This is a genomic window from Flavobacterium salilacus subsp. salilacus, from assembly GCF_004634195.1.
GTDB classification, from domain to species: Bacteria; Bacteroidota; Bacteroidia; order Flavobacteriales; family Flavobacteriaceae; genus Flavobacterium; species Flavobacterium salilacus.
On record NZ_SKBP01000014.1, the window covers coordinates 1 to 56,818 of the forward strand.

At 41.5% G+C, this 56,818-nt stretch carries 46 protein-coding genes; 33 read left to right on the forward strand and 13 right to left on the reverse strand.

Annotated features, from left to right (window positions below; translation table 11 throughout):
* The coding region (locus E0W68_RS13075) for a choice-of-anchor J domain-containing protein (RefSeq protein ID WP_135219890.1) at positions 1-6,360 on the reverse strand (6,360 nt) is incomplete at its 3' end.
* Between the two features lie 164 nt (positions 6,361-6,524).
* On the opposite strand from E0W68_RS13075, the gene hflX reads away from it, so the two are divergent.
* The gene (gene hflX, locus E0W68_RS13080; protein ID WP_135219891.1) at positions 6,525-7,754 is read left to right on the forward strand and encodes a GTPase HflX; all 1,230 of its coding nucleotides are present in this window, start codon (positions 6,525-6,527) and stop codon (positions 7,752-7,754) included.
* Between the two features lie 105 nt (positions 7,755-7,859).
* Here hflX and E0W68_RS13085 read toward each other — a convergent pair whose 3' ends face one another.
* Positions 7,860-9,293 (reverse strand): DUF5689 domain-containing protein, encoded by a 1,434-nt coding sequence (locus tag E0W68_RS13085; protein WP_135219892.1) that lies wholly within the window; start codon positions 9,291-9,293, stop codon positions 7,860-7,862.
* 19 nt (positions 9,294-9,312) lie between these two features.
* Entirely contained in the window at positions 9,313-12,129 is a 2,817-nt protein-coding gene (locus tag E0W68_RS13090; protein ID WP_135219893.1) for a TonB-dependent receptor, read from the reverse strand.
* A 138-nt stretch (positions 12,130-12,267) separates the two neighbouring features.
* On the opposite strand from E0W68_RS13090, the gene E0W68_RS13095 reads away from it, so the two are divergent.
* The 5 genes from E0W68_RS13095 (at position 12,268) to E0W68_RS13115 (ending at position 16,699) form a co-directional block, all read left to right on the forward strand.
* Positions 12,268-13,368, forward strand: a complete 1,101-nt coding sequence (locus tag E0W68_RS13095; protein ID WP_135219894.1) for an endonuclease/exonuclease/phosphatase family protein — start codon at positions 12,268-12,270, stop codon at positions 13,366-13,368.
* Between the two features lie 86 nt (positions 13,369-13,454).
* Complete coding sequence (locus E0W68_RS13100) at positions 13,455-13,988, forward strand: 3-hydroxyanthranilate 3,4-dioxygenase (protein WP_135219895.1); 534 nt, start codon at positions 13,455-13,457, stop codon at positions 13,986-13,988.
* Between the two features lie 143 nt (positions 13,989-14,131).
* Complete coding sequence (gene amaB, locus E0W68_RS13105) at positions 14,132-15,679, forward strand: L-piperidine-6-carboxylate dehydrogenase (RefSeq protein ID WP_135219896.1); 1,548 nt, start codon at positions 14,132-14,134, stop codon at positions 15,677-15,679.
* Between the two features lie 243 nt (positions 15,680-15,922).
* Complete coding sequence (locus E0W68_RS13110) at positions 15,923-16,165, forward strand: hypothetical protein (protein WP_135219897.1); 243 nt, start codon at positions 15,923-15,925, stop codon at positions 16,163-16,165.
* Between the two features lie 3 nt (positions 16,166-16,168).
* Complete coding sequence (locus E0W68_RS13115; protein ID WP_135219898.1) at positions 16,169-16,699, forward strand: DUF2335 domain-containing protein; 531 nt, start codon at positions 16,169-16,171, stop codon at positions 16,697-16,699.
* Positions 16,700-16,711: 12 nt separating this feature from the next.
* On the opposite strand, the gene E0W68_RS13120 is transcribed toward E0W68_RS13115, so the two are convergent.
* Entirely contained in the window at positions 16,712-17,677 is a 966-nt protein-coding gene (locus E0W68_RS13120; protein ID WP_135219899.1) for an L-histidine N(alpha)-methyltransferase, read from the reverse strand.
* Positions 17,677-18,825: an ergothioneine biosynthesis protein EgtB gene (gene egtB, locus E0W68_RS13125; RefSeq protein WP_135219900.1), complete on the reverse strand. Its 1,149-nt coding sequence runs from the start codon at positions 18,823-18,825 to the stop codon at positions 17,677-17,679. Before egtB ends, E0W68_RS13120 begins: the two co-directional genes overlap by 1 nt.
* Before the next feature lie 146 nt (positions 18,826-18,971).
* On the opposite strand from egtB, the gene E0W68_RS13130 reads away from it, so the two are divergent.
* Positions 18,972-19,340, forward strand: a complete 369-nt coding sequence (locus tag E0W68_RS13130) for a carboxypeptidase-like regulatory domain-containing protein (RefSeq protein ID WP_135219901.1) — start codon at positions 18,972-18,974, stop codon at positions 19,338-19,340.
* Positions 19,341-19,505: 165 nt separating this feature from the next.
* Here the strand turns inward: E0W68_RS13130 and E0W68_RS13135 are convergent, their stop codons facing one another.
* The 4 genes from E0W68_RS13135 to E0W68_RS13150 form a co-directional block, all read right to left on the reverse strand.
* Positions 19,506-20,234, reverse strand: a complete 729-nt coding sequence (locus E0W68_RS13135; protein WP_135219902.1) for a metallophosphoesterase family protein — start codon at positions 20,232-20,234, stop codon at positions 19,506-19,508.
* Positions 20,235-20,242: 8 nt separating this feature from the next.
* A complete protein-coding gene (locus E0W68_RS13140) occupies positions 20,243-21,412 on the reverse strand; it encodes an ATP-binding protein (RefSeq protein WP_135219903.1) in 1,170 nt (389 codons plus the stop codon).
* An 84-nt stretch (positions 21,413-21,496) separates the two neighbouring features.
* Positions 21,497-22,249: an SDR family NAD(P)-dependent oxidoreductase gene (locus E0W68_RS13145; RefSeq protein WP_135219904.1), complete on the reverse strand. Its 753-nt coding sequence runs from the start codon at positions 22,247-22,249 to the stop codon at positions 21,497-21,499.
* A 100-nt stretch (positions 22,250-22,349) separates the two neighbouring features.
* Complete coding sequence (locus E0W68_RS13150; RefSeq protein ID WP_192824569.1) at positions 22,350-23,219, reverse strand: aldo/keto reductase; 870 nt, start codon at positions 23,217-23,219, stop codon at positions 22,350-22,352.
* Positions 23,220-23,414: 195 nt separating this feature from the next.
* On the opposite strand from E0W68_RS13150, the gene E0W68_RS13155 reads away from it, so the two are divergent.
* The 9 genes from E0W68_RS13155 (at position 23,415) to E0W68_RS13195 (ending at position 33,474) form a co-directional block, all read left to right on the forward strand.
* A complete protein-coding gene (locus E0W68_RS13155; protein WP_135219905.1) occupies positions 23,415-24,419 on the forward strand; it encodes an AAA family ATPase in 1,005 nt (334 codons plus the stop codon).
* A gap of 105 nt (positions 24,420-24,524) precedes the next feature.
* On the forward strand, positions 24,525-25,388 hold the full coding sequence (locus tag E0W68_RS13160) for a DUF58 domain-containing protein (RefSeq protein WP_135219906.1): 864 nt from the start codon (positions 24,525-24,527) through the stop codon (positions 25,386-25,388).
* A gap of 28 nt (positions 25,389-25,416) precedes the next feature.
* Entirely contained in the window at positions 25,417-27,039 is a 1,623-nt protein-coding gene (locus E0W68_RS13165; RefSeq protein WP_135219907.1) for a hypothetical protein, read from the forward strand.
* Between the two features lies 1 nt (position 27,040).
* Positions 27,041-28,045 carry a vWA domain-containing protein gene (locus tag E0W68_RS13170; RefSeq protein WP_135219908.1) on the forward strand — a complete coding sequence of 335 codons (1,005 nt, stop codon included), beginning with the start codon at positions 27,041-27,043 and terminating at the stop codon, positions 28,043-28,045.
* A gap of 2 nt (positions 28,046-28,047) precedes the next feature.
* Positions 28,048-29,082, forward strand: coding sequence for a VWA domain-containing protein (locus E0W68_RS13175; protein WP_135219909.1), 1,035 nt, complete (start codon positions 28,048-28,050; stop codon positions 29,080-29,082).
* Positions 29,082-29,900, forward strand: coding sequence for a tetratricopeptide repeat protein (locus E0W68_RS13180; protein WP_135219910.1), 819 nt, complete (start codon positions 29,082-29,084; stop codon positions 29,898-29,900). The genes E0W68_RS13175 and E0W68_RS13180 overlap by 1 nt, the downstream gene beginning before the upstream one ends.
* 69 nt (positions 29,901-29,969) lie before the next feature.
* A complete protein-coding gene (locus E0W68_RS13185; RefSeq protein WP_135219911.1) occupies positions 29,970-31,730 on the forward strand; it encodes a BatD family protein in 1,761 nt (586 codons plus the stop codon).
* Positions 31,731-32,342: 612 nt separating this feature from the next.
* Positions 32,343-32,723, forward strand: a complete 381-nt coding sequence (locus E0W68_RS13190; RefSeq protein WP_135219912.1) for a GxxExxY protein — start codon at positions 32,343-32,345, stop codon at positions 32,721-32,723.
* Between the two features lie 4 nt (positions 32,724-32,727).
* Complete coding sequence (locus E0W68_RS13195; RefSeq protein ID WP_135219913.1) at positions 32,728-33,474, forward strand: tetratricopeptide repeat protein; 747 nt, start codon at positions 32,728-32,730, stop codon at positions 33,472-33,474.
* A 143-nt stretch (positions 33,475-33,617) separates the two neighbouring features.
* Here the strand turns inward: E0W68_RS13195 and E0W68_RS13200 are convergent, their stop codons facing one another.
* Complete coding sequence (locus tag E0W68_RS13200) at positions 33,618-34,199, reverse strand: CvpA family protein (RefSeq protein WP_135219914.1); 582 nt, start codon at positions 34,197-34,199, stop codon at positions 33,618-33,620.
* Between the two features lie 96 nt (positions 34,200-34,295).
* On the opposite strand from E0W68_RS13200, the gene E0W68_RS13205 reads away from it, so the two are divergent.
* The 3 genes from E0W68_RS13205 (at position 34,296) to E0W68_RS13215 (ending at position 36,179) form a co-directional block, all read left to right on the forward strand.
* On the forward strand, positions 34,296-34,652 hold the full coding sequence (locus E0W68_RS13205) for a hypothetical protein (RefSeq protein ID WP_135219915.1): 357 nt from the start codon (positions 34,296-34,298) through the stop codon (positions 34,650-34,652).
* Between the two features lie 83 nt (positions 34,653-34,735).
* Entirely contained in the window at positions 34,736-35,755 is a 1,020-nt protein-coding gene (pheS, locus tag E0W68_RS13210) for a phenylalanine--tRNA ligase subunit alpha (protein ID WP_135219916.1), read from the forward strand.
* Between the two features lie 16 nt (positions 35,756-35,771).
* Positions 35,772-36,179 (forward strand): hypothetical protein, encoded by a 408-nt coding sequence (locus E0W68_RS13215; RefSeq protein ID WP_135219917.1) that lies wholly within the window; start codon positions 35,772-35,774, stop codon positions 36,177-36,179.
* A 9-nt stretch (positions 36,180-36,188) separates the two neighbouring features.
* On the opposite strand, the gene E0W68_RS13220 is transcribed toward E0W68_RS13215, so the two are convergent.
* Positions 36,189-36,650 carry a DinB family protein gene (locus tag E0W68_RS13220; RefSeq protein ID WP_135219918.1) on the reverse strand — a complete coding sequence of 154 codons (462 nt, stop codon included), beginning with the start codon at positions 36,648-36,650 and terminating at the stop codon, positions 36,189-36,191.
* A 96-nt stretch (positions 36,651-36,746) separates the two neighbouring features.
* On the opposite strand from E0W68_RS13220, the gene E0W68_RS13225 reads away from it, so the two are divergent.
* From E0W68_RS13225 to E0W68_RS13265, 9 genes are all read left to right on the forward strand, one after another.
* Entirely contained in the window at positions 36,747-37,103 is a 357-nt protein-coding gene (locus tag E0W68_RS13225) for an arsenate reductase family protein (protein ID WP_135219919.1), read from the forward strand.
* On the forward strand, positions 37,096-37,986 hold the full coding sequence (locus E0W68_RS13230) for a DMT family transporter (protein ID WP_135219920.1): 891 nt from the start codon (positions 37,096-37,098) through the stop codon (positions 37,984-37,986). The genes E0W68_RS13225 and E0W68_RS13230 overlap by 8 nt, the downstream gene beginning before the upstream one ends.
* A 173-nt stretch (positions 37,987-38,159) precedes the next feature.
* Positions 38,160-39,017, forward strand: a complete 858-nt coding sequence (locus E0W68_RS13235) for a YicC/YloC family endoribonuclease (RefSeq protein WP_135219921.1) — start codon at positions 38,160-38,162, stop codon at positions 39,015-39,017.
* Between the two features lie 96 nt (positions 39,018-39,113).
* On the forward strand, positions 39,114-39,683 hold the full coding sequence (gene gmk / locus E0W68_RS13240; RefSeq protein WP_135219922.1) for a guanylate kinase: 570 nt from the start codon (positions 39,114-39,116) through the stop codon (positions 39,681-39,683).
* A 7-nt stretch (positions 39,684-39,690) separates the two neighbouring features.
* Positions 39,691-40,260: an acyltransferase gene (locus E0W68_RS13245; RefSeq protein WP_135219923.1), complete on the forward strand. Its 570-nt coding sequence runs from the start codon at positions 39,691-39,693 to the stop codon at positions 40,258-40,260.
* 11 nt (positions 40,261-40,271) lie between these two features.
* A complete protein-coding gene (gene nadD / locus E0W68_RS13250) occupies positions 40,272-40,856 on the forward strand; it encodes a nicotinate (nicotinamide) nucleotide adenylyltransferase (protein WP_135219924.1) in 585 nt (194 codons plus the stop codon).
* A gap of 240 nt (positions 40,857-41,096) precedes the next feature.
* On the forward strand, positions 41,097-42,257 hold the full coding sequence (locus E0W68_RS13255; protein ID WP_135219925.1) for an iron-containing alcohol dehydrogenase: 1,161 nt from the start codon (positions 41,097-41,099) through the stop codon (positions 42,255-42,257).
* A gap of 271 nt (positions 42,258-42,528) precedes the next feature.
* Positions 42,529-43,524, forward strand: a complete 996-nt coding sequence (locus E0W68_RS13260) for an NAD(P)H-dependent glycerol-3-phosphate dehydrogenase (protein ID WP_135219926.1) — start codon at positions 42,529-42,531, stop codon at positions 43,522-43,524.
* Positions 43,525-43,539: 15 nt separating this feature from the next.
* Positions 43,540-44,550, forward strand: coding sequence for a TerC family protein (locus E0W68_RS13265; RefSeq protein WP_135219927.1), 1,011 nt, complete (start codon positions 43,540-43,542; stop codon positions 44,548-44,550).
* A gap of 471 nt (positions 44,551-45,021) precedes the next feature.
* Here the strand turns inward: E0W68_RS13265 and E0W68_RS13270 are convergent, their stop codons facing one another.
* Together E0W68_RS13270 and E0W68_RS13275 are read right to left on the reverse strand one after the other, a co-directional pair.
* Positions 45,022-47,859 (reverse strand): GH92 family glycosyl hydrolase, encoded by a 2,838-nt coding sequence (locus tag E0W68_RS13270; protein ID WP_135219928.1) that lies wholly within the window; start codon positions 47,857-47,859, stop codon positions 45,022-45,024.
* Positions 47,860-48,661: 802 nt separating this feature from the next.
* Positions 48,662-49,456, reverse strand: coding sequence for a DUF3298 and DUF4163 domain-containing protein (locus tag E0W68_RS13275; protein ID WP_135219929.1), 795 nt, complete (start codon positions 49,454-49,456; stop codon positions 48,662-48,664).
* 100 nt (positions 49,457-49,556) lie between these two features.
* Here E0W68_RS13275 and E0W68_RS13280 point away from each other — a divergent pair, with 100 nt between their 5' ends.
* The 5 genes from E0W68_RS13280 to E0W68_RS13300 all read left to right on the forward strand — a co-directional run.
* Positions 49,557-50,702, forward strand: a complete 1,146-nt coding sequence (locus E0W68_RS13280) for a cystathionine gamma-synthase (RefSeq protein ID WP_135219930.1) — start codon at positions 49,557-49,559, stop codon at positions 50,700-50,702.
* A gap of 139 nt (positions 50,703-50,841) precedes the next feature.
* Complete coding sequence (gdhA, locus tag E0W68_RS13285; RefSeq protein WP_135219931.1) at positions 50,842-52,185, forward strand: NADP-specific glutamate dehydrogenase; 1,344 nt, start codon at positions 50,842-50,844, stop codon at positions 52,183-52,185.
* Between the two features lie 552 nt (positions 52,186-52,737).
* Positions 52,738-54,114 (forward strand): hypothetical protein, encoded by a 1,377-nt coding sequence (locus E0W68_RS13290; RefSeq protein ID WP_135219932.1) that lies wholly within the window; start codon positions 52,738-52,740, stop codon positions 54,112-54,114.
* A gap of 4 nt (positions 54,115-54,118) precedes the next feature.
* Positions 54,119-55,030, forward strand: a complete 912-nt coding sequence (locus tag E0W68_RS13295; RefSeq protein WP_135219933.1) for a M28 family peptidase — start codon at positions 54,119-54,121, stop codon at positions 55,028-55,030.
* 60 nt (positions 55,031-55,090) lie between these two features.
* A partial coding sequence (locus tag E0W68_RS13300) for a beta strand repeat-containing protein (protein ID WP_205435344.1) occupies positions 55,091-56,818 on the forward strand: 1,728 nt, incomplete at its 3' end.

Genomic DNA, 56,818 nt, shown 5'->3' on the forward strand with positions numbered 1-56,818 from the left:
TTCGGCAGAGCAGTTTGGCGTTGTGCCTGTTGCTGCGTAGATGAAGATGGTTTGATCGGTAGTGATTGCCTCGCCTTGGTTAAGCATGGTTCCTGTTCCGCCGGCTCCTGTATAGTAGTCACCTACGGTAAGGGCTGGCAGTACGTAGCTTTCGCAGGCTACTTGGTCGCCCGGTGTGGTTACTACAGGGGTATCATTTATAGTTACTGTGAAGCTGCTTTCGCCGCTACAGTTTGCATTTGTAGCATAAATATAAATTTCTTGTGTTGACGTGATTGCCTCTCCTGCGCTTAGCAGTGTTCCTGCTCCGTTTGCTTCGGTATAGTAGTCGCCTACATTTAGTGGTTCAAGAACATAGCTGTCACAAGCTGTAACATCAGCTAATACATCCACTACAGGAGCCGGTACTGTTGTTACTTCTATCTCAGCAGTTCCTACACACCCTGCATTGTTTACGGTTACTTCATATATACCGGGTGCTGTTACGGTTATGGATTGTGTGGTAAGACCAAGATCTCCGCCTCCAAGTGCCCATGAGTACTCAACATCCGGAGAGTTAGGGTCAAAGTTGCCTGCAAATACTTCCAGTGTTACCTCTGTTCCTTCACATACTGTGATATCTTCTGTTACGGTAAATTCCGGCGGTATGTTGGTAAGTGTTAACTCAAACGACCTGAATATAGGACAATCTATATTACCTTCCGTAATTCTTATATACACCGTTTGGTCTGTATCCGTAGTGTACATTTCCGGTAGGTTATCATTTCCGCCCAGTTCTGCCGCTTCCTGTGATGCGTAGAATGTAAAGTTATACCCTGTTGGGTCGTCCATTATACCTTCTAAGCTTTCAGTAAGGTCAAAAGTAACCTCTTCACCTGTAGAACAAGCGGTTAAATCTTGTGGCTCATTAGCATCTATTGGCTGACCTACATATATTGTAAAGTTATTTTCTTTTACAATTTCCTCACCTGTACATGCAGTATAAGTTGCACGTGCAGTTAAAAGGGTTTCTTCTGTAGGACAAACCTGAAGATCGGTATCATTTGTTTCAAAATCTCCATTTACCAACCACTCGAATACTACACTCAGGTTGTCGCCATCCGGTGTAAATCTCCAAGCTTCTTCAGTAGCTGTCCAAGTACCTGTGTTACGTCCCGGAGGTGTGAAACCTTCAGTTCCTGCTGCATTTTGGATACCGATAACACCACGACCACCGTTCCATCCGGTACATGGGGTTCTGCTTTCTACATATACGTCTATAATGTTAGATACTTCATAAATAACTATCTGAGTAGTTTGTGTACCTACATCCAATCCGCAAGAGAACTGAGGAACATCGTAGTAGTTTACTACAAGTGCTCTACAAGGGTAGTTACCTAGTACCTGGTAGTTAATGCTCACGTTACTGCCTGCAACAGCAGGGTTAATATCCTGGTAAACACCGTAGATAGCATTCTTTATCGGGAATGCTGTATTTGGTACTGTTTGGGTGTATGACCACGGACAGTTACCTGCATCAGTCATATTATCACCAAACATTACAACACCGTTAGAACCTACCTTGGCTTCATCAAAAGTTTCACCAAAGAAACAGAATTCGAAAGGAAGGTCAACCACAGGAGACCAAATATCATCGGTTGTTACGTTTAACTCTGTACCTCCAAGGAATGGGTAAGGAGGATCGTAAGGTATAGATTCTACATTATAAGAATCAGTTTCTTTTAGCTGATAATAATTAGCACTAAAATCAAAACAAGCATCATCGCCGGGGCAAAGGCTAATTTCAGAGTTTGGAGCAATAATTTCTAATTCATCGTCAAATACATCAACTGCCGCACAACCCGGAGGGCTGAATAGGCTAAACTCGAACGGACCGCTCCAGAAACTTTCGTCGCCGGGACCACATATTGCTCTTACATAATATTCGTAGAACAGTTCCGGGTTTAAGCCTGTAACGATATACTCAGGATTGTCATCAACAGATATTACTGATGTTGGGTTTTCTCCCGGATATGCACCCCCCGAAGTTTGTATTACAACTTCCCATTCTGTTTCTGTACCGCCCGGTGTCCAACTAAGTTGAACAGAATCGAAGTTATATCCTTCTGATATAAGATCTGTTGGTTGAGGGCAAGTTATAGGCTCACAGTTAGGAATACCTTCATATATTGTTGAAGGAGCTGAGCCTTCACCAGGAGGTTTATTAAATATTGTTTCATCAAAAGGATTAACAATTGAAACACCTACTTGCTCATCTGAGAAGCCATCATTATTCCATACTAAATCAAATGGTATTCCGGGACACATTGGTACTACTTGTGTAACAGGGTTTGTGCCATCGGCATTTGTAGGACCTGTTAGTGTAGCTACGATAATACCGTTTTGTATTACCGACATGGTATTGCCATTCCAAGTGTTGCCACCGGTATCTGTCATTACAAAATCATAACCACACTGATCTTCTAACGGGCATAGTGCTGAAGTGAAAGTTTCAGGACCTGACCATAAGCTTAAATCATCAGAACCACAGTTTGCTCTTACATATACGTCATAAATAAGACCTGCATCAATTGTTCCTTCAGGAAGTGTAAATGCGTTTGAATCTGCAGGTATTCCAACAGCGTCATCTGCAGGAGCAGGATCGCCTGTAGGTACTACGAATATTTCCCATGCTGTTGCCGAGCCCATTTCTGTCCACCCTATAGTGGCTGTTGTATTACTGATTTCAGAAACAGCAATATCTATAGGCTGAGGACATGTAGGGATGTCATCTATAATTACATTATCGATATATATCCTCCACCCGTCAAGACCGCCGTTTGGCACGTGCCATGCGATATTTACAGGGCCTGATATAAGTGTGTTAGTAGCATCATCAATAAATACTTCATATTCGATATATTCTGTATTATTGTATGAAGCCAAAGGTATAAGCTCTACTGTAAAGTTTGCAGGGTCTATTCCTGTGGTAGATAATAATACTTCAAAATCATTAGGTTCTCCTGCTGATTGTACCCTTTGGTGGAATCTCAGCCTTTGGTTACCCGTAAGGTTGATTGTTGGCGAAATAAGCCAATCATCATTATTACCATTGTTAAAGTCAGTATACATCATGGCAGACTGGTTACCTTCAAATGGATTTGGCGTATAATTCATATCCCACGCATCCGTATCGCCATTTTCATTTAATACTGTCCAACAGGCTTGCGTTTCAGAATCACTGTTGAAGCCTTCAAAGAAAGGAACATCAAAAGCATCACATGCTGTAGTGAACTGGAATGGCCCTACCCAGTTACTCAAATCATCAACACCACAGTTTGCTCTTACGTAATATTCGTAAGTTGTATTTGATGTTAAAGTCTCAGCAGTATATTCAGGGTCTGTTGTTACAGCTTCACCTGCAACAGTTGGCTCACCTGTACCGGGTGCTTGCACTACAACCTCCCAGGCTGTTTCGTTAAAGCCGGGTGTCCAGGAAAGATCTGCTGAATTTGGCTGGAAGTTTCCCGCAGTTAAAGCCGTAGGATCCGGACATGATGGTATATCTTCAACAATTACATTATCAATATAAAGTCTCCATCCGTCAGGACCGCCGTTAGGCACATGCCATGCAATGTTTACAGGTCCTGATATAGGAGTGTCAGTATCATCCAAAAGATTTACAATATACTCTACATAAGTAGTATTACTATAGGTAGTCAAAGGAATAAGCTCTACTGTAAAGCTTGCCGCATCAGTACCTGTGGTAGATAATAATACTTCAAAAGCATCAGGTTCTCCTGCTGATTGTACCCTTTGGTGGAATTTCAGCCTTTGGTTTCCTGTAAGAAGCAGCGTAGGCGAAATTAACCAATCGTTATTATTACCACCATTAAAATCAGTGGTAATTGCTGCTGACTGGTTGCCTTCAAATGGATTTGTTGCATAATTCATATCCCATGCATCCGTATCGCCATTAAGGTTCAGTACTGTCCAACAGTTTTGTGTTGGAGAATCAGAGTTAAACCCTTCGAAGAAAGGAACCGGGAAAGGATCACAAGCTGTAGTGAACTGGAACGGACCTACCCAGTTACTCAAATCATCAACGCCACAATTTGCCCTTACATAATATTCATAAGCTGTATTTGATGTTAACGTTCCGGCAGTATATTCAGGATCTGTTGTTACAGCCTCTCCTGCTACGGTTGGCTCACCTGCACCGGGTGCCTGTACTACAACTTCCCAAGCGGTTTCGTTAAAGCCCGGCGTCCAGGAAAGATCAGCCGAGTTAGGCTGGAAGTTACCCGCAGTTAAATCAGTAGGATCCGGACATGATGGTATATCTTCAACAATTACATTGTCAATATAAAGTCTCCATCCGTCAAGACCACCGTTTGGCACGTGCCATGCAATATTTACATCTCCTGTTATTGGAGTGTTAGTGCCATCAACAATGTTTACAATATATTCTACATACGTTGTATTGTTGTATGATGCCAATGGTATAAGTGTCAATGTAAAGTCAGCAGGATCTATACCTGTAGTAGAAACAAGTACTTCAAAATCATTAGGTTCTCCTGCTGATTGTACCCTTTGGTGGAATTTCAGCCTTTGGTTACCTGTAAGGGTAAGGGTAGGCGAAATTAACCAATCGTTATTATTACCATTGTTAAAGTCAGTATACATCATAGCAGACTGGTTGCCTTCAAATGGATTTGTTGCATAATTCATATCCCATGCATCCGTATCGCCGTTTAAGTTCAACACCGTCCAGCATAATTGTGTTGGAGAATCAGAGTTAAACCCTTCAAAGAAAGGAACAGCAAATGAACCACAAGTTGTACCAAAACTATAAGGACCTGCCCATGCGCTAAAAGTACCATCGCCACAAGCGGCTCTCACATAATACTCATATAGGGTAGATTCTGTAAGTCCATCTTCTAAATAGTTAGTGTTTGTAGCTGCAGGATCTCCAGATCCGGTAGGAATACCTGAGCCCGGAGCCTGAACAACAACTTCCCATGCTGTAGCACCACTTGGGTTTGTCCAAGACAGGTTAGCAGTAGTTTGAGTTATTCCGGTAGTAGGCAACCCAACGGGGGGTGCACAAAATACTTGTTGTATTGTTAGTGTATAGGCTGTACTTTGTGGCGCAGCCCATGTAGATATTACAAAGTAATAAGTTGTTCCGGCAGTAACCGACAGTGTGGGTATGCTAACAGGGGTTGCGGCAAAACCACCAACACCACCTGCAATACAGCTTACGCCAATATCAGCACAGTCATCATAAACAAATAATCCGGCATACGTGCCGGTATTAGTCATATCTAAACTAATAACACCATCAGCAGCAGCAGTATAGGAGTATACCACATCGTCACCATTAAGGTATCCGGAGGTACTACCGCAACCTGATGCTCCGGGGCTTCCGTTATAATCATCTCCATAACCGGATGTATTATCTGTTGTAGAGTAAGGTAATGTCGTAACTTCTATCGGAGCACCACAGGTTTCTCCTAAGGCTACCGTACTAAACAAGAAAGGGCCAACTAATTCGCTGGTTCCTCCATCGGCACAGAGTGCACGAACATAAAATTTATAATCCGTATTTTCCTCCAAAGGAGTAGTTCCATCAAATAATGTTGTAGCAGTATAAGGCGGTTCACCATTATAAATTATACCGTCAACGTTTGGAATACCTGCAGCAGGAAGTACTATTACCTCCCAAGAGGTTGCACCACTTGTATTGTCCCAGTCAAGCTCTGCAGAGTCAAGACCAACAAGAGACGTGCTAAGATTTGTAGGATCAAGACATTGTTGTACTACCTGTACATCGTCAACAAGCCAACGGTCGCCGTTATCGGCAGCCATTACAAAAGCAATTTTTACATCCTGACCTATGTAAGTGTCAGGGATAGTTACTATTTTTTCAGTATAAGTAGTTTGTGACGGGTTGATTTCAAGTTCCGTCCACTCCTGAATGTTGGTATAATTAGTAGCATCAAACGCATCTGTAACGTTTGTTGTTATCATTATACGGTAAATAGATCCGTCATCTCCACCAAGAGTTAACCTCGACCAAAAGCGAAGCTGTGGATTATCAGGAACTTCAAAGGCGGGGGTTACCAACCAGTCTTCAGGAATACCCGCTGCCACGTTTTCCCTGTTAAGGTAAGCGGCGTGAGGCTCACTGTAATACGGTTGAGGCCCAGTTCCTGTAGCCTGCATCCAATAGGCGGCAGGTCCAATTCCGTTGTCATGTACTTCCCATCCTGTTGGAGGAAACACACCCGGAGTGTCAAATCCTTCCAAAGGAAGACCCTGTGCAAAAGCACATAAGGAGAGGAATGACATGAAAAATAAAAGGATAATTTTTTTCATAGATTAAAGGTTTAGCTAATTTTAATCTTCAAATTTAAAAAAATATAACTTATTCATAACATTTTATTGAAATTTAACATAACTGAACCAAAAATTATGTTTATGAAACAAACACTTAAAAAAGCACCTTGTTTTTTTTGTATTTTTGCTTTATAAACAAAATTATGCTTGAAAGAGAAATTATAGATTTCGAAAAAACAGTTATTGCGGGAGTTGTAACGCAGCAGCAAGATGAAGAGAAGTTATCGGAATATCTTGACGAACTGGAGTTTTTAACCTTTACGGCGGGCGGCCAAGTGGTAAAGAGGTTTACACAAAAAATGGAACGCCCTAATCCCAAAACTTTTTTAGGTACGGGTAAGATAGACGAAATACATCATTATATTGAGGAAAATGATATTAAGACTATTATTTTTGATGATGAACTGACGCCTGCCCAGCAAAAAAACCTGAACAAGATACTGGACTGCAAAGTCTTGGACAGAACGAACCTGATACTTGATATTTTTGCACAACGTGCCGAAACGTCCTATGCCCGAACGCAGGTGGAGTTGGCACAATGCCAATACTTGCTGCCCCGCCTTAGTGGTATGTGGACTCACCTTGAGCGCCAGCGCGGGGGTATTGGTATGCGTGGCCCCGGTGAAACGGAAATTGAAACGGACAGGCGTATTGTGCGTGACAGGATTGCGTTGCTGAAGGATAAAATAAAAACGATAGACAGGCAAATGTCTGTACAGCGCAGCAACCGAGGTGCTTTGGTTCGTGTGGCATTGGTGGGTTATACCAACGTGGGAAAATCTACCCTTATGAATGTAATAAGCAAAAGCGAGGTTTTTGTAGAGAATAAGCTTTTTGCAACGTTGGATACTACCGTGCGCAAGGTGGTTATTAAAAACCTGCCGTTTTTGTTATCAGATACCGTTGGGTTTATCCGAAAATTGCCTACACAGCTTATAGAGTCGTTTAAAAGCACACTGGACGAGGTGCGTGAGGCTGACTTGTTATTGCATGTGGTAGATATTTCGCATCCTGATTTTGAAGACCATATTGCATCGGTAAATAAAATATTGCAGGATATAGGTTGTATTGATAAGTCAACGATTATGGTTTTTAATAAAATAGATGCATACAAGCCCCTGACTATTGATGAAGATGACCTGGTTACTGAAAAGACACCGAAACATAATACTATAGAGGAATGGAAGGCTACATGGATGGCAAATGTGGGGGAGCAGAATGCGCTGTTTATATCGGCAGTAAATAAAGAGAATTTTGAGGAGTTTCGAGAAAAAGTATATCAGGCGGTAAGAGAAATACATATTACCCGTTTTCCGTATAATAACTTTTTATATCCCGACTACAGGGATAACAATGCCGAGGAAGAAGAATAGTATCTACTATTTTGCATAATCTTTTTTTTGGATGATATATAAATAAATGAAAAGCGGGACATTGTAAAATGTCCCGCTTTTTATATACTGTTACTTAGTGTTGGTTTAGTTACCGCTAAGTACAAGGTTATCTATTTGGAAAGCACCGTCAAGTGATTCATCTATACCGGAACCTGTAAATTTGAAACCAATGTGTACCTGACCTGTGTAAGAAGAAAGGTTTACAGCACCTGAGTTAACAAACTCATACCAGCTTGTTGATGATGTAGGCAGTGCTACCTGACCGGTAACATCAACTTTAGTTGCACCTGCTATATCAGAACCGTCGAAGTTTGTAATAACAAATATTTCAAGTTTATTACCGTCATTATCAACATCAAGGTGGTGTTGCGCTGTTTGAAACTGTAGCGTTACGTTTGTATTAGCATCAAAATCCATTGCAGGAGTTATTAACCATGCTACGTTAAGGGCACTACCCGAACCGAAAGAACTAAATTCAACATAACCGTTTGAGGTTCCTCCGGGAGGAGTATAGGTCTGCTCACTCCATTTTCTCGAACCAGATTCAGTAATGTTAAACCATCCCGGAAAATTAAAGTCAGTATTATCTACAGCATCTTCAAAATCTTCTGTAAAGAAAGGAGTTCCCGGTTCTACGGGCTCACCGCCTATGCGCTCTTCTGTTAGCTGTAAGTCAGCCTCATAACGAGATACAAATTGATAAGTAGTGCTAAACTTAGTAAGAATACCTATTATTCTGCCGCTGTTTGGCGATACTTCCGTACCGGCATAGTCAGCAAAAGAACTTGTTCTGAAAGGCATAGCTACAGTTTCCTGTTCAGAGTTTGTAATATAAGTAAGTGTTTGACCGCCTGCATCCAGGTTACCTGCATTATAGTAAGTTTGGTTAAGTGATGCATCTGTAAACTGTACTCCTTCAAGAGAGATAAGCCTTCCGATGTAGTTATCGCTAAGCGCATCGCTAAGATTAGTAACCACATTGATAAGGTTTTCTTCAGGTATTATAGTACACGATCTGGTAATGTGGTCTTGATACTCTAATGCTGGTATTTGCCCTACGTTACCGTTATAAAGCGCACCTATTTGCAGGGTGTTGCTTCTTATTTGTACATAAAGACCTTCAAGGTTAATATAAACCTTTCTTCCTAAACCGTAATCAGTAAACAAGTCAGCCTGGTTTATTTGCACCGAGAAACCTATTGTTCCTGCGTGCAGCTCTCCATCTACAGTAACAATGTTGTTAAGGTATAAGGTTTTGTAAAAGTTACCACCTTTATCGCTTGATACTACTACAGCCTCTATAACATCCGGGTTGTTAGGATCTGCACTTTCATATATCGTAGCTGTTTCGGTAGCATTATCATATATTTCCTGTACAGTTTTAAGAGTAATATTAGTCATACTCGGCTCATTACACTCCAGTGCAGGCACTGAGTAGTCATCGTCATTAACGCAGCTCGTGAGAGAAACGGCTGCCATCGCCATGATTAAAATCGATTTTACAAAATTTGTTTTCATATTCTTTTTTTTAATTTGATTAGAAGTTGAAGTATAAGTTTACGAAAAAGTTTCTTCCGTAACCATAAAAGTATTTAGAACCGAAAGAGCGTGTAGGGCCTGCAAGGTCTTGACTAACCTGCCTGTAATTTGCATTCCTTGCTTGCTCAAATCCACCTGTTTTGTATGAAAAGTCAAACACGTTATTAATACTTGCAAAGAAACCTATTGTTTTACCATAAGTTATTCTCCATGATTTACCACCTTTCAGGTTAATAAGAGTAGCAGGATCAAGCTTTTCTTGTTTTAGCAACTGTCTTGCTCCTTCTTCCGTTGCTTCCCCAAACGGGAAACCGTTAGGGTCTTCATTATTAATGAAAAAGTTATCGGTTCTTAACAACGGAGAGATATCTACATAGCTGTCTGCAAGGTAGTTTACACTTGCTGCAATCCACCAGTAGTGAGGATCTCTGTACTCAAGGTCAAAAGAGTAAGCCTGTTGCGGCATACCCGGTTGTTTGTAATCTTTCATAGTAGCACGCCCGAAATTAACAGTAGAACGTATATTATCTACATTTAGTTTAACGTTCGGGTTACTGTCATAAGTATATTGTCCGTAAGCGGCAACAGCAGTGGCAGTAATGGTAGAGGTAAGTTTATACTCTATACCAAGTTCACCACCCATATTCACTCTGTCAAGACCGGTTACTGTTTCTGATACAAAAGCATTTCCGTTTTCAGATATCTGAGTTCCTTCTTCAGTAAGTACGCCAAGCCCTTCTGTAAAGTAGAAACCTATATCGGTAGCATCAGTAATTTTAGAGTAATACCCTGTAATACGTGCTTTAAGATTTGGAGTTCTTATAATATAGCTTACATCACCACCCATAATTTTCTCGTTTTCAAGTCCTTGTACAAAGTTATTATTTAATCTTGCATTAGGAAAAGAATTTCTTAGTGTTGGCGCTTTGGTCATATACAAACCGTTAAAGTCAAGTATGTGACGACCTGTGATTTTATAGGTAAAACCTCCTTTAAAACCAAAGTTGTTAAACTCTTTCTTTTCGCTTTTGCCAAAAGAGTTGTCAGCATAGTTACCGTTTCTGTAAAGCCCCTCTCTTTGATATTCCGATCTTGAGAAGTTTTGAGAAAGATAAAAATCAGCTTTACCGTAGGTAAATTTAAACTGTGTAAAGGCATCAATAACATCGGCAAACAAGTTGTAGTTATAACCAAATGCATCATCTACACCCACCACCCTGTTAGGGTTGTTAAGGTCAGTTTGTCTTGCATCTCCAATAAGGAATGGATCGATATCAACATAACCGGTACCGCCAAGAAGGTCTAACAGGTTTTGATAGTTGTGCGATTTTAATTTTCTGTAAGTTATACCCGCATTCAGTATTATATTATCTGTAAGGTGCGAGTTCAATATACTGTTGGCAGTAAACATTTTGTCATCCGTTCTGTCTTCATAAAGTACTGCAAGGCTTTCTCCGTTTTCCTGATTGTCTTCATAAAGTTTGTCCCAGTCTATTTGCTTGTTGGCAAGAAAACTCTCTTTTGCAAGTTGTGCATTATACAGGTTTTCGGTATTGTTACCCACATATTCTGGCAGCCCGTTATCAGGAGCAGGAAAATTATGCTGAGTAGTATAAAAACTTGGTAAGTTTCTGTAGTAAGTAGGATCCGGGTTTCGGGTGTAGTTAAAATCCAGCCTGCTGTTACCTATTTTACCAAACTGGTAAGCAATATTAGTATTAAGCGAAGTCTCATTGTTTATTTGCCAGTAGTGGCTAAGCATAAATATAGGCTCTTCCACATCTTTATCGCGTGAGTTTCTTTTTTCACCATTTTGCCAACCCCAGTAGGAGTTGTATTTTTCACCCGCAAGGTCTATAACCTCTTGTGTGTTAGGCGAGCTTTTACCTCGGCTGTTGTAGGCATAAATACTGGTAAAGTTAAGACTGTGGCTGTCGTTTATTTTCTTTTCAATACTGGCAAAGAAAGAGTTGGCATCATAATCAGTCCCTTCAAAATAACCCTCTGTAGCCCATCTTCTTGAAGCCGAAATAACATAAGCCCATCCTTCGGTGCTCATACCGGATGCGTGAGTAGCCATAGTTCTCCAGCTATAGTTAGTATTAGTACCCGAAAACGATATTCTGGTACCCGGTCTGAAAATAGAAGCTCTGGTATTAATTTCCTGAGTACCCAGCAGGCTCCCGAAAGCATAGTCCGAAGCATCAGAACCTATTGTAAATTCCTGATTTCTGGTAGCATCGTTAAGTCCGCCCCAGTTACTCCATTGCGGTCTGCCGTCATATATTTTATCCATTGGCACACCGTTTATCATTGTTCTTCCGTACTCATTATCAAGCCCTCTGACTCTAAATCGTGCCTGACCGAAACTGTAGGCAGCAGCCTCCATAAATGCATCTCTCGATGCCTGTAGCAAACCTGCGGTACTTTCAGAACCTCCGTTATCATCGCCTAAATCATTTTCAGTAAGGGTAACAAGGCTTAGTTGTTGCTCTGTAGTGATATCATCCTCCAGCACAATTACACCCACATCAATCGTTTCTCCTTTTTTCACGTCAAGGTTAAGCGTTTTTACAGTAAAGCCCGTTGTGTTTATAGTCAATGTCAGGTTTCCTTCAGGAACGCTTTCAAAAATAAATACACCTTCTGCATTTGTCAACACTGTTTGGTTTGTGCCTTGCAAAGTTGCCGTAACATTTTGCAAAGGGTCTTGCGATTTAGAATCGACCACTGTACCTCTTACAGATGCAGCTTGTTGCGACCATGCAACCATCACCTGCATAACTATTAAAAGGCTGAATACTAGTTTTTTCATAGATAGTTTAAATTATTTCCTTTTTTGTTAAGTTAAATATTTCTTAACGGGCGCAAATGTAAAGCATTTAAAAATAATAACTACTTTTGACCCCTACTTTGTTAGAAAATTTGACGTTAACTTAATATTTGTTACAGAATGTTTAAAAAATCACTGGCTCTCTTTGTTGTACTAATTTCAATTTTTAATGCCTTCGGACAGGAAAAAAAGTATAAAGTGCACACCATCGCTTTTTATAATTGTGAAAACCTTTTTGATACAACGAATGACCCTAAGATAAATGATGAAGAGTGGCTGCCAACAGGAGGACAGAGCTGGATACCGCAGAAGTACCAAAAAAAGCTGCAAAACCTCTCGAAAGTAATTTCGGAAATAGGTACAGGCAGCAACAACCCAAATTCGCCTACAATACTTGGCGTTTGTGAAGTAGAAAACAGACGCGTACTGGAAGACCTTGTAAAAGAACCCTCCATTGCCGGAAAAGGCTATGGTATTATTCATTTTGACTCTCCTGACAAAAGGGGTATAGATGTTGGGCTACTGTACCAAAAACAATATTTTGTACCTACCAGCTATAAGAACATACCACTTATAATTTACAAGGATGACACCAAAGTAAAGACTAAGAAAAAAGAGGACGAAGAAAAAACGGATGATAAAACTGAAGCTGACGATTCAGGAAGGGTATATACCCGCGACCAACTGTTAGTAACAGGCTTATTGGATGGAGAAGAAATCCACTTTATTGTAAACCACTGGCCATCACGTTCAGGAGGCGAAAAAAGAAGCAGCCCGTTCAGGGAGGCTGCCGCTGCGCTGAACAAAAAAATTATCGACTCGCTATACAGCATTAACCCTAATGCTAAAATTATTACTATGGGCGACCTTAACGATGGTCCGTACAATAAAAGCGTGAAAAAAGTATTGGGAGCAAAAGCTGCTAAAGAAGATGTTGAAAAACAAGGGCTGTATAACCCGATGGAAGAAATGTCTGAAAGAGGGATAGGAACACTGGCTTACCGCGATGCTTGGGATTTGTTTGACCAAATGATACTGTCAGAACCGTTAATAAGAAAAGATTACAGCAACTTTACCTTTTGGAAAGCAGGCGTTTTCAACAAGTCATACCTCATGCAGGATTCCGGGCAGTACAAAGGCTACCCAAAAAGAAACTGGAACGGTGTGCCGGGCTATAGCGACCACTTTCCCGTATATCTTTATTTGATAAAAGAAATGTAAAATCACACCCACTTTTATACAAAGGTTAGCTTCGGCTAACCTTTTTTATTTAGTACCTTTAGTACAAATTTTTAAAGCATATTATTATGGCAATACTACCACCTTTTAACCTTAATAAATGGATAGAAGATAACCGCCACTTATTAAAACCACCCGTAGGCAATAAAAACATATATCCCCTGTCCGACGATTATATTGTAATGATAGTGGCAGGACCCAATGCCCGAAAAGATTATCATTATAACGAAACCGAAGAACTTTTTTACCAACTGGAAGGCACTATAAAAGTAGTAATACAAGAAGACGGCGAGCGTAAAGAAATGGAGCTTACCGCGGGCGACATGTACCTGCACCCGGCAAAAATACCGCACTCGCCAGTTAGAGGAGAAAATTCTATAGGGCTGGTGGTAGAAAGGGTAAGAGCCGGAAGAGGCTTTACCGATGGGTTGCTGTGGCATTGCGAAAACTGCAACCACAAGCTGCACGAAGTATATTTTGAACTGCACGATATAGAAAAAGACTTCCTGCCCCATTTTGAGCATTTTTATAACTCCGAAAAATTGCGTACCTGCGGTAATTGCGGTACAGTTATGGGAACAGATCCTCGATTTGTAAAATAGAAGAATAACAAACCTCTTTGTTTTTTGCCACAATTACTGCGAAATAATTATTTCCTAACATACACAGGCATATTAAATTATCAAAAAAGCAAAAAAGGATTATATTTGTAAAATATAACATTAAACAGCATAAAAGTTAAAATATGGCAACATTAACTGATCAATTTGGTATTCAGGAAGCCCTTTCTAAACTGGGCATACAAGAAATAAACAAAGGCACATCTACCGGAAGCAACAATTTTGCCAATGGTGAAATAATAGAATCATACTCACCGGTTGATGGTACGCTTATCGCGAAAGTACAAGCCTCTACCGAAGCAGATTATGAGGCAGCTATGGAAAAAGCAGCCGAAGCATTTAAAAGCTGGAGGCTTGTGCCTGCACCAAAAAGAGGCGAAATAGTACGCCAGATGGGCGATGAACTTCGCAAATATAAAGAACCGCTGGGGCAGCTTGTTTCATACGAAATGGGTAAAAGCCTGCAGGAAGGTCTTGGTGAAGTACAGGAAATGATAGACATCTGCGACTTTGCCGTAGGGCTTTCACGTCAGTTATACGGGCTTACCATGCACAGCGAACGCCCCATGCACCGTATGTACGAGCAGTACCATCCGGTAGGTATCGTAGGTATCATCTCGGCATTCAACTTTCCGGTAGCGGTATGGAGCTGGAACGCAATGCTGGCTTGGGTGTGTGGCGATGTTTGCGTTTGGAAACCAAGCGAAAAAACACCATTGTGCGGTATAGCATGCCAAAACATTATACAAACCGTATTAGAAAGAAACAATATACCCGAAGGCGTTAGCTGCCTGATAAACGGCAGGGATAACGGCGACCGTATGAACAACGATAAACGCATGCCACTGGTATCGTTTACAGGTTCTACACGCGTAGGGCGTCACGTATCTAAAACCGTTGCCGAGCGTTTTGGTAACACTATCCTTGAGCTTGGCGGTAACAATGCCATTATCGTATCAGAACATGCCGACCTTAGTATGGTATTGGTAGGTGCGGTGTTTGGCGCGGTAGGTACGGCAGGACAGCGTTGTACTACTACCAGAAGACTTATTGTACACGAAAGCATGTATGATAAAACTATCGAGGTGCTTAAAAACGCCTATGGTCAGCTAAAAACAGGAAACCCACTGGACAGCAACAACCACGTAGGGCCGCTTATTGATAAAGATGCTGTAAACAACTACCTGAACGCTATAGAGAAAGCTAAAGCAGAAGGCGGTAAAGTAATTGTAGAAGGCGGTGTTATGCAGGGCGAAGGCTACGAAAGCGGATGCTACGTTAAGCCATGTATTATAGAAGCAGAAAACAACTTCGAGATAGTACAACACGAAACATTTGCACCGGTACTTTATGTAATGAAGTACAGCAACCTCGAAGAGGCTATCGCGATGCAGAACGATGTACCGCAAGGGCTTTCATCGTCGATATTTACCAACAATATGCGTGAGATGGAGTTATTCCTTTCGCATGCCGGTTCTGACTGTGGAATTGCCAATGTAAACATCGGTACATCGGGTGCCGAAATTGGCGGTGCTTTTGGTGGCGAGAAAGAAACAGGCGGTGGTCGCGAAAGTGGTTCAGATGCTTGGAAAGCCTATATGAGAAGACAAACCAATACGATTAACTACGGTACTCAGTTACCATTGGCACAAGGTATCAGCTTTGATTTGTAATCATTATCTTTAAATTATAAAGTGTTTATAGTAAAACCGCTTCAGGAAATTGGAGCGGTTTTTTGTTTTGAAAAAGCTCTCGTTCTCTATTAAAAAGTAAAAAAGTACGTGTAGAAGTGCTTTAACATTAAATTAATTGGTTTTTTGTATATTCGCAGACAATTTTTTGTATATTGTTATATAATATTAATACATGTTTTTAGTTATTTAATGTGTTGAAGAATATTTGTAAACAAAATTATCATGGAAAAAGTAAAGGTTAAATTAGAAACAGGATTTCTTTATTCAAAATGCAGTTTTCTTAGGGGAATTGGTTCGGTTTTCAATTTGCCTGGAAATTATTATGATTTTGATTATTCCGATACAGAAAATGAGGCAGATAAAAAAGCTCTTTACTCTGATTGGGAAAATGTTGGAGCGGATATAAAAACTGCTCGTGAAAAATTTGAGAAGCAACATAAAGATGAACTTTGTTTTAATAAATAAATTATGGCAAAGGAACATTCTGAAAAGCAGCTAAAGCCAGACAATGCAAGCGATAAATTGGAAATTTCTGATATAGAGCAAGAAATTACGGCTGTTAACCCGAATTTATTCCAAGGTATAAATCCTAAAAAGAAGGCAGAAATACTTCAGACTATTAATAAAGCAGTAAGTATAACTGCAAAACATCATTCTGGTCCTCTTCCTGATTCAGAAACGATGATAGAATATAATTCTGTAATTCCGAATGGAGCAGATAGGATTATGATTATGGCAGAAAAGCAACAGGATCACCGAATAAGTATGGAGAATAAAGTGGTGGGACATCAATTGAAAGAGAGTTCTAGAGGTCAGCTATTTGGTTTCATTTTGTCTATTATTTCACTATTGGTGTCAGGAATACTCGCTTATACAGGACATGAAACTACAGGTGGGATTATAGGAGGAGCTACTATTATAAGCCTTGCAGGTATTTTTGTTTTAGGAAGATTTAAAAGCGATAGGAAAAAGAAATACAAAGACACTAATGAAGATTAATGTCTTTTTTGTCTACTTCACCCAAAGGCTGTCGGTAAAATAATGCTTACAATCCATAAAGTTATGAGCTACACTAAAGCCAACTTCTTCTGCAAGCATATTTATTTCGTCAAAGCTGTATTTTTTAGAAAGCTCTGTCCATATCAACTCATCCCTTTCAAAATAAAAAGCAGTATCTAATACCTTACTGTAAACAGTTTGTTTTTTAAGGCTTATCAGGAAACTGTTTACCTGACCGTTTTTTGGGCTGTAATTACTGTAAAAATCAAACTGGTCGAGTTTAATATCAGCATCCAGCTCCTCGTTTATCCTGCTCAGCAGGTTCATGTTAAAGGCTTTGGTAATACCGTGCGGGTCGTCATACGCTTTTTGTATCACGCGCGGGTTCTTTTTCAAGTCCATACCCATAAGCAGCATATCGCCTTTTTTCATCCCGGCGTTAAACTTTTTCAGTAAATCCGTTGCCTCATCATGCGGGTAGTTACCAATGTTACCACCCAAAAACAGGAAAAGGTTGGGCGTACTGCTTTTGGTAAGCTCATCCAGTACCTCAAAGTAATCTCCCGTTTTGGGTTGCATAGTAATATTTGGTAATGCCTCAATAATATTTTTTTCGAGTGCATCTATCGCTTCCTGCGAAATATCAATGGGCATATAAATAAAGTGTGCACCCATATCCATAAAAGTACCCAATAGCTGCTTGGTTTTCATACCGTCGCCACTGCCAAACTCTACAATATTGAATTTACCTTTATAAGGCAGTTTATCAAGTATATCCCCCGATTGTTGGGAGAGTATTTCAAACTCGCAGTCGGTAGGGTAGTATTCGGGCATTTTCATGATTTGCATAAAAATACGACTGCCGTTATCATCATAAAAATATTTAGACGACAGGTGTTTGTTTTTGGCGGTAAGCCCCTCCTTTACATCTGCTGCAAAAGAAGTTATTGTTGATTTTGTCTTATCGGTTGTTTCCATTATTTTTTTACAAGGCGAATGCCGTTAAACTGCCACCGCTCTTCGGGGTGAAAAAAGTTGCGGTAGGTGGCGCGACTATGCTCGGGGCTTGTAGCACACGATGCACCGCGAAGCACCATCTGGTTAATCATAAATTTGCCGTTATATTCTCCCACGGCCCCTTCGGGTTTTTTATACTGCGGGTAGGGCAGGTAGGCGCTGTTAGTCCACTCCCAGCGTTTGCCCCAGTCTGTTTTGCCCGATGCGGTTTCCCATTCCTGCTCTGTAGGCAGCCGCATACCTTTCCATTCGGCATACGCCGATGCTTCAAAAAAACTGATGTGGGTTACTATTGCCTCAGGGTTTATCTCTTGTATTCCCGATACGGTAAAGTGCATCCACTTTCCGCCTATTTTGTGCCAGTACAGCGGAGCGCTTATATCGTTTTGGGTTACCCATGCCCAGCCTTCGTCCAGCCAGTAATTAAAATCCTGATAGCCCCCTGCTGTTATAAACTCCAGATATTCGGCATTGGTTACAAGGGCATTGGCAATTTCATATTCGTGCAAATAGGTTTTGTGCCTGCCATGCTCGTTATCAAAGCTAAAGCCTTCTCCGTTAAAGCCTATTTCATAAACCCCTTCGGGCATGGTTATAAAACCGCTGCTGTCGTTTTGCTGGTTTTCCCAGTCCAAATCTTCATTATATACAGGGAAGGTAGGGTTGCAGCCCAGTATATATTTTATATCGGTAAGCAGTAATTCCTGGTGTTGCTGCTCATGGTTCAGCCCCAGTTCGGCAAGTGCGTGTACTTGGTCGTCTTTCAGTTGCAGTACCAGCTCCATGTGTATATCTACATACTTTCGGTATTCATAAACTTGTGTTACGCCGGGTCGGGTTATAGCACCTCTTTCGGCACGAAAAGTTCGTGTGCCTACATTGTTGTAATAGCTGTTAAACAGAAAGCAGAAATCTTCATCATATACCCTGTAATCAGGCAGGTACTGCTTTAGTACAAACTGCTCAAAAAACCATGTACTGTGCGCCAAATGCCATTTGGGCGGACTCACAAATACCGCCGGCTGCGGCACATAGTCTTCCGTTTGCAGCAGGCTGCATATTTTTTCGGTATGGTGCCTTACGGCATGATATCGTTCTAAAAGGCTCATTTCAAAAAGTAATAAGTATTAAATTTACAAACTAATGTTTTGAGCTTACTTTTTTGGTGCTTTTTTTAACCAAAAAATAACAACTGATTATGATAGCGGCGCAACCCTTTTACAAAAAGAGCATCTTGAGATAAAATATACAATTTATGAAAAAAATTATTATACTGCTGGTATTCCTATCTTTTGCCTGTTCGGGTGATGATGATACCAACAATGATGTTATCTGTACCGAAGAAGCCCGTGCAGGACTTAACGTTACTGTAAAAAATGCCGAAACCGGACAGGTAATCGGCGAGGGTATTACTGTTGTGGCTACTGATGGGAATTATACCGAAACGCTGGAGTATTATTTGAGTTCGCCACAATTTACAGGAGCATGGGAACGTGAGGGAACTTATGTGATTACCGTTAGCGGAGAGGGGTATCAAACCTATATTTCAGACCCTGTTACCGTAGAGGCTGACGAGTGCCATGTAATAGGCGAAATTATAACCATAAACCTGCAACCGGAGTAGTACTACAGTTACCGTATTCTGTTTGTTTTGTCATGCTGAGGCACGAAGCATCTCTTTTTAGAAGCTTCGTGCCTCAGCATGACAGAAATCAATGTGCGGTTTACAGCTACAATATTCAGCTTGCGCTGTTATTCTGACGCAGGAAATAGCTAAATATTCTCCTGTTTAATTTCTTCCGTTTTCGTTAGGATATAATGTATATACGGGGTCGCTTTGCCAAAATTCTTTAGTGTTGGCATCCATAATAGTAAGCGGACCTTTGAAGGCTGCACCTGTATCTATATTCCAAACACCACCTTTATTTATAGGTACGGTTTCTCCTATGCGCGTTACGGGCGTATGGCCTATAAAAATTTCGTCATAAATAGTAAAACGCTTCGGGTATTGCGGATGGTTTTTTTCCAGACTTTCATTGAGTGCCAATGCCGTTTCCCACAGGGTACGATCCCAATAGAACATACGGGTAAAATATTCGTTATGAATACCGTTTTGGTTGGTAAAGCCCGCATGCAGAAAAAGTCTGTTATTATCATCCAAATGGTAATCCTGTAAACTTTCTAAAAAAGCCACGTGAGATTCTCTTCGCTCGCCAATTACAGGTGCATACATTTCGGTAGTCAGCTTTCCGCCGTGATAAAACCATTGCTCGTTATAGTCGCCTGTTTTCATCCAGTCCAGCAGTAAGTCGTCGTGATTGCCACGCATAAAAATACTGTTGTACTGCTGTTTCACCTTCATCAGGAAATCAATTACCTCTGGCGACTGACTCCAGCCATCTACATAATCGCCCAAAAAAATAAGGGTGTCACCTGTGGTTACGGCAGCGCGTTCCAGTATTTGCTGTAAGGCTATATATGCCCCGTGTATATCACCAATAACAAGTATTCTGCTCATAGTATTCTTTAATTTTCTATATCAGTTTTATCAGAGTTGTCGTTATATTTCATTTTACGCAACACGCGCATTGCTTCTTTAAAGGAAACATATGCACTGCTGTCCGGGTAGGTTTTTAGTAACGGCTTGGCATCTATAAGCCTTTCGCGGGCATCTTCAAAACCGTTCAGGTAACATACCATAAGCGTATGCGGCATATTGCTCAGGTCTTTCTCTTCCCGCTCTGATAGTGGTACGCCTTTTTCCAACTTACCGATAAGGGCAAGGTTGGCATTATAAATATGATGCATCATTTTTCGGTTATACTGTGGCGGGTCGAATAGTAAGGTAGAGTCCATTTTATAATAACCGTTTTCCTGAAAGTTGATGCTTACTTTTTCTAACGGATAATAGCTCGTTTTGTCATTAAGCCCCAGCGAAACATATTCGGTAATAGAAAATGTGTTGTCGTCATACTCAATTTGCACCTCATCTAAGGTAGAATAAAACAGCTTTACCTGCTCGTTTATTAGCTCTATATCTACTCGCGAATAGTAGGTTTTGCCTTTTACAACCTTTTTGTTTCCTGCCCAGCATACTACAAAAAGCTCTTTAAAAACCTTATAGCCCGAAGCCATATCCTTATGGCGATTATTAAGAAAATCGATAACCCCCTCAAGGGTATAGCCTATGCTGTTGCGCGAACTGTTTTCAATATCAATAACCGTTGCAGTATTTTGGTAATTCATTTCCTCGTTACGGTCAACAGGTATCGAGTTACTGCCCCTGCGCATAAAAACCGCACCGTAAGGAATGTTATAAATAGGTCGTTTAAAAGACGATATTTTGTTATTAGGGCGAATGGTTACCAAGCCTACTACCTTGTGTTTGGGCAGGTTGGGAAAAGGTACATTTTCATACTGTATTTTGGGCGGATTGTCCAGATAGGCATTTACCAGGTTTTGGATACGGCTGTCATCATAAAAATCGGCACCCCGTATCTCGTTGTCCTTATCCTCAACCCCAACCACAATATAAGAGTTGTTGGAAGGGTTGGAATTAGATAATGCACAAATGTGTTTCACAAACTTTCCCTTACCCTCTTTGGTATGCAGGTTCAACTGACGCTTTTTATCATAAAAGCTGCTCTCATCATTGTGAGCCAACAGGTTTTTTATGAGTAAGCGTTTGTTTATCATGGCTTAGGGTTACGAGTTGTGAGTTTCGGGTTTAAGGTTGGGTAAATTTGCTTCCTTTCAGGTCAGATTTTAAAAGATAGGATATCAAACCTCTTTCTTTACCATTATGGCACTTGCCTGCGCTGTGGGCAGTATCATCAGGTCGGCAATGTTTACATGATACGGTCGTGTTACTACAAAGGTAATCACATCGGCAATATCTTCGGGTTGTAACGGCTCATAGCCTTTATATACATTCTCGGCACGCTCGGTATCGCCCTTAAAGCGCACCTCGCTGAACTCGGTAGCAACCAACCCCGGATTGATTGCGCCTACGCGAATGCCATACGGGTTCAAGTCCATGCGCATCCCCTGATTGATAGCATCTACGGCGTGCTTGCTTGCGCAATACACATTTCCGTTAGGGTACACCTCTTTTCCCGCTATAGAGCCTATGTTAATAATATGTCCGCTTTTACGCGCTATCATACCCGGCAGTATAGCTTTCGATACATACAGCAGTCCTTTTACATTAATGTCTATCATAGCATCCCAGTCATCCGCATCACCGTTTTGTATCGGGTCAAGTCCATGCGCGTTGCCCGCATTGTTTATTAATATATCTATATCGGCAAACTCTTTTGGGATGGAGGCTATGGCATTATCAACCGCTTTTTTATCGCGTACATCAAAAAGAAGGGTATGCACAGGGGTTAAACTGCCCAACTCGCCACGCAATGCTGCCAGCCTGTCGTCACGACGACCACACAGTATCAGCCTGATATTATTCTTCGCAAAATAACGAGCCGTTGCCCTGCCTATACCGCTCGTTGCTCCTGTTATTAATGCTGTTTTCATTTTTTAATCTATTTAAAATTTAATAATTGAAAGATTTAAACATCTCAACTTTAAAGCTTTCGACTTTCAAACTTAATTCCCCCTTTGGGGGTTAGGGGGCTTATGGCACTTTCTCCCCCATACTCTCCGTCCAAATAGCAAACCAGTCTTCCAGTTCCAGCGTTAGCCCTGCAGCTTTCATTTGGTTTTTCAGCCTTTCGGGGTTGGTCGATCCTGTTACGGGCACTATACCTGCCGGGTGCTGCATTATCCAAGCCAGCAAAAGTATATCTACGGTAGCCTCATATTTTACGACCAATTCCATTAACAGCATTTTAAGGCGTTCCGTTTGTGCATTATCCGCTTTAAAGATACTGCCTAACGGACTCCATGCCAATGGTTTGATGTTGTTTAGCATCATATAATCCAAAGACCCGTCCAGCATAGGCTGATGGCACGTTGCCGAAAACTCTATTTGGTTGCAAAACACTTCGGTACGACTGCGGATAAGGTCGGTTTGGCTATTGGTAAAGTTAGATACCCCGAAGTTTTTTATTTTGCCTTCCGCTTTCAGTTTCTCTATAGCTTCGGCTATTTCGTCAGGATGCATTAACGGGCTTGGGCGGTGCAGTAGTAGTATGTCCAGATAATCTGTTTGCAGATTTTTAAGCGAACCCTCTGCCGATTGTATAATGTAGTCTTTAGAGTAGTCGTAATGTTTTACCTTGTTCTTTCGGTTGCCCGTAATGTGCTGTATGCCGCACTTTGATATCAGTTGAATTTGTTCCCTGTTAATCCCGCTTTCGGCAAATGCCGCACCAAACTCCGCTTCGGTAGTATAACCGCCATATATATCGGCATGGTCAAAGGTAGTAATGCCATACTCCAGGCAGGAAAATAGGAGGGCAGTCATCTCGGCAGTATTCATTTTTTTGCTCCATACGCCCCAATTCATGGCGCCGGCAATAATGGGCGATAAAGTAATATTCATTATTTGATTTATGATTTTAGAAAGCAATGTTATATTGCGTTGCTAAAAATAGCAAAAAATTACCGATGTACAGGATTAATGCAGTGTAGGTTTATTTAATATTTAACAAGTCATTAACAACAATAATATATTAAATTTCCATTTGCTTCGTTACTTTAACATTATTAACTTCACACCACCAAAACAGATATACTTATGGAAGAAAATACTGCTGCTTTAGACATCAGGGCAATTAATGAAAAAATAGAGCGGGAGAGTGCTTTTATAGACCTCCTTGTTATGGAAATGAACAAGGTTATCGTGGGGCAAAAGTACATGATAGAACGCCTGCTTATAGGTTTACTCGGGCGAGGGCATATACTGCTGGAAGGTGTGCCGGGACTCGCAAAAACACTGGCTATTAACACGCTTTCTCAGGCGGTACACGGCAGTTTCAGCCGTATTCAGTTTACACCCGATTTGCTTCCTGCCGATGTAGTGGGAACAATGATATACAACATTAAGCAAAACGAATTTACGATAAAAAAAGGACCGATATTTGCCAACTTTGTCCTTGCCGATGAGATAAACCGAGCACCCGCCAAAGTGCAAAGTGCGCTGCTTGAGGCAATGCAGGAAAAACAGGTAACCATAGGCGAAGAAACCTTTAAGCTCGAAAAACCGTTTTTGGTAATGGCAACCATGAACCCTGTAGAACAGGAAGGAACCTACCCACTGCCCGAAGCACAGGTTGACCGTTTTATGCTGAAAGCAGTTATTGATTATCCTAAAATTGAAGACGAACGCTTGGTAATGCGTAACAACCTGAAAGAAGCTTTTGATAAAGTAAACCAGGTAGTATCTATAGAGCAGATACTGAGAGCGCAGCAAGCCGTTCGCGAAGTATATATGGACGAGAAGATAGAAAAATATATTCTCGACCTCATTTTTGCTACCCGTTATCCGGAACAATATAAACTGGAAAGCCTCAAACCGCTCATCAGTTTCGGGGCATCCCCACGGGGTAGTATCAACCTTGCCATTGCTGCAAAATGTTATGCCTTTATCAAACGAAGGGGCTATGTAATACCCGAAGATGTAAGGGCGGTAGTACACGACGTGTTGCGCCACAGGATAGGCATTACCTATGAAGCCGAAGCCGAAAACATAACATCGATAGATATCATTAACAAAATAGTGAATGAGGTTGAAGTGCCTTAAACCTCCCCCAACCCCTCCGAAGGAGGGGGGAGCAGGAGTGTTTAATAAATAATTTCAATATCAATCGTCAAATTCCCCTCCTTCGGAGGGGTTAGGGGAGGCAGGATGGATACAAAAGAGATACTAAAAAAAGTTCGTAAAATAGAAATTAAAACCCGAAGGCTCAGCGACCACATCTTTTCGGGCGAGTACCACACATCCTTCAAGGGGCGTGGTATGACCTTTAGCGAGGTGCGCCAGTACCAGTATGGCGACGACGTGCGGGCTATAGACTGGAACGTTACCGCACGCTATAACGAACCCCACATAAAAGTTTTTGAAGAAGAACGCGAGCTTACCATGATGCTCATGGTAGATGTGAGCGGTTCGGAGAGCTTTGGTACACAAAACAGCTTTAAAAAAGATATTGTTACCGAAATAGCTGCTACAATGGCATTTTCGGCAACGCAGAATAATGATAAAATAGGGCTGATACTTTTTTCCGACCAAATAGAACTTTATATACCACCCAAAAAAGGAAAATCGCACGTATTGCGCATCATCCGCGAGTTGATAGAGTTTCATCCAAAAAGCAAAAAAACCGATGTGGCGCAGGCATTAAAATTCCTTTCGGGCGTACAGAAAAAGAAAGCCATTGTTTTCCTGATTTCCGATTTTATAGCCGGAGATTATGAACATACACTCAAAATAACAGCAAAACGCCACGATATAACAGGCGTACGCGTGTATGACAGTCGTGAAGAAGAAATGCCCAACTTGGGTATTGTAAACATGACGGATGCCGAAACGGGCGAAACCACACTGGTAAACACAGGCTCTAAAGCCGTGCGCATGCAGTATGGGCAGTATTATCGGGATAAAGTACAGTATTTTAAAGAAACCTTTAGCCGTTGCGGAGCAGGTACGGTAAGCACGCGGGTAGATGAGTCGTATGTAACCAAGCTGCTTGGCTATTTTAAGGCAAGATAAATCACGGTGCAGCATAACTATGAAACACATGAACATAAATAAACTATACACCTTTCTTTTACTGCTGGTTACTACCGTTGCCTTTGCACAGCAACCCAAGGTAGCAACCAGTATCGACTCTACCAAAATAAAGATAGGCTCGCAGTTTAACCTTACCCTGAAAACTACGGTAGATACCACCGCAAGAGTAAACTTCCCCGAAGGGAAAAATTTCGGGCAGCTCGAAGTACTGGAATCTTATCCAGTAGATACCGTGCGTAAAGACGCGATGTATGAGCTGGTAAAAAAATACGGGCTCACGCAGTTCGACTCCGGGCGGTATGTAATTCCGCGACTGCCTGTGGTTATCAACAATAACACCATCCGTACCGATTCGTTGCTTATAGAAGTTACCCCTGTAGTGGTCGATACACTAAAGCAAAAAATGTACGATATTAAGGATGTCGCCACTGCCGAAAGTAAAGGCACATTGTGGCTTTGGATACTGATAGGCGTTGTAGTGGCTGCGGGTATTGCCTTTGGCGTTTGGTGGTTTATTAAAAAGCGTAAAAAACCACAACCCAAAGAAGAGGAAGTACATTATGCCTCACCCATAGAAAAAGCGACTACACAACTAAAAGAGTTAGAAAACAAAGCGCTCCTGCAAAAAGGAGCAGTAAAAGATTATTACAGTGAGCTTACCGACATTGCCCGTATGTATATAGAAGAAGCCATACACATACCCGCTATGGAAAGCACTACGGGCGAACTGATAGAAGCCATGCGCAACGCAGTACGCCGTAAGAACATGAAACTAAGTCAGGACACCTTTGAACAACTTGAAAAAGTGTTGCGTAATGCCGATTTAGTGAAATTTGCCAAAATGCGCCCGGTAGAATATGAAATAGCCGAAGACCGCAGCCGTATAGAAAAAACCATCGTAATAATAGACCGCAGCATACCGGTAGAGAATGAGGAAGATGAAGAACACACGCTGGCATGGCTGGAAGCACAACGCAAAAAAGAAAAACAAAAACACCGAAACCGCAATATAGTTATCACCATCGTTTCGGCAATAGTAGTGTTGGGAGCTGCATTCTTCTTCGTGGGCAGGAGCATCATGCGCGAATATGTAACAGGCATTCCAACCAAAGAACTGCTGGAAGGCGAGTGGGTAAAAAGCGCCTATGGTAACCCCCCCGTTATTATAGAAACACCTAAAGTACTGAAAAGGCAAGACCCGGAGCAAATACTGCCGGAAGGAGCTATGGCAATGTTTAAGGAAATGCAAATATTTACCTACGGAGCTATGGCAGACGATTTTTATGTAACCATAAACACACTGCGCTATAAACAGCAGGTAGAAATAGACCTTAATACTACGGCAGACGGCGCTATGAAAATGCTGGAAACACAAGGAGCGAAAGATATATTGGTAAAAACAGAAGAATTTAGTACAGAGGGGGGTATGCAAGGTTTGCGCGCCTATGGTACAATGTCGTTCCCGAACCCGGTTACCAAAAAAACCGCAAGAATGTATTATGAAATGATATTCTTTAAACAAAATAACGGCTTGCAACAAGTAACCATAATGTATCGCGAAGGCGACGAGTATGCTCCGCAATTATTAGACCGAGTTAAAAATTCTATTGAACTAACTAAGTTAAATTAAAATGGGAGATGTTACTTTTTTACATCCGGGTTTCTTTTGGCTGTTCCTGCTGTTGCCGTTGGCAATAGGCTGGTACATCTGGAAACGGAAACAACAATCGGCAACACTTACCATAAGTACGCTGCAAGGCTTTAAAGCCGCACCCTCATTATTGGCAAAACTAAAACCTGCACTTTTCGTCCTGCGCCTGCTGGCACTAAGCGCCATGATAGTAGCACTGGCACGACCCCGCAGTGTAGATGTAAGCAGCAAAACCAAAACCACACGCGGTATAGATATTGTTATGGCAATGGACGTATCGGGCAGTATGCTGGCAAAAGACTTAAAACCAAACCGACTGGAAGCCCTTAAAGAAGTGGCGGAAACCTTTGTAGATAACCGCCCGAACGACAGGATAGGACTTGTAGTATATGCCGGAGAAAGCTATACCAAAACCCCAGTTACCAGCGATAAAGAGTTGGTAAAACAAGCCATAAAATCAGTTGAGTATGATGATACGGTACTGCAGGACGGTACAGGAATAGGCGTAGGGCTTGCCACCGCCATAAACCGCCTGAAAGAAAGCAAAGCCAAAAGCCGTGTTATTATTTTGCTTACCGATGGCGTAAACAATGCAGGCTTTATAGACCCGCGCATGGCAGCCGATATTGCCAAAGAATATGGCATAAAAGTATATACCATAGGTATTGGGACTAACGGTAATGCACAGTTCCCGTATGCCAAAACAGCCGACGGGCGTTTTTTATATCAAATGATGAAAGTAGAGATAGACGAAGGCTTGATGAAAGAAATAGCTAAAAAAACAGACGGGCAGTACTTCCGAGCGACGAGCAACAGCAAGCTGAAAGCTATTTATGACGAAATAAACAAGCTCGAAACAACCGAGATAAACGAAATGAAATTTTATAATTATGACGAGCGGTACCGCCCTTGGGTACTGGCTGCCTTAGGCTTGCTGCTCGTTGAGGTGTTGTTGAGGAAAACTATTTACAGAAGCTTTATTTAATTATGTACGAATTAGACGAATCAAAATACCTGTATTTATTAGGCATCATTCCGGTGCTGGTACTGCTGTTTTTGCTCAACCTGTGGTGGCAGCGCAAAAAACAGCGCGAGTTTGGTAACCCCGAACTGGTAAAAAAACTCACTCCCGAGCGTTCGGTATTTAAACCCGCATTAAAACTGATAGTCCTGCTTTTAGGATTGTCAGGCATAATTATTGCACTGGTAAACCCCAAAATAGGAACAAAAACCGAAACGGTAAAACGCGAGGGAATCGACATTGTTTTTGCCATAGACGTTTCTAAAAGTATGCTTGCCGAAGACGTTGCGCCCAACCGTTTGGAGAAAGCCAAGCAAATAGTATCGCAAACCATAAACCAACTGGGTAACGACAGGATAGGTATAGTAGGTTATGCAGGGAGTGCCTACCCCGTATTGCCCATAACGTCAGATTACAGCGTGGCAAAAATGTTCCTGCAAAGCATGAATACCGATATGGTATCATCGCAGGGAACAGCCATAAGCGATGCCTTAAAACTTGCCGGTACTTTTTTTGACGACCCGCAAACCAGTAAGCTGGTAATATTAATATCTGACGGAGAAGACCACGGCGAAGGCAGTGCCGAAGCCGCGAAAGCAGCCCAAGAAGCGGGTATTAAAATCATTACCGTAGGGGTAGGAACAGAAAAAGGCGGACCCATACCGTTAAAACGAAATGGCATAACCCAAAGTTTTAAGCGCGATAACAATGGCGATGTGGTAGTAACCAAAATGTATCCGGAGCAGTTAAAAACCATAGCCGATATAACCAAAGGCGGTTATATATACGGCAGCAGCACCCGAGAAGTGTCAGACTACGTAAAGAATGCATTGGAGAATATCGAGAAAACCGAATTTGAGTCCAAAGAAGTATCGCTCTACGAGTCGCAATTCCAGTGGTTTTTGGGTGCAGCATTTGCATTGTTGTTTTTAGAGCTGTTCCTGCTGGAACGCAAAACAGCATGGATAAGAAAATTAAACCTGTTTAACGAAAAAGAATAATGAAAGTAAAACTTACCTACATACTGCTGTTTTTTACAGTATTCGCTTTTTCGCAGGAAAAAGAAAAAAGCAAAGACAAATATTTGCCGAAAGGCAATGACGCTTTTGCAGAGAAAGATTATACATCTGCTGAGGCTGATTACAGAATATCACAATCTAAAACCCCTGCAAATGCTGATGCAGCCTACAACTTGGGTAATGCTATTTACAGGCAGGGGCAGTCAGGCGAGTCGATGTATGCCTATCTAAAGGCGATAGAAAACGCACAGGATAAAACCCAAAAACACAAAGCTTTTCATAATCTTGGCAATGCTTTAATGAAAGAGAAAGATTATCAGAATGCGGTAGAGGCATATAAAAATGCATTGCGCAATAACCCGTATGATGAGGAAACAAGATATAACTTTGCGTTGGCAAAAGAAATGCTGAAAAATAATCCGCCGCCCCCACAGCCACCTAAAGACGACAAAAAGGACGATAAGAGTAAGGATAAAAACAAAGACGACAAGAGCCAGCAGCCTAAAGATGACAATAAAGACAAAGGTGACCAAGGCGACCAGAAGGATAAGGGCGACAAGGGTGATGAAAAGGATAAAGGCGGTAAAGATAAGGGCGACCGGAAAGATAAAGGCGAAGGCAAAGACAAGGAAGAAAAAGGCGGAGAAGGGAACGAACAGGAACAAGATGCACCAAACCCTGACAAACAGCGTATGAAAAACCTGCTGGATGCCATGAACAACGAAGAGAAAAAAATTCAGGATAAAATAAATGCCAAAAAGGTAAAAGTACAACCCAAACAACAGGAAAAAGACTGGTAACAGTTGTACCGCGATTGCGACTAATTTGAAAAACGGTATAGTATTCAGATGTAAGGATTTGATAAAACAATGAGAAAGTATCTACTATTAGTATTACTATTTTGCTTGCAAGGCTTTTATGCTCAGGAGGTAGAGTTTACGGCTAAGCCCAGTAAAACTACATTGGGCATTAACGAAAAGCTGCGGGTGGAGTTTACCATGACCAAAGATGGCGATAACTTCAATCCGCCCTCTTTCCAGGGGTTTAATGCCGCCGGGCCCAGCCAAATGATAAGCAACTCATGGATAAATGGTAAGCGTAGCTTTAGTAAAACCTATACCTACGTGCTTACACCCACAGCGCGGGGTACATTTACCATAGGGCAGGCAAGCATAGACATAGATGGCGAAACGTATAAAACCATTCCGTTTAAAGTTACCGTTACGGCAGCCGTAGCAGGAGCAAATGACCCTGATGCCCCGATAACCGAAAACGCCGGTAAGGGCATACATGTAGTGGCAGAGGTGAGCAAAACCAACCCCTATGTAAACGAGCCTATTACTGTGGTGTATAAGCTATACGTTAGTCAGGATGCCAGCGTGCGCGGTACACGCCAAATGGACATTCCGCAGTTTAATGATTTTTGGAGTCAGGATATAGAAACCGACAGCCGTTCGGTACAGCAAGGTATGTACAATGGCGAAAACTACCGTTATATCGTATTAAAGCGGGTAGTATTGTATCCGCAAAAAAGCGGAAGGCTCGAAGTTGAACCGTTGAGCATGGAACTTACTATTGATGTACCTACGGGCAGGCGCGACTTTTTCAACCGCCCGTTAATGACACAAACAACCAAAGTAATGTCATCGGGCTCTAAATACATCAATGTTAAACCATTACCTGAAAAAGGTAAACCTATAGACTTTAGCGGTGCGGTAGGTAGTTTTGATTTTAAAGTTACACCATCAAAAACTACGTTGAGCAATGGCGAATCATTACAGCTAAATGTAGAAGTTTTGGGTAAGGGTAACTTAAAGCTGTTCAATCTGCCAAAGCCTGTTGTGCCATCAGCATTAGAAATGTACGACCCTGAGCATAAAGAAAAAATATCCATACCACTTTCAGGTATGCAGGGCAGTATTTCGGACAACTACGCCATTATCCCGCAGAATAAAGGAAAATATCCCATTAAGGCAATGACATTCTCGTACTTCGACCTTGCTTCAGGCAAGTACAAGACCATTACTACCGATGAGATAATGATAGATGTACAAAGCGTGCCGGGCACTTCGGCAGGTAACGAAACCACATCATCATCGGGAGTAAACAAACAGCCTGTACAAACCACCGAGCAGTTCCGCTTTGTAGCGTTGGATACCAAGCTGCAACCTATCAATAAAAAGCCGTTTTTCGGCTCTATGTTGTTTTACATACTGCTTTTTGTACCGTTCCTGCTCATTCCTGTTATTATGCTGCTGAAAAAGCAAAAACAGGCACGCGATAACGATGTTACGGGCAACAAAATAAGGAAGAACAATAAACTGGCTAAGAAATACCTATCTGAAGCTAAAAAGCATTTGGGCAACAAAGAGCCGTTTTATGTAGCACTGGAAAAAGCATTGCACAACTTCCTGAAAGCAAAACTGAATATAGAAACATCTGAAATGGCAAAACCGAATATTCAGGAATTACTGGAGTCGCGCGGTGCAAAACCCGAAACAATAGATGATTTTATCAAAATAATGAACAGTTGCGAGTTTGCCCGCTATGCCCCATCATCGGGCGCAGCAATGCAGCAGGATTATGATAATGCAGTGAGCGTAATAACTAAGTTGGAGAAAGAAATTTAGAGCCTGTAACCACAAAGTTCACAAAGAATGCACAAAGCTCTCAAGTTATAGTTTTGCTTTGTGTACATAGTGTAAAACTTGGTGCTCTTAGTGGTTAAAAGTTAAGATTATGAAATGTGGTAATTATAACCACAAAGGGCACAAAGATGTCACAAAGTCCTCAATGGTTATGTATTTCTTTGTGAGCATCGTGTAAAACATGGTGTTCTTAGTGGTTAAAAGTTAAGATTATGAAACGCAGAGTAAGTATAACCACAAAGGTCACAAAGATATCACAAAGCCCTCAAGGTTTATGATGTTTCTTTGTGAGCATCGTGTAAAACATGGTGTTCTTAGTGGTTAAAAGTTAAGATTATGAAATGTGGTAATTATAACCACAAAGGTCACAAAGATGTCACAAAGCCCTCAAGGGTTATGTATTTCTTTGTGAGCATCGTGTAAAACATGGTGTTCTTAGTGGTTAAAAGTTAAGATTATGAAATGTGGTAATTATAACCACAAAGGGCACAAAGATGTCACAAAGTACTCAAGGATTATAAATGCTTCTTTGTGAGCATCGTGTAAAACGTGGTGTTCTTAGTGGTTAAAAACAAGTGCTTTTTTGTAAAGAAAATGACAGAAAACGAAATATCGAGAATTGTATTTAACAGTGCATTAAAGGTACATCAGGCATTAGGTCCCGGTTTGTTGGAGAGTGCTTATTGCGAGTGTTTATGTTATGAACTAAACAAGACAGGATTGTATGTGGAAAAGCAAAAACCTTTGCCACTAATTTATGAAGAAGTTAAGCTTGATGCAGGCTACAGAATTGACATAATGCTTGAAAATAAATTTATAATTGAAGTAAAATCTGTTGACCAATTAAATGATATTCATCTGGCACAATTGCTTACATATTTAAAATTATCTGATTGTAAGCTTGGATTGTTAATTAATTTTAATGTGCTCTTGATAAAAAATGGTATCAGGAGAGTTATTAATGGTACATTATAAAAAAATGAAAAAGTTACTATACCTATTAGCAGTTTTATTTGTGGCACAAGGTTGGGCACAGTCCGCTTTTGATGAGGGTAACACCCTGTATAAAGACGGCAAGTACAGCGAAGCCGCCAAGAAATACCAAAGTATTTTAGACAATGGCGAGCAGTCGGCAGAGGTATATTTTAATCTGGCAAATGCCTATTATAAAATGGATGCCGTAGCACCGGCAATATATAACTACGAAAAAGCATTATTGCTGAAACCCAATTATAAAGATGCCGAGATAAACTTAGGCTATGCCCAAAAAATGGTTATCGACGATATACAGGCTGTACCGCAAGTAGGCTTTAGCAAAATAGTGTACAACTTTACGGGAGCATACCATTATGATGCTTGGGCATGGGCAGCGGTAGCAGGCGCAATATTGTTCCTGCTGTTTTTTATAGGCTATTATTTTGCAGGCACTACAATGGTAAAACGTATCTTTTTTGCGGGAATGTTTATAGCATTGTTAAGTATTGTAGTGGCAATACTTTCGGCTGTATTCGTAAAATCGGAAGAAGCGAAAGAACGCCCCGCCATAGTATTTGCCGAAGTAGTATCAGTAAAAAGCGAGCCTTCGGAAAAAATAGGCGATGCCTTTATACTGCACGAGGGCACAAAAGTGTTTGTAACGGAAACCCTGGGCAACTGGAAAAAAATTGAACTTGCCGACGACAGCGAAGGCTGGATAGAAAAAGATGCTATTAAAGAGTTGAAATAGTCTTCTAAAAGTCGAAAGTTATAAAGTTTTTAAAGTCGTAAAGTTGAAAGTTTGATGTCCGAAGTCAGGATGTTATTGCGAGCATAGTGAAACGAAGCGAGGCAATCTAATACAACAGAAGATTGCTCCTCGCAATCCGGGAGCTAAACACTCCTGTCAAGCCCTTCAATAGGGTTGTCATCCTGTTCCTGTTCGGGAATTTCAGGTTCTTCCGTCTCAGTGTTCTCTTTCCAGAAACTATCTGCCCATTTGGAGAATAAAGGCGAAATAGTACCGTAAACCTTTAGCAACGGGTTATAGCAATACGATTCGTTTAAATCGTTCTTATCCGCCAGTGTTTCTTTATGGTTTATCCTTGAGAAGATATGAGCCAACAGGCTTACTATAATCAACCATTTTAAAAACCCGAAAACACCGCCCAGCAGTTTATTGAGCCAGCCCATCATGGCAAAACTCGCCAGTTTGGTAAACAGCTTGCCCAGCAGTATAACGGCTATTACCGCAAGTATAAAAGTGAGTATAAAAGCAATAATCCTGATGGGTTTACCCTCCCAGTGCAGGTAGCGGTTAATAACCTGTATCATGTAGCCCGAAAGCATTATGGCAGCATAAATACCCAGCAGTATAGACAGTAACGAAGCAAGCTCAGAGAAAAAACCCTTCCATACCCCACGAATAAACCCGTAGACCAGCACACAGCCTATAATGATATCTACTACTGCCATAAGCGCAAATATAACCCTCCTGTGTAATAATTCAAAAATAAAAGCCTTTCGCCTGTTAACTTTCAACTCACTATCTTTGCGCAATAAATACGATATATGTCAAGAGACGAACAACTGAAAGAACGCTGGGAACAGCTTGTAACCATATTATCCGACCGTTTTGCCGATGGCGATACGCTGGATCTCGATGCCATTATATACCTGATAGGCGTGCAGGAGCTGGGGAAATTTAACCGAAAATTTAAAAAAGACGAAAAATTAAACCTGATGCACATAGCCATTTGCCGACTGCTTGAACCCTACGGCTACTACGAATTTGAACTTTTTGATGACGAAGGCTGGCCGCACTATACCGTAAAAGAGCAATTACCACCCCTAAAAGCAGGCGAACAAAGCGTACTGATGAAAGGCGCGATAGTAGATTATTTTTTAGAGAAGGGGCTTATTAAGTAAATACGAGCATACAATTATACAACATAAATTGGTGGCACAGCATTTTTAAAATACCTAAATTTGCCATTCATTACTGATTAACAATGATAGAAGATATTAAAGGTTATATAGCCGAAGCCGAAGCGTTCACTACGCAGAACAAAGAAGAACTGGAAGCGTTCAGGATTAAATACTTAGGTAAAAAAGGAATATTAAACGACTTTTTTGCCGAATTTAAAAATGTACCTAACGAGCAGAAAAAAGAGTTTGGGCAGGTAATAAACAACCTTAAAAAAACCGCCGAAGACAAAGTAGCAACCCTACAGGAAGCTATGGAGAGCAAAGAAGAGGCAAAAGGCATTTATGGCGATTTAACCCGCCCCGGAGAACCTTTTACAATAGGTTCGCGCCACCCGATATCCATTATTAAAAACCAAATTATCGATATTTTTGCCAACATCGGCTTCAACGTGTCCGAAGGACCCGAAATTGAAGACGACTGGCATAACTTTACGGCACTAAACCTGCCGGAATACCACCCGGCACGCGATATGCAGGATACCTTTTTTATACAAACCAACCCGGATGTGTTGTTGCGCACGCACACCTCATCCGTACAGGTGCGCTATATGGAGGGCAACAAACCGCCCATCCGTACCATATCACCGGGAAGAGTATTTCGTAACGAAGCTATATCGGCGCGTTCGCACTGTATTTTCCACCAGATAGAAGGACTTTATGTTGATAAAGATGTATCGTTTGCCGACCTGAAACAAACGCTTTTATACTTCACAAAAGAAATGTTTGGCAAAAGCAAAATACGCCTGCGTCCGAGTTATTTCCCGTTTACAGAGCCCAGTGCCGAGATTGATATTTACTGGGGGCTTAAAACCGAAACCGATTACCGTATTACCAAAGGTACGGGTTGGCTGGAAATAGGCGGTTGCGGTATGGTTGACCCTAACGTACTTAAAAACTGCGGTATAGATGAAACCAAGTACAACGGCTTTGCTTTTGGTATGGGAGTAGAGCGTATAGCTATGCTTCAGTATCAAATAGGCGACATACGTATGTTTTATGAAAACGACGTACGTTTCTTAGAGCAGTTCAAATCGAGTATATAAAACAGGGCATTTTTACATGAAAAAAGACATTCATATACCTAAAGTAGAAAATGTATATGTAGCAGCAATGCAGGAATGGAACGACGACTTTATGGAGAACACGTGGTATGCCTATTTGGTAAACGACGGTGCCGAAAAGCTGGAGTCCGTTATTGTAGTGTCAAGCGCATCGGGTATGCTTAATGGCGAAGAGCGCAGGACATCCAAACTACGCCACGACTTTATTGAAGTATTGCCCAATACCGCCGTACGCATAGAGATGATAGAAAACAGTGTACTGCAACTGAATAACAGCTTTATGGTTACTTTTTTTAAAGGCAATACACTATATGATAAAAACTTTGTGTTTAAAGCCAACACCATATCGGCAGATAACTTTCAGGAAATCCCCGTTATTTATAAAGACGGTGTTTTACTGAAATAACTCTTGTTTTTACAGATACTTTTTAATGCTCAATATACAGCCCAAGTGCGTGCCTTCGTGAAAGTTGTTAAACTCCATGCCTTCCTCTACAGTATGCAGGGTATAGCCAAACTCGGTAGTATATTCTTTATATCCTTTAAAAAGTCCGTTTTTATAGTCGGCTTCCGTTTTATCAATAGTGGTAAAAAGTAATTTTTTTAGCTCCGTTACCTCCTCGGCAGTTACCTCGCGTTCGGGGCGCGTTCCTCTCATGTAGCTTTTTACCATTTCATCGCTCACGGTCATTTCCTCAGGAACTCCCGAAAGCGCATACACAAGGCGTTGTTGGGAAACAACTACATGGGCAATGTTCCAGTACATATTATTATTAAACCCTTCGGGTATTTTGTTAAGCTGGTCTAAGGTGTAATTTTCTAAATAACCAAGCAGTATTTCCCTGCTTCTTCGGGTGATGCTGAATGTGTATTCCATTGTAAAAATTTTTATAAAAATACACTTTTTGCAGATGCGGGCTATATTTATACCCCCTAATAAATACCTTTGCAGCATTTACAGCAAACACGTATTATGAAAACCATATTTTACCTGAAAACCTGCGACACCTGCAAACGCATCATAAAAGCATTACCCAATATTGAGGGCTTTACACTACAGGATATTAAAAACGAACCCATAACGGTAAAACAGCTTGAAGAAATGCACCGGCTGGCGGGCAGTTACGAAACACTCTTTAGCCGTAGGGCAACCCTGTATAAAGAGCGCGGACTTAAAGATATGGAGCTTAACGAAGCCGACTATAAAGGCTTTATCCTGGAACACTATACTTTTTTGAGCCGCCCCGTAATAGTAGATGACGAAAACATATTTATAGGCAACAGCAAAGCCGTAACCCAAGCCGCCATAGCCCACCTAAGCAATGAGTAAGCGCAACCTTGCCCTTGTTGCCGCAACACTGGTATCAGTTATATACGGGGTAACCTTTACCATTGCCAAAGATGTAATGCCTGCCTACATAAGCCCCTTTGGGTTTATAGTAGTGCGGGTAGGTATATCGGCCGTATTGTTTTGGCTGGTGGGGCTATTTGCTGCTAAAGAAAAAATAGCCCTGAACGATTTTCCGCGCATTGTAGCTGCTGCCTTTTTTGGCGTAGCCTTCAACATGCTTACCTTTTTTGAAGGGCTTAGCCAAACCTCGCCCATCATGGCATCGGTGCTCATGGTTACCACACCCATTATTGTGCTCATACTTTCAGCCATAATAATGAAAGAAAAAATACTGCGCAAAAAAGCCATTGGTATAGTGCTGGGGCTTACAGGCACAGTAGTACTCATATTATACGGCAAGTCAGTAGTCGGCGCAGAGAATGCCCTTTGGGGCAATTTTTTAGTGTTTATTAATGCCGTTTCCTACGGTTTGTACCTCATTATGGTAAAAAAACTGATGGATAAATACAGTGCCTTCGCTTTTGTAAAATGGATATACCTTTTCGGGTTCATTATGGTGCTGCCTTTTGGCTGGCAACAGCTTAGTGCAGTACACTGGGCAATAATGCCGCAGGACATTTATGCTAAAGTAGCCTTTGTAGTAGTGTGTTCTACATTTTTAACCTATTTGCTCAACCTGCTTTCCATGAAACAACTAAAACCCACTACCGTAGCCGTATTTATATACCTGCAACCCTTTTTTGCCACACTGTTTGCCATAGGGCTGGGCAAAGACAAGCTGGATGTAGTAAAAGTACTCTCGGCTTTACTAATATTTACAGGGGTATATTTGGTAACCATCAAACCGAAAAAGGCGGTATAGTTGGATAGAGAAATCTTTTTCCCTGCTGTCATCCTGACGAAGGAAGGATCTCACAAAAGAGGTGTAGTTCCTCAGCATAACAAAACGCTTTGAGGCATCAGGGAAACAACAACCCAAATCGGGCAACTGTAGCCACCATTTTTTTCTTAACTTTGTGCCTCTAAAATTTTTACATGATACAATCCATGACCGGGTTTGGCAAAGCCTCTTTGCAATTACCCAATAAAAAAGTTACTGTCGAAATAAAATCGCTCAACAGCAAAGGGCTCGACCTTAATGTGCGTATGCCTTCCGCTTTTCGCGAAATGGAGCTCACGCTCCGCAACCGCATTGCACAGGCATTGGAGCGCGGTAAGGTAGATTTTTCTATGTTTGTTGAGGTTACCGGCGAAGAAACCTCATCAAAAGTAAATGCACCTATTGTAAGAGCCTACATTAACCAACTTCGCGATGTGGTAAATGGCGATGAAACGGAATTACTGAAAATGGCGGTGCGCATGCCCGATGCCCTGAAAACCGAGCGGGAGGAAATAGATGAGGAGGACTGGAATCAGATACAGGAAATTATAACCCAGGCGATAGAAAATATACAGAGTTTTCGTGTTAGCGAAGGCGTGGCGTTGGAGAAAGAATTTATCATGCGCATAGGCAACATCATGAGCCTGATGAAAGAAACGGTGGGGTATGATACCGAGCGTATAGAAAATGTAAAAAAGAGATTGCAAACGGCAATAGACGAACTAAAGGTAAATGTAGATGAAAACCGTTTTGAGCAGGAACTCATTTACTATCTTGAAAAAATGGATATTACCGAAGAAAAAGTACGTTTGGAAAACCACCTGAACTATTTTATGGAAACCCTGGCGGGTAATGAGGCAAACGGGCGCAAGCTGGGCTTTATTACACAGGAAATGGGGCGCGAAATAAACACCATGGGCTCTAAAGCCAACCACGCACAAATGCAAAAGCTGGTAGTGCAGATGAAAGACGAGCTGGAAAAGATAAAAGAACAGGTATTAAATATCCTATAGTTAAAAGCCAATAGGCAATAGCTATTAGGCATAATCAATAAACCATCCGTAACGCCTCCTCTTTGGGGAGGATGGGAGGGGCTATAGCAAAACATAATGAATAAAGGCAAACTAATAGTATTCTCGGCACCTTCGGGTTCGGGTAAAACCACCATAGTACGACACTTGTTGCAACACCCGGAACTGAATCTGGAATTTTCCATCTCGGCAGCCACACGCAGTCCGCGAGGCGAAGAGCAGCATGGCAAAGATTACTATTTTATGAGTATCGAAGAGTTTAAAAAACACATCAAGGCAGAAGATTTTGTAGAGTGGGAAGAAGTGTATCGCGATTGTTTTTACGGTACGCTGAAAAGCGAAGTAGAACGCATTTGGTCGCACGGCAAAAACGTAATTTTTGATATTGATGTGGCCGGCGGACTGCGCATCAAAAAAAAATTTCCCGAAGAAACCCTTGCCGTATTTGTAAAACCACCCAGTGTGGATGAACTGAAAATTCGCCTTAAAAAACGCAGTACCGAGAGCGACGATAAAATCAATATGCGCATTGCCAAAGCCTCTATAGAGCTTGCCACCGCACCGCAGTTTGACACGATTATAAAAAATTATGATTTAGAAATTGCCCAGCAGGAAGCCTACCAACTGGTAAAAGATTTTATTAAATAATTGCTGTATGAAAAGGAAAATCATCAACCGTATTAAAGCTATCCTGAAACGAATACTGGGTATTCGCGAAATTAGCATGGTAGATGAGCTTAAAAGAAAGGGGTTTACTATTGGCGAACGCTGTAACATTCAGCCCGAATGCATTATAGACTATTCCCATTCCTGGCATATAGAGCTGGGCGATGATGTTACCCTTGCACCCCGAGTACACATTTTGGCACACGATGCCAGCACATGGACGTTTTTAGGATATACCAAAATTAAGAATACCAAAATAGGCAGCCGTGTATTTATAGGAGCTTCCAGTATCATACTGCCGGGCGTTACCATAGGCAACGATGTTATTATCGGGGCAGGGTCGGTAGTGGTTAAAGATATTCCGGATAATTGCATTTATGCAGGCAATCCGGCAAAGTTTATTACCACCACCGGCGAATATATCGAGAAAGAAAGGCAGAAAATGAACAGCGAAAACTGTTTTGGACGCGAATTTTCGGAAGCGAATGATGTGAGTATGGAAAACAAAATGCTGATGAAACGAATGGCAGAGCAATACGGAACAGCATTTGCCGAATAATAGAGAAAGAAATGAAAGTAGGGCTTTACTTCGGGACATTTAACCCCATACATATAGGACACCTCATTATTGCCAACCACATGGCAGAGTTTACCGATATGGATCAGGTTTGGATGGTAGTAACCCCCCACAACCCCCTGAAAAAGAAAAGCACCCTGCTGGATGATTATCACCGCCTGGAAATGGTGCACCTTGCTACCGAAGGGTATGATAACATACGCCCCAGCGATATCGAGTTTAAGTTGCCCCAGCCCAACTATACCGTAAACACACTGGCACATTTACTCGAAAAATACCCAATGTACGAGTTTTCGCTCATTATGGGCGAAGATAACCTCAACTCGCTGCACAAATGGAAAAACTACGAAGTGCTGTTGCAAAACCACGATATATACGTATATCCCCGCATTAACGGAGAGGTTGCCAATGAAGAACTGATTGCCAACCCAAGAGTACACCGCATTAATGCCCCCGTTATCGAGATATCCTCAACCTTTATCCGAAATAGTGTAAAAAAAGGCAAAAACGTACAGCCCCTGCTCCCGCAAAAAGTATGGGAGTATATAGACCACAACCTTTTTTATAAAAAGTCATAAAGTCATAAAGTCATAAAGTCATAAAGTCATAAAGTCATAAAGTCATAAAGTCATAAAGTCATAAAGTCATAAAGTCATAAAGTCATAAAGTTGTAAAGTCTTAAAGTTACTCACTGCGACTGTAAACTGTAACTGAACACTACGACTATCATGCTGAGGCACGAAGCACCTACTTACTCTTAACATTCCTTTATCATCTCAAAGCAGCATTATTCGTAGTTTTGCATAAAAATATACATTATGCTAAATTTCGAATACTATAACCCTGTAAACCTTGTATTTGGTAAGGGACAAATTGCAAAACTATCTACACTTATTCCGCAGGATGCCAAAGTACTTATGGTATATGGCGGAGGCAGCATTTTTAAAAACGGAGTACACGAGCAGGTGGCAACCGCGCTTAAAGGGTATAACATTACCGCGTTTGGCGGGGTAGAACCCAACCCGCGTTTTGAAACCCTCATGAAAGCCGTACAGGTGATAAAAGAAAATAATATCGACTTTATCCTTGCCGTAGGCGGAGGGTCGGTAATAGACGGCGTAAAATTCATTTCAGCAGCAGTCAATTATGAGGGCGATGCAGCAGAGATATTACGCAAAAGATTGCGCATAGAAGATAACGCCCTGCCTTTCGGCACAGTGTTAACCCTGCCGGCTACAGGCAGCGAAATGAATTCCGGCTCGGTAGTAACCATCGATGCAACGCAGGAAAAACTGCCTTTTGGCGGTCCCGCGCTATTCCCGCAATTTTCAGTATGCGACCCTTCGGTAGTAGCATCGTTACCCACACGCCAGGTGCAAAACGGTGTTATAGATGCCTATACCCACGTGTTGGAACAGTACCTTACCTATCCGCACGATGCTATTTTGCAGGACAGGATAGCCGAAAGCATACTGCAAACGCTTATAGAGGTGGGGCCTAAAGTAGCCGAAAACCCTGCCGACTACAAACTGGCAGCCAACTTTATGTGGAGCTGTACTATGGCACTAAACGGACTGATACAAAAAGGTGTGCCTACCGACTGGGCTACGCACATGATAGGGCACGAGCTTACTGCGCTTTACGAAATAGACCACGCTCGCACGCTGGCTATTATAGCCCCAAACCTGTACCGTGTGATGTTTGACACCAAGAAAGAAAAGCTGGCACAATACGGGCAGCGCATTTGGAATATTAATGCCGATACTGTAGAAGAAGCCGCAACGCAGGCAATAGAAAAAACAGTACAGTTTTTCCATACTATGGGGATGGATACCAAACTGTCTAACTATACGCCTGAATATGAAAAAACCGCCGATTTTATCGTAAACCGTTTTGAAGAAAGGGGCTGGAAAGCATTGGGCGAACGCCAAAATATTACACCGGATAAAGTTAAGGCTATTGTAGAGCTAAGTTATTAAAACGAAAAAAGGCACTCCCTGTGTGGCAAGGAATGCCTTTTAAACACCAAAAACAAAAAATTTAACTAACCTTGTAATCCTTTTGCCTAAACAAAATTCTATATGATAACGGCACGTTGTTTTTGAAATTGCCTGTATATTCATAATAAAATGTTAATCTTTTTTTCTGAATATCACATCATACTACCTTCCGTAAATCTTAAGAAATTGATTGTTATTGGTACATGGTATAAATTTTAAGTACTTTTGGCATTCCAAACATAAATTGAAGATGAATGATACTCCAAAGTTCGCCGTTATAGGTGGCGGAAGCTGGGCTACTGCTATAGCGAAAATGCTATGCGAAAATGTGCCGGAGATTGCCTGGTATATGCGAAACGTATATGCAATAGAGCATATAAAACTGCAAAGGCATAACCCTAACTACTTGAGTTCTGTAGAATTTGATACTAAAAAATTAAGGCTTACCAATGATATTAATGAGGCAGTAGCCTATGCCGATTATATAATATTTGCCATACCCTCTGCTTTTTTGAGTGGCGAGCTTGAAAAACTGACCGAAAGTCTGGACGGTAAAGTAATTTTCTCGGCAATTAAGGGTATAGTGCCCGAAACGAACCTTATTGTAGGCGAGCATTTTCATCAGCACTATGGTGTGCCCTATGAAAATATAGGGGTGCTTACAGGTCCCTGCCATGCGGAAGAGGTGGCGTTGGAAAAATTGTCTTATCTTACCGTAGCCTGTGGCGACCAAAAGAAAGCCAAAATAATGGGCAAAAATTTGGAGAGTCATTATATCAACACTAAAATATCTGATGATATTATAGGTACAGAGTATGCCGCAATGCTTAAAAATATTTATGCCATTGCTGCCGGTATGGCGCACGGGTTGGGCTATGGTGACAACTTTCAGGCACTCTTGATGAGTAATGCCATACGCGAGATGAAAAAGTTTATCCGTAAAGTGCATCGCATGAAGCGTAATATTAATAACTCTGCCTATCTGGGCGACCTTTTGGTAACAGGTTATTCCGTATTTTCACGCAACAGGTTGTTTGGCACCATGATAGGGAAAGGTTATACCGTAAAATCGGCAATGATGGAGATGAATATGGTAGCCGAAGGGTATTATGCCACTAAAAGTGCTTATACACTAAATAAAGAATATGGGGCAAAAACGCCTATTATAGATGCTGTGTATAGCATATTGTATGAAGGTAAGGATGCCAAAAATGTATTTAAAAAATTAACCGAAAAGCTGGATTAACACGCACATACTATAATGGACCACTTAATAAATCATCCGGGATTAATTGTAGGATTTTCTATAGTAATAATCATTATGCTCCTGCTCGACCTCGGTGTTTTTAATAAAAAAAGCCATGAGGTTTCTAATAAAGAAGCTTTAATATGGTCTGTAGTATGGATATCGCTCTCCATGCTTTTCAGCGGGGTTATATACTGGATAGTGGGTTGGGAAGCCTTCACACAGTTTCAGAGTGCCTACTGGATAGAAAAAGCCCTCTCGGTAGATAACCTGTTTGTGTTTATCATGGTTTTCGGGTTTTTTAATGTACCCAAATACCTGCACCATAAGGTGTTGTTTTGGGGTATTATAGGAGCACTCATTTTCAGGGCAATATTTATTTTTACAGGCGTAGAGCTTATTAATATGACTTACCTGCCCGAAATGGATATTTTGGGGGTGCAGGATGTAGAAATCAATGTTATATTGTCGTTGTTTGGTGTTTTTTTGCTTGTGGCGGGCATCAAGTCGTGGTCGGCACAAGAGGATACGGATGAGAATAAAGATTTTACCAAAAGCCCAGGGGCAAAACTGGTGTACCGCTTTTTTAACGTAACCAAAAATTTTGAAGGCGACCGCTTTTTTATTTACGAGCAAGGCAAGCGCATTGCAACACCACTTTTTGTTGTGGTTGCCGTTATAGAGTTTACTGACCTTATTTTTGCCGTAGATTCAATCCCCGCCATATTTGCCATAGCTCCTGACGACCCGTTTATACTTTATACTTCTAATATCTTCGCCATACTTGGACTAAGGGCTTTATATTTCCTGCTCGCTAACTTTATGCACATGTTCAGCAAGCTGCACTATGGCTTGGCGGTTATATTGGCTTTTATAGGTGTAAAAATGCTTATCAGCCCTTTTTACCATATATCTTCGCCGTTATCGTTGGCAGTAGTAGGCGGAATACTTATTGTTTCGGTAGTCATCTCGTTTATGTTCCCTGCTCCGCATGAGGAAGATGAGGGTATTGAGGGGAAAGAATAAGTTATATATCTATCGGAACGCTGATGACACGGATTGGGCGGATAAAAGCGGATTTGTTTTGTCATTCTGACGAAGGAAGAATCTAATCTAAGAAGATGCTTCGTACCTAAGCATGACAGCATACGAACGAGTTTGAATTTTATAGTTATATATTTATCGGAACGCTGATGACACGGGTTGGGCGGATAAAAGCGGATTTGCTTTGTCATTCTGACGAAAGGAAGAATCTAAAAAAAGATGCTTCGTCCCTCAGCATGACAGCATACGAACGAGTTTGAATTCTATAGTCATATATTTATCGGAACGCTGATAACACGGATTGAGCAGATATAAGCGGATTTGCTTTGTCATTCTGACGAAGGAAGAATCTAAAAAATACTTCGTGCCTCAGCATGATAAAACAGTAGTCAGTAGCAGTATTATAGTTTACCTATAAAGGCTTTACGGCTTTATAAACTTTCAACTTTACGACTATTCCACCGTTATTTCATCAATAAAAATAAACGCTTCGCCACCATGTCCCTGATGCCACTCGGGTAGTGTACCGTAGTTATACGCTTTTACTTTTATATAGCGTGCCGAAACATTTTCCGGATTTGTACCAAAATCAGTAACCTGTACCGCATAGTCCTGTGGCGCTATAGTATTCTCTATAGTGTCTATCAGCGTGAAATTTTTATTATCATCAGAGGTATAAAATTCTACTTTCGTGGGCATTAAAATCCATGACCTGCTATCTTGCAGAAAGCGAGCAGCGATGTTAGTAACAGGTATTTTCTTTTGCAAGTCAATAACCGCTTCAAAATCCTGCCCCTGATAGCCCTGCCAGTCGCCCTTGCGCCAGTTACCGTCACCATGAATGCCATCGATGAGTCCTTCGGCACCGCCGGCATGATACTGCGGGTTGTATTCCGATTTTATTGCAATAGTATAATCATTCGGTTTCTTAACAAAGTTAGCCGTAACAGGGAGGCTTATGGTTCTGCCCACCTCGGCATACGCGCGTATTTCGCAGGTTTCGGTAACCTCAAATGGCGCGGTATATTCCTGAAAATCCCTGCTTTCGTTTTCATTAGACGGCGTATTGATGATGTAATACATTTTTTCTGCCCCGAAAGGAGCTTTTAATGTTACTGTTGTTTGATTTTTAAATGATTTTCCTGCTGCTTCTATAACCGGAACCGGAATAATATCATCGTAAGGCTTTATTGGTTCATAATAATGATGTCCTTCCCAAGTATATTGTTCATTAGGGGTATCTATAACACCAAGAAGGCTTCGACTGGTAGAAGGCTTTAAAATCCTTTGACTTTCATCTGCAAGGTGTATTGCAATTTTATCAAAAAAAGGCATTACAGTATCCCATCCGTTTTTGCCAGGGGTAATATCATATATACCCATACTGCTCAATACATACCAGGCACTCATCTGTCCGCAGTCCTCATTACCAATAAGCCCGTCGGGACTGTTTTTATAAAAGTTGTTGAGTATGTAATGTACTTTCTCTTTTGTTTTTTCGGGCTTACCTACATAATTATACAGGTACGCCATGTGGTGGCTTGGCTCGTTGCCATGGGCATATTGCCCTATCAAACCTGTAACATCTACTTGTTCGCGCCCTGTGGTTTGGCTTGGGGCATTAAACATTTCGTCCAGTTTTGCCTCAAAGGCTTCGTTACCGCCATAGGCTTCAATCATACCAAAAATATCCTGCGGTACAAAAAAGCTATACTGCCAGCTATTGCCTTCGGTAAAGCTGTTGTTTACCTCGCGTGGGTCAAAGGGTTTGTCCCATCCGCCATTCTTTTTAGGGCGCATGTGGTTGGTTTCGGGGTCAAAAATATTTTTCCAGTATTGCGAGCGTTTCATAAAGTAGTTGTAGTCATCCATTTCGCCCAGTAGCATTGCCATTTGGGCAATACACCAATCGTCATAAGCATACTCCAGTGTTTTCGATACGCTTTCGTGCTCATTGTCTATACTGATATAACCCTGAAATTTATAGGCATCCAGCCCTAAATGGTTGAGCATGGCACTATGCTTCGAAGCCTCAAAGGCTTTTTTGTAATCAAAACCCTCGACGCCTTTTGCCATAGCGTCGGCAATTACCGATACGGAGTGGTAGCCAATCATACAGTCGGTTTCGTTACTGGCAAGTTCCCAAACGGGTAGTCGCCCGCCCTGCTCATATTGTGTTATAAAGGTATTGATGTAATCTGCCGTCCGTTTTTTGTCGATAAGGGTATATAATGGGTGCGCCGCACGGAAGGTATCCCAAAGGGAAAACACGGTATAGTAATCAAAGCCTTCTGCGGTGTGTATTTCGTTGTCCCTGCCTCGGTATTTGCCATCTACATCCATAGCAATATTAGGTTGCATCATGGTGTGGTACAGTGCGGTGTAGAAAATGGCAAGTTTATCCTTGTCGGATGAAGTGACTTCTATTTTAGAAAGTTCTTCATTCCAAAGTTTTTCAGCCGCTTTTTTGGTTTTTTTAAAGTTCCATTTCGGTAGTTCGGCTTTCATGTTTTTGGCTGCGCCTCCATAGCCTGTAGGCGAAAGGGCTACTTTTACCAATAGTTTTTCGTTCTTTTTTACATCAGTACTAAAGCTGATGGCGAGAAGTGAACCTGCAAAAAAGGTATCGGTAGTTTTAGCAGGGGCAAAGGCATTGTTGTTTACCGCAGTAACGGTCATGGGCTTGCTGAACTCTATACGGGCATATACATACTGGTCGCGTGCCCATGCTTCGCTGTTGCGCAGTACCTCAATAGTTTTACTATCTATGATGCGTACTTCGCCCATCAGCAGGTGGTCGCGGTGGTTCAGGTCGAGGATAATATTTGCCTGCCCTTTTTTGCTAAAGGTATATTGGTGCAGCCCGACACGCGGGGTAGTGGTAAGCTCTGCTTGAATGTCATCATCGACCAGTTTTACAGCATAATACCCTGCCGAAGCATTTTCATTAGCATGAGAAAAGGTAGAGGAATATGCCTCTTTATCAAGGTTGGGTTCGCCCATAGTAGGCATCAGCATAATATCGCCGTAGTCTGATACGCCCGTTCCGTTAAGGTGGGTGTGCGAAAAACCGTAAATAACATTATCCGAATAATGGTAACCGCTGCATCCGTCCCAACTGCCGTCTATACGGGTATCAGGGCTTAGCTGTACCATACCATAAGGTACTGTAGCTCCGGGGAAAGTGTGCCCGTGCCCGCCTGTACCGATAAATGGGTTTACATATTTTGCATAATCCTGTGCGGAAACGGTAAATGAGCTTATGATGATGAGGAAAAGTAGCTTTTTCATTATGTTGCTGTAATTTCAGCTAAGATAATAAAAAGCATAACAGGCATTATAACGGTTTTTTTGTCATTACTTCATCAATTCGGGCTTTGCCCTCGTGTCTGACGAAGGAAGAATCTAATCTAAGTGAGATGCTTCGTATTGCTGCATGACAGCATACGAGTTTGAATTTTCTATTACTGAATTATAGTTATGTATTTATCGGAACGCTGATGACACGGATTAGGCGAATAAAAGCAGATTTGCTTTGTCATTCTGGCGAAGGAAGAATCTAATCTAAGTGAGATGCTTCGTACCTCAGCATGACAGCGCACGAGTTTGAATTCTCTCTATTACAGAATTATAGTTATGTGTTTATCGGAACGCTGATGACACGGATTAGGCGAATAAAAGCAGATTTGTTTTGTCATTCTGACGAAGGAAGAATCTAATCTAAGTGAGATGCTTCGTACCTCAGCATGACAGCGCACGAGTTTGAATTCTCTCTATTACAGAATTATAGTTATGTGTTTATCGGAACGCTGATGACAGGGATTAGGCGAATAAAAGCAGATTTGTTTTATCATTCTGACGAAGGAAGAATCTAATCTAAGTGAGATGCTTCGTACCTCAGTATGACAGCATACAAAAGAGTTTGAATTTTATAGTTATATATTTATCGGAACGCTGATGACACGGATTAGGCGGATAAAGCGGATTTGCTTTGTCATTCTGACGAAGGAAGAATCTAAAAAAGGATGCTTCGTGCCTCAGCATGACAAACTCAGTAGAAAACGTTATGACTTTCTAACTTTCGACTTTTCGACTACTTCACTTTCAAATACTGATTTACTTCGCTATACGGCAACAACAATTCTTTAGGTCCTTCGGCGTACGATGAAATTTCATAGGTGTTGTAGTACAACAGCAATCCGTTTTCTTCAAAGAAAATAGCGTTGGGCAGTGCAAAAATTTCGTTTTCAAACATCAGTCCGGTACTGTTGATGGGGTTCATAGGGTTTATACCAAACTTTTTTCGGAACTGCTTTTCGGCATAATCCGTAAAACCTTTCAGGTCGCTAAAAATATCCCTGTATGCAAACGCGTGTCCTGTTTTCGGGTCAAACAACAGCGAGCGTATGCCTGTATAACCATGCGCTCCGCCGGTATAGGTAAAGTGGTTTAGCTTAATGTTCAACAAGCTGTCGGTACGGTGGCTTACGGTGGCTTGTATAGAGCCTTCCCAGCCTAAGGCTTCTTTGGGGTATTCTTTTTTCAGCTCTTCATACGATTGTATAAACGAGTTCATCAAATCGTCATAATTAGTGGCATCATAGGGCTTTTCGCCAAAAAATATTATTTCCCTTACTGTGTTAAATATCTTTTTGTTAATACTGTCGGCAGCAGGTTGCGGTCCTGTCGCTTCGGGTACTGCTATTTCCACTTTAGGGCAGTGTTCTTTGCAGGGTAAGGATGAAGTTGCTTTATATTCTTTTGTTTCAAAAGCCAATGCAACAACGGGTTCTGTTTCTATATTTTCAATATCTTGGTTCTCTTTTTTATCTTTCCCGCAGCCTGTAAGTAACAGGGCTGTAAGGGCTATAGTAAGGTAATGTTTCATAATCTATGTTATAGTTTTGTAAAAGGGCAGTAAATGCTTATGCAAGGATAAACAAATTAAGTAAATTTGTCTAAAATAAATAATAGCGAATTTAAATTATATGAAATTTAACACAAAAACCATACATGGGGGGCAACACCCCGAACCAAGCACGGGTGCAGTAATGCCACCCGTTTATCAAACCTCAACATTTGCACAAAGCAGTCCCGGCGTACACCAGGGTTATGAGTACAGCCGAGCGGCAAACCCTACGCGTACAGCGCTGGAAGATGCACTGGCAAGTATAGAAAACGGCGCGCGCGGTCTTGCTTTTTCATCAGGGCTTGCTGCGACCGACTGTGTACTGAAATTGCTGAAACCTAACGATGAGGTTATTGCTATGGACGACCTGTATGGCGGTACTTACCGTATGTTTAGCCGGATATACAGCGAGTTTGGTATAAAATTCCACTTTGTGGATATGACGGATTTGGATAAACTCCAATCATTATTTAATGAAAATACCAAACTGGTTTGGGTAGAAACCCCGACTAACCCCCTGATGAAACTTGCCGATATAGAAGCTATAGCCAAGATTACAAAAGAGAAAAATGTACTTTTTGCCGTAGATAATACTTTTGCCACGCCCTACCTGCAAAGCCCGCTCGATTTGGGTGCTGATATTGTGATGCACTCGGCTACCAAATATTTGGGCGGACACAGTGATGTTATTGCGGGAGCATTGGTAACCAAAACCGAAGAGCTTGGCGAAAAGCTGCACTTTGCACAGTTTGCCACAGGAGCCACACTGGGACCAAATGATTCTTATTTGGTACTAAGAGGTATTAAAACCCTGCACCTGCGCATGCAACGCCATTGCGAAAACGGACAAAAAGTAGCTGAGTACTTAAATAGCCACCCCAAGGTAAAAAGAGTGTACTACCCCGGGCTGGAAAGCCACCCCAACCACGAGATAGCCAAAAAGCAAATGCATGGCGGTTATGGCGGTATGGTATCGTTCACTTTTGCATCGGAAAAGAAAGAAGATTCGATAAAATTTCTTGAAAATGTAAAGGTATTCACCCTTGCCGAATCGTTGGGCGGAGTAGAGTCGCTTGCCAACCATCCGGCATTGATGACACATGCCTCTGTGCCCGAAGATAAGCGTAAAGAATTGGGCATTACTGACGACATGGTGCGCCTTAGTGTAGGGGTAGAGGATATAGACGATTTGCTGAACGATTTAGAGCAGGCATTTAACCTATAAAAGGCTTTATATATAAAGAGTTAACAAAATAAAAGCATAAAAGTAAAGTATTGGCAATTATATATAGCTGTATGTAAGAAAACTGTATATTTGCCACTATAACGAAAACGTTTTCTTAAAACACAAAATCGATACAAATATGAGTGGAAATGTACAGTCTTTTATGGACGCAGTTTCTAAAAGAAATCCTAACGAGCCGGAATTTTTACAGGCAGTGCATGAGGTTGCCGAAACGGTAATCCCGTTTATAGAAAAAAACCCAAAATATCAAGGCAAAATGCTTTTAGAGCGCATGACAGAGCCGGAAAGAGTAATAATGTTCCGCGTTAACTGGCTTGACGATAAAGGCGAAACACAGGTAAACAGGGGCTACAGAATACAGATGAATTCGGCTATAGGTCCTTACAAAGGCGGATTGCGTTTTCACCCGTCAGTAAACCTTAGTATTTTAAAATTCCTTGCTTTCGAGCAAACGTTTAAAAACAGCCTTACCACATTGCCAATGGGCGGTGGTAAAGGAGGATCTGACTTTGACCCTAAAGGAAAATCAGATAATGAAATAATGAAGTTTTGCCAAAGCTTTATGACAGAGCTTAGCAAACACATAGGTGCTGATACGGATGTGCCTGCCGGCGATATAGGTGTTGGCGGTCGTGAGGTAGGCTATATGTTTGGGCAGTACAAAAGGCTTCGTAACGAGTTTACGGGAGTGCTAACCGGTAAAGGTATTAGCTTTGGCGGTTCGCTTATCCGTCCTGAAGCTACGGGCTACGGTTGTGTATATTTTGCACAAAGCATGCTTGCTACAAGAAATAATACTTTCATCGGAAAAACAGTAGTGATATCAGGTTCGGGCAACGTGGCGCAGTATGCTGCCGAAAAAGCCATGCAACTGGGCGGTAAAGTAGTTACTATGAGTGACTCTTCAGGTTATATATATGACGAAGAAGGGCTTAACGAAGAGAAACTTGCTTACATCATGGAGATTAAAAATGTAAGATACGGAAGGATAAAAGAATATATTACCCAATATCCTAATGCTAAGTATATAGATGGCGGACAGCCATGGGAGGTGCCTTGTGATATAGCCCTGCCATGTGCCACACAAAACGAACTTAACGGTGAAGAGGCAAAAATGCTGATTACTAACGGATGTATATGCGTTGCCGAAGGGGCAAACATGCCCTGCACACCGGAGGCGGTTATTGCTTTTCAAAATGCTAAAATTCTTTTTGCTCCGGGCAAAGCCTCAAATGCAGGAGGTGTTGCCACTTCGGGACTGGAGATGTCGCAAAACTCGCTTCGCCTTAGCTGGACAAGAGAAGAGGTTGACGAAAGACTTAAAGCTATTATGGCAGCTATTCACCATTCTTGCATTACGCACGGCACACAGGAAGATGGTTATGTTGACTACGTAAAAGGAGCTAACATTGCCGGATTTGTAAAAGTTGCCGATGCCATGCTGGCACAAGGTGTAGTATAAATCCACAAATAATATAATAAAAAAAGGGTTGCCCAATTGTGGCAACCCTTTTTTTATGTGCTATAGCGTGCTATAAATTATCATTATAAACTTTTTTGTAGGTTTAGGTTGCATAGTTTTTTTCATTTTTATAATTATTTGCCTCAGTATTACCCCTGTTTATGCTGTAAATAATCAACTAATATTTAAATATTTACAAAATAAAATCTAATAAATGCATAACAAAACCAGGCTGAATATAAAAAATGTGCTATATGTATCGGCATGCTTTTAGTTTTTTGATTATCAAGCATTAATACTTTGTTAGTCTATGCATTGTCTATACTTTTTATCGTGGTTAATATTCTACGCAATCGAAGTAATTGGGGGTTTATATTGATTTTGAATTAATTACATTTATTGCTGTTGTTATCTAAAATACGGTTACTCATAATTTATGTTTCAGGAGATGTTAAATGATGTTAAAAAAACACTAAATTGTGAGTAGGTTTACTTTGTTTTTATAAATAATTAAATCGGGCAAATAATCATTAACAATAAAACGTATTAAAAATGAAAAAAAATTTACTTACTCTTTTTGCCGCAATAGGGTTGGCAAACCTTGCTGTAGCACAAACAGGAAATGTTGGTATAGGTACTAACACTCCAAACAGTTCTGCGCAGCTTGATATCAGCTCAACAGATAAAGGATTGCTTATACCAAGAATGACGGAAACACAAAGAAATGCGATTGCGACCCCTGCAAGTGGTTTAATGATTTATCAAACGGATAATACTCCCGGTTTTTATTACTACAACGGCACTACTTGGGGCAGCGTAGCTCCGGCAAGCACCGGAGGCGTTACAGGTACAGGTAATAATAATTATATTACTAAATGGACAACAGGAGGATCTGTAATAGGCAATTCATTAATGCAGGATAACGGTACTAGTTTATCTATAAATGCTTTTCCTACATCTTTAATACAACTATATGTATATCGCCAGCAACTAACAGTCAATGGCGATGGGCAGCATACCTTAATGGGGTACCGTGACAGGAATTCGCAAAATGATGGTACAAGCTATTCCCAAGTAGCCAGTAATACAGGAGCTACCGGAACCTCTTTTTGGGGCGACCAGTACTCTTTTGGTACAGGTGGTTGGAATTATAACGATTTTACCCGTTGCGGAGGCGTTATCGGCGGAGAAGTTTTAGGTAATTACTGGGGTAGTTTAGGCTACAAAAACAGTGGCTCTACAAGTTATGGAGTATATGCCACTAATGCAATGGGTACAGGCGCAGGCTATATGGCACCGGGTACACAAACAGGTATAGGCGCAGGTTTTTATGGTGGTGTAATGGGAGGCTGGGTTCGCGGCGAAGTATTAGGTTTTACCAGCGCGGGCGAAGTATATGCTTCTTACAACGTAGGTAACGAATATACTTCAGGTTTCCAGGCCGATATCGTTACAGGCGATAGCGGTCGTAATGTAGCCTATGCTTCAACATCTACAAAACTAAAAGTAGCCGATGATGGTTATGCACAACTTGCCAACGGCACAGCTACAGTTGCCTTTACCCAGGAGTTTATGGATCTTATGGATAAAAATCAAAGACCGGTAATAACAGTTACCCCAATAGGATCTCCCGTAGGATTATACATTCAGTCAATCAATAAAAACGGATTTACAGTAGCTACTATAGATGGCTCTGTTGCCAATGTAGAGTTTTCGTGGGCTGCCAGCGCAAAACGTATAGATGCTGCCAATGCACAACTTCCGGAAATGCTGAAAAACAGCCAGTTTGACGAAAACCTGAAAGGCACAATGTTCAACGAAAATAATAAAGAGCAAAACGCTGCGCCAATGTGGTGGGATGGCAAACAACTGCGCACAGATGCAGCCCCAAAAACACCAAGACCAAGATTAGAATCAGAAAAGAAGTAAGTAAATGACAGGTGCTGCATACAACTATATAGTAACTGCCTTACTGGTAGTAACCGCTTCTTTTTCTCAAAACAAAAACGACGAAGTAACACAGCTTAAAAAAGATGTTTATTACCTCGCTTCGGATGCCTTGCAGGGCAGAGCTCCCGGTACACAAGGTGCAGAACTTGCTGCTGAATTCATCGTAAACCGTTTTAAAGAAGTAGGACTAAAACCATTTTTGGGCAACAGTTACCAAGAACCCTTTACCTTTCAGGAAGAAGGAAATACAATAAGCACCGAAAATTTATTTGCATGTACTAATCCTGCAAAAAGTAAAAAGCTCATCATTACAGCACATTACGACCATTTGGGTTTAAAAAGCACTCATTCAAGAGAAATTTTTCAAAACAAAATACATAATGGAGCAGATGATAATGCAAGTGGTGTAGCACTGCTTTTGGCACTGGCAGATTATTTTATGGAACACGAAAGCAAATTCAATTATAACATTGTTTTTATATGCTTTTCAGGTCACGAATCCGGGCTTTTTGGTTCGGCTGATTTTGTAAACAAACATAAAAACGAAATTAAAAATACTGCGTTTGTGCTCAATTTTGATATGGTAGGTCGATTAAACAAGCAGGAAGCCAATCCTGAAATTCTATTCAGGATTACCGATAAGAGTAGCTGGAAAGAACAAGACATACCCCAATCTGCAAGCGGGCTAAAGGTAAGAATACTGTCAGAAGAAGTAACACTCGATCATACTATCTTCAGTACACTGGGCATACCTGCCGCAACACTGTCAACAGGCATTCACGACGATTATCATAAAGCAACAGATGATGCTGCAAAAATAAATTTTGAAGGAATAGTAAAAATTAAAAAATATCTTGAAACCTATTGTAATAAGGTTTTAGATATAAAAACATAAAAGTTTTTAAACACTCCTTACCACATCAAAGAAGGAGAATTAATTTAATAATAGAACTAAATGAAAACATACAAAAGAATAATATTGCTGCTGATGATTGCCCTTACAGGGCTTTCGGCACATGCACAGCTCTATGTTTCCGATGGAGGTTCTGATAACTTTGTTGTTTCTAACAGCGGTTTGGTTTATGTTGATGGAGCATTAACCACCGATGGAAAACTAACAAACATGGGAACCATAGAAGTTACAGGCGACGTTACTAATAACGACGAGATTGATGGAAACTCCTACTCCGGAACATTGATACTAAAAGGAACAGCCACCCAAACCATAGGAGGGTCTGAATCACTGCAACTCAATAACCTGACATTCAACAATGCAGCAGGTTTTAACCTTACCAACTTTATCGCTGTAGATAATACAGTAACCTTTACAGATGGTATCATTACATCATCCGGTATGTCTGGCATATTAGGGTTTGCAACCGGTTCCTCATACACAGGAGCATCCGATGCCTCACATGTTAACGGATACGTAGCAGTACAAAATACAGGAAGTTTTGATTTTCCCGTAGGAGACGGCACAAGGTTACAGAAAATTAATGCAAACCTTGCTACAAATACAAGCGGTGTAATAGCACAATATATAGCAGCCGATGCCGGCGCGGCAACCTTTGCCACTACCGGATCAGATACAAATCCGCTAATTAGCTATAACGACCAAGAAGCATGGTTGCTCACCACATTCGGGGGTATGGCATCAGGAACAGTAACTGTTTATTGGGATGATTATAACAACCCTGCAGTTACAGGCTTAAGCCTGCAAAGAGTAGCTCACAAAACAGGAGGCGAATGGCTAAACCAAGGAACTATGGGTACAGGAACCGTTGCAAACGGTTCAGTAACCAGTAATAGCATTAATATTTCTGCCAATGATGTTTTTGCGCTCGGAGCAGTTACACCATTATCTGCAACAGTAACAAATGTAAGTTGCAATGCAGAATCAGATGGTTCAGTAGCTATTTCAGTTTCCGCTACCGCAGATTCTTACGAATACATACTTACATCAGGAGGAAATCCCGTAGATAGTAACACAAGCGCTACCGCTACACAAACGTTTTCCGGTCTTACAGCAGGATCTTACGATCTTACAGTAAATATATACGATGCAGGCTCGGTACTTATTGATACCTATACAGATACCTTTACCGTAACCCAACCTACAACGTTAAACCTTACACCGGCCTCCCAAACCAACATCGCCTGTAACGGCGGTGCAACAGGAGCAGCCACAGTAAACACAGCCACCGGCGGAGCCGGAGGATATACCTACAACTGGACACCGGGCAACCCAACAGGCGACGGTACCACATCCGTATCAGGACTTAGTGCAGGCACATGGACCTGTACCGTAACCGATGCCAACGGCTGTACCGCCTCAGTAAACTTTACCGTAACCCAACCTACAACATTAAACCTTACACCGGCCTCCCAAACCAACATCGCCTGTAACGGCGGTGCAACAGGAGCAGCCACAGTAAACACAGCCACCGGAGGAACACCAGGCTATACCTACGATTGGACACCGGGTAACCCGACAGGTGATGGCACTACATCCGTATCAGGACTTACCGCAGGCACATGGACCTGTACCGTAACCGATGCCAACGGCTGTACCGCCTCAGTAAACTTTACTATAACCCAACCTACAGCGTTAAACCTTACGCCTGCATCCCAAACCAACATCGCCTGTAACGGCGGTTCCACCGGAGCAGCCACAGTAAACACA

Excerpts from the sequence above, each read along its gene's own strand:
- hflX (WP_135219891.1), top strand. The coding sequence starts at position 6,525 with ATGCTTGAAAGAGAAATTATAGATTTCGAAAAAACAGTTATTGCGGGA.
- E0W68_RS13085 (WP_135219892.1), bottom strand. The coding sequence starts at position 9,293 with ATGAAAACAAATTTTGTAAAATCGATTTTAATCATGGCGATGGCAGCC.
- E0W68_RS13090 (WP_135219893.1), bottom strand. The coding sequence starts at position 12,129 with ATGAAAAAACTAGTATTCAGCCTTTTAATAGTTATGCAGGTGATGGTT.
- E0W68_RS13095 (WP_135219894.1), top strand. The coding sequence starts at position 12,268 with ATGTTTAAAAAATCACTGGCTCTCTTTGTTGTACTAATTTCAATTTTT.
- E0W68_RS13100 (WP_135219895.1), top strand. The coding sequence starts at position 13,455 with ATGGCAATACTACCACCTTTTAACCTTAATAAATGGATAGAAGATAAC.
- amaB (WP_135219896.1), top strand. The coding sequence starts at position 14,132 with ATGGCAACATTAACTGATCAATTTGGTATTCAGGAAGCCCTTTCTAAA.
- E0W68_RS13110 (WP_135219897.1), top strand. The coding sequence starts at position 15,923 with ATGGAAAAAGTAAAGGTTAAATTAGAAACAGGATTTCTTTATTCAAAA.
- E0W68_RS13115 (WP_135219898.1), top strand. The coding sequence starts at position 16,169 with ATGGCAAAGGAACATTCTGAAAAGCAGCTAAAGCCAGACAATGCAAGC.
- E0W68_RS13120 (WP_135219899.1), bottom strand. The coding sequence starts at position 17,677 with ATGGAAACAACCGATAAGACAAAATCAACAATAACTTCTTTTGCAGCA.
- egtB (WP_135219900.1), bottom strand. The coding sequence starts at position 18,825 with ATGAGCCTTTTAGAACGATATCATGCCGTAAGGCACCATACCGAAAAA.
- E0W68_RS13130 (WP_135219901.1), top strand. The coding sequence starts at position 18,972 with ATGAAAAAAATTATTATACTGCTGGTATTCCTATCTTTTGCCTGTTCG.
- E0W68_RS13135 (WP_135219902.1), bottom strand. The coding sequence starts at position 20,234 with ATGAGCAGAATACTTGTTATTGGTGATATACACGGGGCATATATAGCC.
- E0W68_RS13140 (WP_135219903.1), bottom strand. The coding sequence starts at position 21,412 with ATGATAAACAAACGCTTACTCATAAAAAACCTGTTGGCTCACAATGAT.
- E0W68_RS13145 (WP_135219904.1), bottom strand. The coding sequence starts at position 22,249 with ATGAAAACAGCATTAATAACAGGAGCAACGAGCGGTATAGGCAGGGCA.
- E0W68_RS13150 (WP_192824569.1), bottom strand. The coding sequence starts at position 23,219 with ATGAATATTACTTTATCGCCCATTATTGCCGGCGCCATGAATTGGGGC.
- E0W68_RS13155 (WP_135219905.1), top strand. The coding sequence starts at position 23,415 with ATGGAAGAAAATACTGCTGCTTTAGACATCAGGGCAATTAATGAAAAA.
- E0W68_RS13160 (WP_135219906.1), top strand. The coding sequence starts at position 24,525 with ATGGATACAAAAGAGATACTAAAAAAAGTTCGTAAAATAGAAATTAAA.
- E0W68_RS13165 (WP_135219907.1), top strand. The coding sequence starts at position 25,417 with ATGAACATAAATAAACTATACACCTTTCTTTTACTGCTGGTTACTACC.
- E0W68_RS13170 (WP_135219908.1), top strand. The coding sequence starts at position 27,041 with ATGGGAGATGTTACTTTTTTACATCCGGGTTTCTTTTGGCTGTTCCTG.
- E0W68_RS13175 (WP_135219909.1), top strand. The coding sequence starts at position 28,048 with ATGTACGAATTAGACGAATCAAAATACCTGTATTTATTAGGCATCATT.
- E0W68_RS13180 (WP_135219910.1), top strand. The coding sequence starts at position 29,082 with ATGAAAGTAAAACTTACCTACATACTGCTGTTTTTTACAGTATTCGCT.
- E0W68_RS13185 (WP_135219911.1), top strand. The coding sequence starts at position 29,970 with ATGAGAAAGTATCTACTATTAGTATTACTATTTTGCTTGCAAGGCTTT.
- E0W68_RS13190 (WP_135219912.1), top strand. The coding sequence starts at position 32,343 with ATGACAGAAAACGAAATATCGAGAATTGTATTTAACAGTGCATTAAAG.
- E0W68_RS13195 (WP_135219913.1), top strand. The coding sequence starts at position 32,728 with ATGAAAAAGTTACTATACCTATTAGCAGTTTTATTTGTGGCACAAGGT.
- E0W68_RS13200 (WP_135219914.1), bottom strand. The coding sequence starts at position 34,199 with ATGGCAGTAGTAGATATCATTATAGGCTGTGTGCTGGTCTACGGGTTT.
- E0W68_RS13205 (WP_135219915.1), top strand. The coding sequence starts at position 34,296 with ATGTCAAGAGACGAACAACTGAAAGAACGCTGGGAACAGCTTGTAACC.
- pheS (WP_135219916.1), top strand. The coding sequence starts at position 34,736 with ATGATAGAAGATATTAAAGGTTATATAGCCGAAGCCGAAGCGTTCACT.
- E0W68_RS13215 (WP_135219917.1), top strand. The coding sequence starts at position 35,772 with ATGAAAAAAGACATTCATATACCTAAAGTAGAAAATGTATATGTAGCA.
- E0W68_RS13220 (WP_135219918.1), bottom strand. The coding sequence starts at position 36,650 with ATGGAATACACATTCAGCATCACCCGAAGAAGCAGGGAAATACTGCTT.
- E0W68_RS13225 (WP_135219919.1), top strand. The coding sequence starts at position 36,747 with ATGAAAACCATATTTTACCTGAAAACCTGCGACACCTGCAAACGCATC.
- E0W68_RS13230 (WP_135219920.1), top strand. The coding sequence starts at position 37,096 with ATGAGTAAGCGCAACCTTGCCCTTGTTGCCGCAACACTGGTATCAGTT.
- E0W68_RS13235 (WP_135219921.1), top strand. The coding sequence starts at position 38,160 with ATGATACAATCCATGACCGGGTTTGGCAAAGCCTCTTTGCAATTACCC.
- gmk (WP_135219922.1), top strand. The coding sequence starts at position 39,114 with ATGAATAAAGGCAAACTAATAGTATTCTCGGCACCTTCGGGTTCGGGT.
- E0W68_RS13245 (WP_135219923.1), top strand. The coding sequence starts at position 39,691 with ATGAAAAGGAAAATCATCAACCGTATTAAAGCTATCCTGAAACGAATA.
- nadD (WP_135219924.1), top strand. The coding sequence starts at position 40,272 with ATGAAAGTAGGGCTTTACTTCGGGACATTTAACCCCATACATATAGGA.
- E0W68_RS13255 (WP_135219925.1), top strand. The coding sequence starts at position 41,097 with ATGCTAAATTTCGAATACTATAACCCTGTAAACCTTGTATTTGGTAAG.
- E0W68_RS13260 (WP_135219926.1), top strand. The coding sequence starts at position 42,529 with ATGAATGATACTCCAAAGTTCGCCGTTATAGGTGGCGGAAGCTGGGCT.
- E0W68_RS13265 (WP_135219927.1), top strand. The coding sequence starts at position 43,540 with ATGGACCACTTAATAAATCATCCGGGATTAATTGTAGGATTTTCTATA.
- E0W68_RS13270 (WP_135219928.1), bottom strand. The coding sequence starts at position 47,859 with ATGAAAAAGCTACTTTTCCTCATCATCATAAGCTCATTTACCGTTTCC.
- E0W68_RS13275 (WP_135219929.1), bottom strand. The coding sequence starts at position 49,456 with ATGAAACATTACCTTACTATAGCCCTTACAGCCCTGTTACTTACAGGC.
- E0W68_RS13280 (WP_135219930.1), top strand. The coding sequence starts at position 49,557 with ATGAAATTTAACACAAAAACCATACATGGGGGGCAACACCCCGAACCA.
- gdhA (WP_135219931.1), top strand. The coding sequence starts at position 50,842 with ATGAGTGGAAATGTACAGTCTTTTATGGACGCAGTTTCTAAAAGAAAT.
- E0W68_RS13290 (WP_135219932.1), top strand. The coding sequence starts at position 52,738 with ATGAAAAAAAATTTACTTACTCTTTTTGCCGCAATAGGGTTGGCAAAC.
- E0W68_RS13295 (WP_135219933.1), top strand. The coding sequence starts at position 54,119 with ATGACAGGTGCTGCATACAACTATATAGTAACTGCCTTACTGGTAGTA.